Origin of the sequence: Marinoscillum furvescens DSM 4134 (assembly GCF_003386095.1) — a bacterium.
Taxonomy (GTDB): Bacteria; Bacteroidota; Bacteroidia; order Cytophagales; family Cyclobacteriaceae; genus Marinoscillum; species Marinoscillum furvescens.
This window is the reverse complement of record NZ_QREG01000014.1, coordinates 1-57671: the sequence shown is the minus strand read 5'-3', so window position 1 is coordinate 57671 and position 57671 is coordinate 1. Positions and strand designations below refer to the sequence as shown.

Below are 57671 nucleotides of genomic sequence, written 5' to 3'. Positions count from 1 at the left end.
CCCCACAGCCAAATATCTCATCGGGGAGCGAGTCATTAGCGAGTATTCTTCAAGAAACGCTCTGCGTATGCCACTTTACCACCGCATGGATGTGTCAGCATCTCTGGTGCCCAGGCGTCACCCCAATGCTACCTGGGTGTTTTCCGTTTATAACCTCTATAACCGTAGAAATCCCTATTTTATGTACTTCGATGTACAGGGTAGTGTCGAGAATTATTCTTTAGATATCAACCTGGAGGAGGTTTCCCTATTTCCCATTATGCCATCTGTGAGTTATGAATTGGAATTTTAAGACCATCTTGATACCCCTTTTGGTGCTGATAGCCGCATGCAATGGCCTAGATGAGGCTGACTTCAATGAGCGCAAGGTGGTCATCGATGGGTTCATAGAGCAGGGGCAGTATCCGGTGGTATATCTGACGTATAGCTCAGGGTTTTATGAGCCGGTAGATTCGGCTAGCCTACAGGAGCTGGTCTTGGCTACGGCCAGAGTAGAGGTGTCTGATGGCGAAAATTCGGAAGTGCTCACACTATTTCGCAACAATGAGGTTTATCCTCCCTTCTTTTATCGAGGTACTGATTTGACAGGCGAGCCGGGCAAAACCTATCACCTGGAAGTGCGAAGTGAGGCGGGAGTTTATACGGCTACTACCACCATTCCTAAGCCGGTAGACCTGGATAGTGTATGGATCGAGGTAGATCAGGAGGTGGACACGCTGGGGCAGTTATGGGTGCAGTTTAATGATGCTGGATTGCAGGACGATTATTACCGATTTTTTACTAGTACAAATGGTGCCGCCTATGTGCCGGCATTTAAGTCTACGTTGTTGGATCGCACATTTGATGGTGAAACATACAGCCACCCAGTACTTCGCCAGCCCAGGTCGGCATTGGAGCTTGGAGATGAGGTGTTGTTTCAAAAAGGGGACACCATCGGCGTGAAGCTATGCCACATTGATGAGGCTCATTATCGATTTTGGAATACATTGGAGCAGGAACTCTATCTGGTGGGTAATCCCTTTGGAAGTGTTGGAAATGAAGTAGCATCCAACATCCGAGGCAACAAACCAGCCCTGGGTATTTGGGGAGGATACGGGGTGAGCTATGGCAATGTGGTTTTTCAATAACCGACTTAAGGAAGCTCTTGAATTACCTCTTGTACAGAATCGATAAAATGGTGTAGGTAGTCTGGAGTTGCTTGATTGTTGGTGTCAATGAACCAGCATCTTTTTTCTCCATCTTTTGAGAGGCTGATTTGTATGCCGCCCTGATCATAGGCATCTGGAGTGCCTATATTGCCTGTGGGTTCATGCCAAAGCTGCTCTGGGATTTGAGTGAGAAGTATTTTTGCTTTGACAAACGAAGAATCTGGAAGCACAGAAAGTTGCACATTTTGATCGCATCCAGCATAAGATGGTCTGTCTATCTGGTATAATTTGCCACTTTGTAAGCGATAAGTCACTACGCAGCCTGCTCCGATACATTCTCCATAGGAGTGTCCAAACTCCAGCCCATTATCGAAAAGCTCCAATGGTTCTTCATCGCAAGAGCTGATGCCAATGAAAAGGCCTATGCAGGTTACAAGAACTGTTCTTTTCATACAATTAGCTTTGCTGTAAGACGCATTTTCTCGATGAATAGTTGGTTGTCGTATCTTACGTCAGCGCATAAAAAAGCCCCGCCGGAAAGCTGAAGCTTTCTGGCGGGGCTTTTAAATACTGTATGAATAAATTAATCTAAATCATCAAAGTCGATGTGATCTATGTCGTCATCCAGGTCCTCTGAGATTTGATCCAAAAGGTTATTGATAGCGCTTTCAAGGCTTTCGAAGCCTGTTTCCAGGAAGTCTTCTACGTCTACTTTGCTTTCGTCTTCAAATACCATGCGGGCGCCTAGTTCTACATCTTCTTCTTTGTTGCTTCCGTCTTCCCAGGTGTCAATGTAGGTGTACCACTCTACATCTGCGGCTTTTTTCTCTGTGGAAACGTAGCTGGCCGTCAATGTGGTGTGTGTGTTGAGGGCGGTTTCGATGGTTTCAGCATTGGCTTCCAGGTCGGCGCGTGGTATAGTATCGTAACTGTTATAGGAAGTCTCCAAATCTGCCACCTCGTTGTACAAAGGCACAAAGTCCATGTTGCCAGCGAGTTTTAGGTCCATAAAGATGAATTCGAAATTTGCTTCAGTAAGTACCTCTGTAGGATCTTCTGTGTCGTCAGCCTTTTCGATAGCAGTATCTGAGAAATCACCTTTAGCTTCTGATGATACACCAATGAGGGTTTTGGTACCATTGCGGAAAGAGACACTCGCACCAATCAGGGAATTGGTATTGGTCATGCCCACTGCAATAGCGAAATCACCCATGGTCATTTCTGTATCCGCTTTGGTAGGCACGCCATCATCGCCATATTTTACCGTGAAGCCGTAGGTCATAGCTACAGACCCATCTACGGCAAGCGATACATCCAGTGAGGTAGGCAGGTCACCTTCATATTCCTCATCAATCGGATTTGCTACACGGACGCTAGAGTAGTTGCTGAGCGTTAATGTGGCATTGTTTGAGGTGCCATCATGCTCTGATGGATAGTTGAAGATTAGTTCGGTACTGCTGTTGTCAGTATACTCCCAATCGCTAAGGCTGGCATCCCAGTCATAAGTACCTGTGTTTTCATTGAAAAGCTCCTCCAGTGAAGTAAACTCGTCATCGTCCTCATCATTGAGTTGTGCAGAAGCCTGCCCAAACTCTACTGTGGAGACTTTGCCATGCGCCAGACCAACGATTGCTTTCGATAGTCTCACTACGCTATTGGCTCCCTGAATACGTCCTCCAGAAGGCTCATCGTCATCTTCATCCATGATTACACCCAGGGAAGTCATGGCACCTACACCTGCTTGTTGCTGCATAGTAGTCATTTCATTGACAAACTCCACGCCTGCTTCTTGCATCAGTTTTTTGTTTTCCTCCGCGGTAAGCGGCTCGTTGATCTCTTCATCATTTTTCTCGTCCCTCTCATTACAACTGGTAAAAAGGATGATAGACCCCAGGGTCATGTAAAGCAATAAGTTTTTCATAGTTTTTGGTTTTGCGGTACAAATACGGTTGTCCTTTGAAATAGACACAGCACCGTTTGATTACGTTGGTGGTGTTGACAACTTAATTCTATTACAAAGTTAAACGGGGGGGATGCCAGACAAAATACCTCCTTGGGGGTATTTTGGGACTCGTCCAAAAAGGGCAGATTTCTACCCTTTTTCTAAGAGTGTCATGCTTTTAGTAACATTGCAGCATGAACGAACAAACCATTCTTGTTGCATTGTTGGTCATTGTAGTGCTGGATTTTGCGCTGGAGCGCATCCTCCAATTGCTCAACAATAAAAGTGCTAAAAAACCCATACCTGCAGAGCTAGAAGGAATTTATGATAAAGAGAAATACGAACGCTCTCAGGCCTATAACCAGGCTACTTCCAAGTTTGGAATGCTTACTTCTACCTTCAGTTTTGTGGTGATGGTACTTGCGCTATCGTTAGGGTGGTTTGGTCTGCTAGATGAGTGGGTACGAGGTTGGTCGCCAGTGGCGCCTGTCACTACTTTGCTGTTTTTTGGAGTGTTGTTCGTTATTTCTGACATCATTGGTATTCCCTTTAGCTGGTACAGCACCTTTGTGATAGAGGAGCGCTTTGGGTTTAATAAAATGACTCCTAAGACTTTCTGGATGGATAAGCTTAAAAGCTATGTGCTCACCATTCTTATTGGAGGCCTGCTGTTAGGTGTTTTGATCTATCTGGTGATGAGCATGGGGAGTGATTTTTGGATTTATTTCTGGGTGGTCATCACCCTTTTCATTTTGTTTTTAAATGTGTTTTATACCACACTGTTTCTACCGCTTTTCAACAAGCTCACACCACTAGAAGATGGAGAACTCAAGGAGGCCATTACAACATACAGCCAAAAGGTGGACTTTCCGCTGAAAAACATTTTTGTAATGGATGGTTCCAAAAGGTCTAGCAAAGGCAACGCATTTTTTTCTGGATTGGGACGCAATAAGAAGGTTGTTCTTTTTGATACACTGATCGAAAAACATACTGTAGAAGAACTTACAGCTGTTTTTGCCCATGAGGTAGGCCATTACAAGAAAAAGCACATCGTACTGAGCACGATCGTCAGTATTGCTACCGTGGGGTTGATGTTGTTTTTACTCTCCAAAATGATCTACAACAGCGAAGTGAGTTGGGCGATGGGTGGACAGGTAACTTCACTTCACCTGAATATTTTAGCTTTTGGGATACTGTACAGCCCTGTGTCCAGGGTGCTCGGACTCCTGAGTAATTTGCTAAGCAGGAAAAATGAATATGAAGCCGATGCATATGCCGTGGAAACCTATGCCGGGCAACCGCTTATCGACGGGTTGAAAAAGATGAGCAGTGACCATCTATCCAATCTGACGCCCCATCCAGCGTATGTATTTGTGCACTATTCACATCCTCCACTGCTGGCGCGCGTACGTGCTATGAAAGCCAAAATGACCAAATGAAGCGCAGCTTTTTGATGTATGGCCTGGTGATGGGTCTGGTGATATTGGTGCAGCAAGTGGTGCACTACCGCACGCTGGTGCGTGATCTGCAGCTTGAATTTTTCGGTGGCATCATCGCAGTATTATTTATGGGGCTGGGCGTCTTTCTAGGTACCAGAGGGCTCAAAGGTCAGCCTGAGGCATCCGTCGATAAGCAGCGCGGTGCAGCGCATCAGCTCAGCGAGCGTGAACTAGAAGTGTTGGCATTGCTGTGCGCAGGCCACTCAAACCAGGAGATTGCAGATAAGTTGTTTGTTTCCTTAAATACTGTAAAAACCCACCTATCTAACATCTATCAAAAGCTACACGTCACTCGTAGAACCCAGGCTGTACAAAAGGCTCGGGAGTTGGGAATAGTGAATTAGGGCTAATAACAATCAGATCGAATAAACCCATCTTGTTCTAACTCCTGGATGGACGGTAAGCCGTGATTCGAACAGATGGTTGCCAGCACTTCTAAAACGCCTTTTTTCATGGCGAGGCTTCCACAGATCATTAGTGTGCTGTTTTTTTTGATGAGTCTGGCTACTTTTTCCTGATCTTCAAGGAGTAAGTCCTGCACATACTGTTTTTTACTTTCCTGACTTAGCGCAATTCGAATATTTTGAAGTGATTGCTGCTTTTGTGCTCTTGATATAAAGTCCTCGTACAGGACAAAGGATTGGGTGGTGCGTCCTCCCCAATACAGGTGTTTTTTTGGGGTTGTTTTGGTGTTAATCATCCCAAGGAAAGGGCCAATACCTGTACCGTTTCCAATCATGACTAGCGCTGTAGCTTTGTTGGGAAGGTGGAAGTGAGTGTTGTTCTTTACTGCTGCGGTGAAAGTTTCACCGAGCACTAATTGATTCAAATAGTTGGAGCAGATACCATGATTATGGCGTTTTACACTGATGATCATATTTCCGTTTGGCAGCACTCCTACAGAGTACAGTCGTTCCACAGCGTCTCCGGGAGGGGTAATAGAAAGTAAATCACCAGAATGGACCCTTAGGCGCTTTTTGGGGCTTAGCTCCAGCGTAAAAGTTTCTTCTTCTTCATTTTGAGTCGATTTTTTAGCTACAATGGTGAGTTTTAAGGCTTTTCCAGATGATTGAAGCTTGTCGGTAGGGAGGTTGAGAGATAAGCCCTGCGCTACAGACCATGAGCGTGCCCAGTCCTGAAAAGCTCCCAGGTTTTTGTCGTTGATTAAGGTAGGAGTGGAGGGCAAGCTCACCAGATTATTATCGCTAATGGCATCATGCACATCCATGGCGTATTGGCAAAACTTGCTGTAGGACCTGGAGCCGAATCCAACCACGGTTGATTGAAAGGGACGATGAATAGGCGTACGGTGAAAGGTCTCAATGAATTTGGATGCATTGGCCGGGGCTTCTCCATCACCATAGGTGCTGGTCAACACGATCAGGTGGTTGATTTGCTTGTAGGATTGGAAATTGTTTAAGTCATCCAGGTAGACCTTTTTCTTTTGGTCAATGAGCGCATGCTGTAAGGCATGGCCAAAATGTTTGGTGCTTCCATTTTCAGAGCCTACCAGGATGACGTATTCGGCCTCCTGAGGGCTAAATTTATTTTTGGTTTTACTCTTTAGACGGGCAATGGAAATCAGTGCTCCAGAATACATAAAATAGAGCATACTTAGGCATGAGCCAGCAAGTACCGCAGCCCACCACCAATTACCTGCACCTGTATGCAGATCAAAACTGAGCATCGCCACCATAAGTGAAAAGGGGTAGCGTCGCTGTTGTACTACATCTCCGGTGTATTGATGCACTTTTAGTTCTCGGTCCTTGAGAGAAAGGGTGTAATAGTCTTCTGGCTCTTTCGTGAATGGGAACTCCAGGCTACGCAAATCCTTAAGTTGGTAGCGTTCAAAAGCATCGCCATGCTCAGTAGTTTGGCCATTTTCCCATTCACCTTTAGTGGTAGCGATGATTTCGAATCGAACAAGCGACAGGTAACAGCCCGTAATCGCGATGATGAGAATGGGCACTATAGCCCATCGGCCTAGCGTGACATGGTAGTATTGTTCGCGGTTTTCTTTTATCACCCTGGAGAATACCCTGGAAAATCCGCCTTGTCTTTTGATGAGCAGTCCGAGACCTGAGATTACAATGAGCAACAGGAGAAAAGATGCAATGCCTACAAATATTCTACCCGGGGTTTTTAGAAAAAGTGAACGATGTAGGTTGGTGGTAAAGGTGAAGACTGGGTGTTTATCCTGTATTTCAGCTATCTTCTTTCCTGTGACGGGATCCAGGTAAAAATCACCATCGAAGGCAGGGTTTGAACTAAACGCGGATATTTGAACTGCGCCACTAGCATCCCGGTTAATTTCCAAAATCTCGTCATAATCATTGCCAAGGTTATTAATCAGTGTTTGGATGGTAATATCTTGAGATCCAGCTAACTGATACGTGTTTATCTCAGCATTTATTGGCCCAAAAGCGAGTATGAGGCCGCTGAGAGTGGCCAGGAGTAAAAATAAAGAAGAAGATACAGCCAATATAAAATGGCTGTATCTCCATAGGTTTTTTAGCACTGTTGTTTTAGGTTTAATTTGGGATCAATCGTACATATCGGATGTAATCGCTCCCTTCAAACTTTCCGCTTATTGATGAGCTCTTTAAGGGCAAAAGCACGTCGTTTTCTACATAGTTTTGATGTTCTACTGACGTTTCGAAACGAAGAAAATGACCATTGTCCAGATAGCGATCGTCGATATCCAGGATAAAAATGGAGCGTTCGCCTCCGGCTATGGTTGCACCTGTGATTGCATCTACATTTTCTTGTCCAGCCTTTTCGAAAAATGACCACCAGGTAGGTAGGTCCGGATACCATTCCTCATCATCTCCCAGCACTCTCAAAGTCTCTACGTATTCTTTGTTTGCATTGAGCACCGACACCACGATGTATGCACCTTCACCAGAGTAGTTGGTGAGCTGAATCATGCATTTGTACTGAGAACTCCCAACATCTGACTTGAATGCAGACACTATGAAAGTTATTGCTATCCAGGTGATTAAATGTATTTTGTTCATGCTAGTTTGCTTTTAAAAATGATAGGTCTACGCCATTTTTTGCAAGTACTTCGTTTTCTTGAGCCAGGTCATAGGCGCTTTCTTCAAATTCCGTTTTTATGCCTTTGTCAGCACCATGTTCGAGCAAAAGGTGTAGGATGTCATTGGATTGAGCTTTCATGGCAGCCAAATGTAGCGGAGTAAGTCCTTCCTCGTTTCGATGGTTTATTTTTGCACCCAGTTTTAGTGCTGTTTTTACCAGGCTTATTTCACCTTTTTCTACGGCGATATGCAGTATTTCTGTGTCAGAATCCGGCTTTAAATTGTTTGCCGTGGCGGCATTCAAAAAGGTCTGAAATGCTTTGGCGTTTCTTTTGCTGTGTGATTGAAACATGTGGTAGAATATATCATTGCCTTTAGCATCTTTGAAGCTGAGATCTGCACCCCTGGTTTTGAGGTATTCAAAGGTACTTGCCGCCCCACTTTTTACAGCCAAAATCACCGCTGATTCACCTTCATGATTTCTTCTGTTGATGTCATGCGTATACGGCTCGGCTTTTTGAAGCATCTTTAGATTGTTGCGCTGGGCTGCCAGCATAAATGCCGTGTTTCCCTCTTCATTTACCTGATTTACATTTACGCCTTTATCAACAAAAAAATCAAAAATCGCTTCATCCTTTGCGCCAGCAGCGATACCATGAAGTGGGGTGTTGCCTTCCCAACTAACGATATCAGCAGCTACCCCTTTGCTGTCCAGGAATTGAAATACTTCCAGTCCATTGCTGCCTCTTCGCCCACTTTTGCTTGCCAGGATCATGGCGTTTTCACCGGCTTTGTTGAGCGTTCGATAGGGCAATCCTTCAGCTATCAGGAGGTTCATCATTTCTATGTTTCCTCGTTGTGCAGCGTAGTGAAAGAGGCCATTTTCATTATGATCCAACGATCGAATGCTCAACCCTTTTTGCTCAAAATACCTGATCAAGGCATCGTTTTTCATACTGCCGGCGAGTAAGTGTAGGGCATTGGCTCCAGATCTGTTGGTGGATGTGGCTGCTATTCCAGTAGAGAGCAACAAGTCGTAAATAGCCATATTTTCCACTCCTGCTACCGCAGCAAAAGTGAGTGCATTGTATCCGTGAGAATCCGTAAGATTGGTATTGGATCCCTCTTTGATGAGATGCTCTATAAGTGGCTTGTTACCCATTCGGGCTGCCCACATGAGGTAGTTTCTATTGTCATGTGTGATTTTATCTACGGAGTTTCCTTCTTGCTCAAGCATAAACAAGATGCTTTCCAATGAGGCATTGGCATTGATAGCATAGGTCACTCCATCAAATGCATTGTCATTGAGTGCTGCTGGGTCATGCCCTTCCTTTATTTTCTTTTTGATCGTTTTTACCGAAGGGTTCTCTTTCCAAAATGAAGGTTCCAAAAAGCTATTTCCTTGCTGGCCAAAGCCGCTGAGCACAAGGAAGAGTAGCGGTATTGAGAGTAATTTGTTCATGTCATTTGATGTTTGAAAATGAAGAGTACTCCCCCTTTTAGCAGGAGGAGTATTTGTGGGGTTGACTTGGTCTGGCATCAATAGACACCTATGTAGGTGCCTTCAGCGAGGTTATTGAGGGTAGCACCTACCGCAAATCCATCAGCACTTTCAGAGGCTATATCAAAGATGTAAATGTTGCCATTTTCGCCGGTAGGGGTGATGGCCATGTAGAATTTCCCATCTTTCACCACACCACTTTGGTATTGCTGTAGCCAGAGGTTTTCGGGCAGGTTTAGTTTTACGGCTGTTCCGCTGTAGAGGTCTACTCGCGCTACTGACCAGTTCGAATCGCTGTTGGAGTTGCTTTCATCCGTTCTTAGATAAGGTACATAACCAATACCATTGCCAACATAAAACCATCCCAGTGATCGTGTGTTTTCGCCTACGAGATCAGACAGATTAAACTGGTAAGAGTCGTCATAAGCACCATCGGTAATTTTGAGGATATAAGTATCATAAGTATTGTCTGGCACGGTGATGATCTGGTATACATCGCCATTTTCGTCTGTATATGCTACAGGGGTGCGATATCCATTAGTAGCTCCAGCGGCTATTTCTGTGCTGATGATGTGCGGGTTTGTAAGTGATGGATAGTCCAAAACAAGAGTTTCAACATTGGTATACACTGGAGCAGGGCACCCACGGCCGGTGCACGGATCTTCTGGGTTGTAAGCACTTTTTGCCATGCCGTAGTAGATTTTATTTCCGGCTATGACAGGAGCATCCACTCGGCTAACATAGTTGAAAGACTCCAGATCTGTTTCGCTAACGGGTATGGTGATTTCCTCAATAGAGCCAAACGTCAGGTCGTTTAGTCCTACGCTCATGATACGTAGCGTTACGTCAGATCGCACAAAGGAAGAATCTGTATAGGTGTAAGTTCCATCACCATTTGCGGTGCTATCCGTGTAAGCATATACACGTGCTGCCGTTGCCCCGTCGGCATACTGGATGGATGCATATTGTTCGCTTGCTTTGGTCCATCTTGGATAGGCAGTACCCATAGCAAATTCCACATTTTTTTCGTATTCCATAGGGTAAGACTCTCCACCCTTTACGGCAAATTTATAGATGCGTCCCCCGCCATAGTCAAGGTTGAATAGCGAGGTACCATCTGCGGAGCCAAATATTCTGGCAGTTCGTGTAGAAGGCATTTCAAAGCCATATCCATCATAGCTGATGGTACCCGAGCTCAGGTCGGCCAATGCCTGCGTGTACACTTTCGTTTCGCCAGTAGGGCTGGCAGAAAGAGCCACAGTGAAAAATTCACGACCTGTTTCGGTAGTGTCAGTTGTACCAGGAGTTTCTGGTTCTACACCTGGCTCGTCTTCACAAGACACCAGGGTGATGATCACAAGGCTTAGTGCCAGTAGTTGTCGTAAGGTATTATTTATCATAATGATGTGTGTATGTTGATTTAGAGAATTTTTAAATTGATTTTTCCGTATAAAGCTCGCCCGGGCTTCTGTAGGGCATAGTTGTCAAAGACTTGGTCATCAAGCAGGTTGCGTCCATCCAGCGACAAGGTGATTCGCTGGTCAGGAAAGGTATAAGTGATACTCACGTCCAGCACGGTTTGGGCGGGAATGATGTCTTTGCCTGCTCCACCCAGGGATTCCCAGTCACGGTAAAACCAGTGCACGTAGGCGAGGTTGGTGGCGATTGATGCTTTAGAGCCAGATTGTATTACGTTTTCGAAATGGTATTTCAGGTTAGAATTGGTCGTAAAAAAAGGCGCGTTGCGTTCACGGTCACGGTACCAGTCATATTGCAGTCCATTTTCGTCAAATTCTGTATTGAACCTGGAGTTGAACACGGACATATTGCCATTGAAATGGATTTTGCCGTTGTAGGCATAAAACACATCTAAGTCCAGACCTCTACTCAGGTAGCTATCGTCATTGATGTACTCAGTGGTCTCGTCAGTATCGTCTTCACGAACGTTTCGTTTGATTTTGTCTTTGGTGTCTCGCCAAAAAGTGTTGAGCTGCAGTTTGGCTTCATGCTTGCCGAAAGTAAATGCACCTAGAGTAAACCCGATATTCAGGTTTTTACTTTTTTCGGGATTGAGGTCATAGTTTGGTTCCAGGCTTTCGGCTAGATTGCCAAAAAGTTCATGTGCTACAGGTAGTCTAAATGAGCGTTCGGCAGAGGAAAGTAGCAGGATTTTCGGAAGTATTTCATAGGCAGCCGAAAAGCCAAACCCATCTGCATTTACCGCACGTCTGACCCTGTTGAGCTCTACTTCATCATCACCAGAAATCTTATACTCCACCACACGCACTGCTTGAGTAAAGCGTTTGTAAAAGCTGGAAAGCTTTAGTTTTTCCTGAAAAGCCTGGTATTCGTAGCTCAGCCCAACTATGGTTTTACTAGAGTAGCGTGTATCTTCCAGGTCTCTAATGTCGACATGCCGAAGTGGGTCTTCAGAGTCTCGTACAAACCCTGTGTGTAAAAAACTAGTGGTGAATTTGTGCTGGTCGGTGGGCTGAAAATGAGATACTGCTCTACCTACAAATACGTTCTCTTTACTTTTTTGCAATGTTGGGTTGCCTGCCTCGGCACCAGAGATGTATTCATACCAGCCGGTTCGGTTGCCGTCTTTGTCATATCTGGCTTTCCGTTTTCCATCCCAGTCAAAGATGTACGCAGAGGTGTCTATGATGTGTCGGTTTAGGTTGGATACTGATGTGAATGCCTCCAGACTTAGCTTTTCGGATAAGAAGGATTTGTCTTTAAAGGACAGGCTGGCCAGTTGAGTGTTTTGGGTAGCTCGCCGGTTGCCATAAACAGACTCCATGGTGGCGCCATGTTGAATATCCCTAGACATTTCGGACAGCACCATACCGAACAGAAGCTCATCAGCCCATGAACGACCCGTGACCCCAACATCTACTTTGCCACCAGCGCTGCTATAAGTGTCGTGAAATCGGGTGGCTTTCACATAGGCAATTTCTCCCGTAGTGGGTTCTGTAGTGTAGACCTGGTTTCCCCACACCTTATAATTGTTGTCTGAATAGTTGTAGAATGCGGAGCCTTTTAATGTAAACCCTGATTTAGGGCGGTGCAGGCTACCAGAAGTGTTGAACTGGTGTGTATTAAAGGACCCAAAAGAATAAGAAGTATTGAGGGTGTTTTGAGCGTAGTTCTTTTTAAGTATAATATTGATAGCCCCGCCCAAAGCATCACTTGCAAGTTCTACGGGAACTACTCCTTTGTATACTTCTATGCGCTCTATCATATTCGTGGGGATGCTGCTGAGCGAAAACGATGGGCCATAAGACTGCATAAGCACACCATCGATGAATACGCGAATGGCATTTCCAGAAAGTCCATTTATGTTGAATCGCGTTCGTGATCCCATTCCTCCACTTTGTCGGATACGCACACCCGACGTTCGGTCTAATATATCAGTAGCCTGTATCGATGAAAGCTCTGCATCTTTCATGTCTACCGCCTTCATGGCAAAACCCTTACTTTCCAGGGTGGCTTTAATGGACGAAGCAGTGATCGTGACCGCTTCCAGACGATCTACGGACTCTTTCAGTGTTATATCCAGTTGCTGTTTGTCTGTTTCAGAGACATGTATGCTTATTTCTTGATCGATATAGCCCAGTGAGCTCACCGCCAACGTGTAGTTTCCGCTATCCAAATGGATAGAGTACCGTCCCTGGCCATTGGTGATGTCACCAAGGTTGGTGCCTTTTACATGTAATGTCACACCGGGTAGGGCATTCATACCTTCGTCTATGACCAGGCCTGTAAGCTCAGTGGCGTGAGAAGCACACGGAATCAGTAGAAAGAGGTACAAGTAGCGAAAGCGTTGAATATTCACAGTGATGAATTGGTCTGATTTGGTTTTGCAAAGATTGGCCAGGTGTACGCGAGAGTCAATCGCTATTGGTAGGCGTTTTTTGATCACTACGGCTGGCTAACGAATCACTACTTCTAGTGTATTCATTACAATTAATGACAAATTCATTAGGCGTCATTGTAGTATTCGCAAAGCGGTCAGCACCATGCCTTGGTATAACCCAGAAGTACTATTTTTTATAAATCACCCGTTCGGGTGAGCGGTTTTAGCAGAATTTTGCCGTTTATTGGGGTAGTTATCGTAGGTGCTAGAGCCTACTTTTTACAGGAAACCAAAAAAGGAAATGGAATATGAATCGCTTTAAATTTTCATTGAAATATGGTGCCATAGCAGGAGCCATTATGATGTTGAGTTGGGTAGTGACCCAAGTGATCATGGGGGATGGATCCAATAAGGATTATTCTCAGTTAGAAGTGCTCGGCTATATTTCCATGGCGCTGGCGCTATCCACTGTATTTGTGGGGGTGAAAAACCATCGCGATAAACACCTGGGAGGTGTAATTACCTTTAAGCAGGCATTCATGACCGGCTTTTGGATCGTATTGGTGGCATCTGTGATCTATGTGATTGGCTGGATGATCTACTATCCCAATTTTATGGCGGATTTTCCTGAGCAATATTCGGCCTATCAGCTGGAGCAGTATCGTGCTGAGGGCATGTCCGAAGCAGACCTGGCAGTGAAGCAGGAAGAGATGACGCAGTGGGTGGAAATGTATAAAAACCCGCTGGTGATGATGGCTTTTACCTTTTTGGAGATTTTTCCCATTGGGCTGGTCGTGGCTTTACTTTCTGCCGTGATATTGAAGCGTAAGGGGTAGAAAAATAGCTACTTTTGCAGCAAACCCACGAGCACTATGCCGGTATTTGAAGATTTTAAGCTGACTACCCCATTACGCAACGCCCTGGCCGATTTGGGCTTTGAGCGCCCTACACCTATTCAGGAGCAAGCCTTTTCGGTAATCCTTTCAGGAAAAGATATGGTAGGTATAGCCCAGACGGGTACGGGGAAAACCCTGGCATATATGCTTCCCATCCTGCGGGATTTATCTTTCTCTGAGCAGCTCAACCCGCGGGTGCTGGTACTGGTGCCTACCCGAGAGCTTGTGGTACAGGTAGTAGAACAGGTGCAGGCTTTTGCCAAATACATGAATGTTCGTGTAATGGGCGTATACGGTGGTACTACACTGAGCACTCAGGCGGCTATGGTGCAAGAGGGGATGGACGTTCTCGTGGCCACTCCGGGGCGCTTGTATGACCTGGTGATTGATCGGTCGCTTGCACTGAAAGATGTCCGCAAATTCGTAATTGATGAAGTAGATGTTATGTTGGACCTGGGGTTCAGGTTTCAGCTTACCAACATATTGGAGTTGCTTCCTGAGCGTCGGCAAAACCTACTGTTTTCAGCTACTATGACAGAGGAGGTGGAGACTATGATCGAAGACTTCTTCGCCAATCCACAGAAAATATCCATCGCTGTAAGTGGTACCCGGCTGGAAAACATCGAGCAGTCTTGCTATCAGGTGCGCAATTTCTACACGAAAGTCAACTTGCTGGAACATCTCATTCGCGACAAGGAGACGTTTTCAAAGGTGCTGGTTTTCCTTAGCAATAAAAAGTCAGCTGATCGGCTATTTGAACAGCTTGAGCCGATGTGGGGTAATGAACTGTGCATCGTTCACTCTAATAAAAGCCAAAATTACCGATTGCGATCGGTGAAGCAGTTTGATGAAGGAAAGAAACGGGTGCTGATAGCCACCGACGTGATGGCTCGAGGGCTCGATATGGAGAAGGTCACCCACGTGATCAACTTTGATACACCTGCCTATCCGGAAAACTACATGCACAGGATCGGAAGGACAGGTAGGGCAGAAGAGGCTGGTAAAACCATCTTGTTTTATACCGAAAAGGAAGAGCCGCACAAGCAGGCGATCGAAAAACTAATGAATTATGAAATTCCGGAGTTGGAGTTTCCTGAGGAAGTAGAGATCAACCCACAACTCACCCCCGAAGAGAAGCCTAAGCGAAAGGAAATTAATACGGGGAAGCACAAGCTGCCCGAAGGTCCCGGACCGGCGTTTCATGAAAAGAAAGAAAAGAATAAAAAAACCAATCAGGGAGGTTCCTGGCGCCGAAAAATGGAGAAAAAACACGCCAATAAAAAGAAGAAACCTAAAGGCAAACGTTGGTGATCGCTAAATTAGCCCAATGATGAATTTGCGAGTACTGGTCGTTCTATTTTTTGCTTTGTCTTCACTTGGGTCATTTGGTCAGCATACCGGGTTTTTGTATCTGGAGAAAAGCTCACGATATAAGCAGCTTAATCCGAAATGGATCCTACAGGTAAGTGATGAACAATATGATTACATTGCTCCTGTTGTGGTGCGTGCTGATCATTTATTGGTACAGGGTAAGCAGTTGGATGTGGAAAATATTGTCCGAATAAGCTATTTGAGGCCCAGTAATTCCGTGTTGGCAATGAAAGCGATTGGATTGGTGGTGGCGGGAGCGGGAGTAGCATTCGGTATCCAGAAAATGGTGAAAGAAGACCCAGAGGCAAATTACGTGGGAGAGCTAAGCATAGCCGTAGTTGGCTTAGGCCTGTATAGTGGTGCACAGGCATTCGGTGGTAATGGAAAACTCGAAAATTTCACCCGAGACGAATTCCAATTCAGGTTGTTGGATTATCAAATTAATTGATTTCGAATGCATGTTGATTGTAGAGGACCTGAATTTTATTAAGACTAACATAATACGTTTTTTTTCTCGATCATCTGGTAGTTCTATTCTTTTAAGAAAGAATTGAATTTCGCGCATGCCTAAGATGAAAAATGTATCCGATGAGGCACTGATACCACTGATAGCTTCTAGCAATTCGGTGGCATTTAAAGAGCTTTTTAACCGCTACTGGGACCGACTGTACAGACGAGCCTTTGGTATCTTGCGTGATGAAGCTGCTGCGGCTGATTTGACCCAAAACGTCTTCATGGACTTGTGGGAAAGACGGGGAACAGTATTTATCGAAAACGTAAGTGCTTATCTGTTTCAAGCGCTTAGGTATCAGGCAGCTAAACACATAGATCGAATGAAGTTTCCACAAGAAACTTTAGAGGTTCTAAAGGAGTATGCGGTGCCAGACAGTATCGAAGAGGAGCTGTATGGGAAGGAGCTGGAGTTACGACTAGGGGCATCTATTGAGGCACTTCCAGAGCGTTGCAAAGAAATATTTAAGATGAGCCGTGAGCAGCACCTTTCTACCAGGCAGATTGCTGAAAAACTCAACCTCTCAGAGCATACTGTAGAAACACAGATTAAACGTGCCCTAAAAAAGCTAAAAGCAACAGTTAGCCTGCTTTGGGCGTTGCTTCATGTTATCTGAATATTACGCATAGGTAAAGTTTAATTTTCGTGTACCTGACCCTACTTCTTTTCGGTACTTCTCTATAAAGCCGAATAGAATTTCAATGAATCAAGAAGAATTTAAACTTCTGGCAAGAAAGTATGAGTCAGGTAACTGCTCACCAGGTGAGCGGTCTCTTTATGAGGAGATCTGTCAGCGTCTGGAGCAGCAAAACAAGGACTCAGATGCCTCCAACCTTCAGTTGGTGAAGGAGCAGCAGCTAAATCGCATCCTGCGTGAGGATGCAAAACCCTTCCACAATGTTTGGAAGATAGCCGCTATGCTTGTATTGGTGAGTGCTATAGGGGTACTCTTGTATCACGTACAGTGGCAAGCGACACCCAACTGGCAGGTGGCCAGTACAGATTCCTCTCACCGGAGTAAAGTTGCTTTGCCAGATGGATCAGAGGTGATTCTCAACCGCAGCAGTAAAATCGAGTTTCCTGAAAAATTTGAAGGTAAACGAATAGTCAAACTGACAGGGGAGGCTTTTTTTGAAGTGTCGCGTGATGAGCAAAGGCCTTTCGAAGTACACACCACACAGGGAATCACTCGTGTCCTGGGGACAAGCTTTAATGTAAAGGCTTATGCAAATGATCATTTCACCGTAGCTGTGAAAACTGGTAAAGTAGCCGTACATAACCAGTCGGCGAAATTTATCCTGCATCCCAATGAATTGGTGACCAACCAAAAAGGAAGCTGGGAAAAACAAGCAGACATCAACATTGCGCAGTATGTCGGATGGAGTTCAGGCATTGTGGATTTACGCGATTTGTCTTTAAGTGAGGGGGTACAGCTTATTGGCGAGTTTTATGATGTGAATATTGAGGTTCGTGGAGCTATTGGAGATTGTTTGCTGATGGGGCGCTTTGAAAATGAACCCTTCACCAATGTGATTCAAGGACTACAATATGCACTGCCAGGACTTCAGCTTATCAAAAAGGACGATGGACGAATCATTTTAAGCGGGAGTGCTTGTGAATAAAAAAAGGGCTTGACGCTGCTCCAACAGCTTCAAACCCTTCATAAAACATGATCATGGGTACATGATCAGAATTATTAAACTTCAATACAAAGATATGCAAAGGGAGCTAATTGACCTATTTGTGCGTTTATCCAGGACTTTCGTTTATATTTTTTTAGCCCAGCTACTTGCTTGTCAGTTGTTGCTAGCCGGTACACTTTCAGGGCAGTCGCTAGAAGAGGTAAAAGTCTCTGTGGCCCGGTACTCCACTGTAGAGGAAGTACTCAGCCAGATTGAGGCTACATCTGATTTTAGTTTTTTTTATAGTAAGCAAGTGCTGAAAAGACACACTGGCAAGATTCATATTTTTCCAGAGTCCGACTTGCGCACTATTCTGCTAAAGTTGAGCAAATCACATAACCTCCGGTTTCGCAGAATCAACAATGCCATCTACATCTCGCGCAAACAATCAGATGACCAACCGGCAGTTATTGAGATCCCCAGTGATTTCCAAATTGGAGGGGTGGTGCTGGATGGTGAAACCAGAGAGCCATTGATTGGTGCTACCATAAAACTCGCCAATAAGAGCATAGGAACCATTACCGACATTCATGGTGCATTTTCCTTGAACGTGCCTGATTCTTCTGATATGCTGGTGATTTCTTCGGTGGGGTACCAGACCATATCACTTCCCATCAAAATTGGAGTGACCGAATACGAAATCATACTAAAACCTAAAACTGAAGACCTGGAGGCCGTGGTGGTGGTCGGGTATACATCTGCCAAAACCCGGGACATCATTGGCGCTATTTCCATAGTAGATGAATCACAGATCAAAAGTTTGCCAGTAGCAGGGCTGGATCAGGCACTGCAGGGGCAAGTGCCCGGCGTGCAGGTGAGTAGTACAGGTGCTCCCGGAGCAGAGGCTGTAGTGCGTATTAGAGGATTTGCCACAGTAGGAGACAATAACCCACTGTACATCGTGGATGGAGTACCGACCAAAAGTGGTCTCAATCAGTTTAATCTCAATGATGTAGAAAGTGTTCAGGTACTAAAGGATGCAGCAGCCACAGCTATCTATGGCTCCAGGGCAGCCAATGGGGTGGTTGTAATCACTACCAAATCTGGAGGAGGTGAGGCAGCCAAAATATCAGCCAATGTTTACGGAGGTGTTATGATGCCTACCAATTTACCTACCATGCTCAATACACAGGAGTATGCAGACCTGCTATGGGCTGCACAGCTCAATTCTGGCGTGGCGCCATCCAATGATCTATTTGGAAATGGTGCATCGCCAGTGATCCCAGAGTTTCTGGATAGTGAAGGCATTGTGCCCGCCAATACGTCCGGTACTGATTGGTTTGAAGAACTTTTTGACCCGGGGAGTGTCCAGCACTATGCCGTGTCTGTTCAAAATACGTCTGCAAAACTTAGTAATTACCTATCGGTATCTCATCTCCGGCAGTCCGGAATCATGCAGCATACAAACTTTGCCAGGTACAATGTGCAGTTGAATACATCTGCAACATTAGGTAAATTGACAATTGGTGAAAACCTTTCACTCAGCAGTGTCACTCAGCAGTCAGCGCCTACAAATCAGGCTACGGGATCTCGTATCATTCATGCCTATAGAATGAATCCCATCGTGCCGGTGAGAGATCTGGAAGGGAATTTTGCCGGGCCTGTAAGTGGGATTCAGGGAGCGGTGAATCCGGTAGCACTAAATTACTTAGATCAGGACGATCGACTAAGTACACTACGTGCATTTGGTAGCATGTATGCTGAATATGAGTTGGCGGATGGCTTGTTTGTAAAATCACGATTTGGTTTGGACCTGATTGCTCGAAATACCAAAAATTATGATCCGGAATACCATATGGGCATTACGGAGCGGGGCGAAACCTCGTTTTTGCAGCGAGATGAACGAATAGCACAATTCGTTTCCAGTAACACCTTACTTTATAAAAGAAACATTGGTGAACACTTTTTCTCCGCACTGGCAGGTACTGAAGCGATACGCTACCAGGCCAATTTTTCGGGAGGAGCAAGTACCGGTTTTGTGTCCGATGATATCGACTATATACAGCTAAACAATGGAAGTGGCCAAAGCTCCAATTTTAGTGGAGGTAGTGAATGGGCGCTTTTGTCTTTTTTTAGCAGGTTAGATTACAGTTATAACGATAAATACTTGTTCTCAGCTACTGTACGGCGGGATGGGTCTTCCCGATTTAGTCCTGACAACAGATTTGCTCATTTTCCAGCATTTTCTGCAGGTTGGAGGGTCTCTCAGGAGTCTTTTTTGAAAAGCTTCGAATGGCTGCAAGAATTGAAGCTGAGAGCATCCTGGGGACAAAGCGGGAATCAGGAAATAGGAGATTTTAGCTACTTCTCCACCTATTCTGCTGACGCCTGGGATACCTACTACGCTATAGACGGCTCCAATGATAAAGCTCAAATTGGGTTTAAGCCAACGAGAGTTGGTAATGAAGATGTGAAATGGGAGACAACCACACAGACCAATTTTGGGGTTGATTTAGCCACCGATTTCGGGCTGAGTGCTTCTTTCGACTATTTCCAGAAGGTTACGAAAGATATCTTGATTCAGCGTCCCACACTCGCCATTGAAGGTCAGGCCAATGCTCCTTTTGTGAACATTGGAGAAATGTTTAACCACGGGTTAGAAATTGTACTGGGCTATGACCAGGCGATTGAGGACGATATTGCATTTGGAGCGTCTGTCAATATGAGTGTGATTAGAAATGAGGTGAAGAAACTAGCTGATGACGTGGTGCAGCTCACAGGTCCGGTCAATACCACCTTTTCTCGTGACCTCACTTTGGCAGTGACGCAAGTGGGACAGCCCATTGCTCAGTTTTATGGACACATAGCAGATGGCATCTTTGGGTCACAGCCGGAGGTACAGTCACATGCACAGCAAGAAGGGGCGGGCATAGGTCGTATTAGGTATAGAGATTTGGACGAAAATGGGATTATAGATGACAGGGATCGTACGTTTATAGGTAGTCCACATCCTGAGCTAATCGGGGGTGTAAATCTGTATTTTCAATATAAAAGGTTTGATCTTAAGGTCTTGGGACAAGGTGTTTTTGGAGTTGATATTTACAACTTTACCCGCTATTACACCGATTTCTTTTATGACCTGGGCAATCGCCATAGTCGCGTATTGGATGCCTGGTCTCCCACAAATACTGATGCTTCCGTACCAATGGTAGCAGCTGTAGATATCAACAATGAACTGCGCCCCTCTACCTACTTCATAGAAGACGGCTCTTACTTTCGATTAAAAAATATTCAGGCCAGCTATCAGCTACCACGCATTAAAGAGACAAGCTGTAAGGTGTATGTGCAGGCTCAAAACCTGTTCACCATGACGAAGTATCAGGGAGTAGACCCGGAGATCAGCGTACTGCAGGCCGATGGACAACAGAATAATCTGGACATAGGTATAGACCGGGGGATTTATCCAAATGCACGCATGTTCATTATCGGTCTCAATTTAGAAATCTAGCATTCAACAAAATGAAAAATCAATTTTTCTTACTCACACTTGTAGGGCTTATGCTCGGGGCATGTGAGGATTTTTTAGAGGTAAGTCCCAAAGGTGAGCTCAGTGAAAATGTATTTGAAACCTCCGAAGATGCCGTGGAGGGAGTGGTTATTGGTGTGTATAGTATGCTCAATGGACAATACAATCAAATCACCAATGCCCATAGAAGTGGGCCTTCAAACTGGGTATATGGAGACGTGGTGTCTGACGATGCATACAAAGGGAGTAGTGGGATATCTGACGGTAGTGATGTCCATCAGCTCGAAGTATTTCAGGCAGATGCCAGTGTACAGGCGGTGTTAGTCAAATGGGAGGCATGCTATGAGGGCATTTCCAGAGCCAATCGTGCCATCAATATCATTAGTAATTTTCCACATTGGTCAGAAAGCAAAAAGAACTTGAGACTAGCTGAAGTGAGAGTGCTAAGGGGGCATTACTATTTTGAGCTAAAGAAGGTATTTGATCAGATAGCCTATATAGATGAGACTATGTCTGTGGCAGATCTAAAAAAGGTCACCAATACAGCTTATACTTCTGATCAACTATGGGATAAGATTGAGGCAGATTTTCGATTTGGTGCGCAGCATTTACCTGCAGTCCAGGCAGACGTAGGGCGTATGACCAGCGTGGTGGCCAATGCATACCTGGCAAAATCACATTTGTTTCAGCAAGAATGGGCAGCTGCCGATGCAGCTTTAGATGAAGTGATCGCCAACCCCGGACAGCATCATCTCATGTCAGATTTTGAGCAAATATTTCTTTTAAACATCAATGAAAATGGTGCGGAGTTTTGCCCAGAGTGTATATTTTCTGTTCAGCATTCTTTAGATCCTACGTTGCCTTCGTCTACTCCTGACGTGGGCGCTACCTATGGCTGGGATGGCAATGTAGGGGATCGACTCAGCGGACTTGGAGGGCCGTATCCCCGGGTGTACGGGTTTCATAAGCCTTCACAAAACCTGGTAAATGCCTTTAAAACGAATGCGGACGGATTGCCTGTAATAGATTTCAATCGCTCCAATGTTTCGCTCACTACTCCCGTAGACCCTCGGCTAGATCATACTGTGGGCAGACCAGGCATTCCGTTTTTGGATGCGGGAATCTATGAGGAGTCGTGGACGAGGGGGGTAAGCACCTATGGGCCCTTTGCGGGAAAAAAGCAGCTTTACTCTCCATCAGGTAATCAGGTGATGGACATTCCTTACTATACCAATAGCGAAAACTACTGCATCTTAAGATTTGCGGACGTCTACCTGATGAAGGCCGAGGTACTCATAGAGCAAGGGGACCTGAATGGCGGTAGAGCATATATAAACCTGGTAAGAGAGCGGGCTAAAAATGCCCCTGTAGTGACTGCAATGGACTCAAGCCCGGCCGCACCCTATGCGATTTCCACCTATGACGACTCCTTTGCCAGCTACGAGGAGGCTATTTGGGCACTCAGAACCGAAAGGCGCCTTGAATTTGCTATGGAAGGGCACCGCTTTTTTGATCTGGTAAGGTGGGGTATTGCTAAGGATGTCATGAACGAATACCTCCGTGTGGAGAAAACCAGAAGGCCCTACATGGAATCGGCCATATTCGAAAAGAAACACGAGTATTTTCCAATACCCGCTACAGAAGTGGACCTCAGTGAAGGCCGCTTCACACAGCGAAAAAATTATTAAAACGCATCAATTTCTAATTATTAAACTTCAAAAATCAAATCATGAATTATTACACTTCACTTGCAGTACTCTTGCTAGGACTGTGTCTTTTATCTGCTTGTTCTGAGGATGAGCCCGAAAAGGAAAACGAACTACCCGTTGCGCTATTTGCTGCAGCTCCAACTGCCGCTACCGTGGGTGACGAGATTGCTTTTACTGATCAGTCAGGAGACAATGATGGAGAAATCACTAGCTGGGCCTGGGATTTTGGTGATGGCAATACTTCTGCCGAACAAAACCCAACGCATACCTATGCAGAGGCTGGTGACTATACTGTCAGCCTCACAGTATCAGATGATAAGGAAGCTACTGCTCATTATTCATTAGAGATCTCCGTTACTTCCTTTAAAGAGTTGTGGACTGCACAAATAGGAACAGCTAGTATATCACCCTCAGCTCCGGCTGTAGGCGCTGATGGTACATTATACTTTGGTTCACAAGATTTCAATGTTTATGCCGTCAACCCAGAGGATGGCTCAGTCAAATGGACTTTTGCCACTGGTGGTAAAGTACGGTCACATGCGGCAGTAGGCGCAGATGGTACCATTTACGTACCGGCGCAGGATAGCAAGCTTTATGCACTCACAAGTAGTGGAAGTAAGTCATGGGAATATCCGTTCGAGGCATCTATTTTTAATGCTTCGCCAGTCATAGGAAGTGATGGTACAATCTATCAGGGTGCAGATGATAACAAGCTCCATGCGATCTCCTCATCTGGCTCAAATGTCTGGACTTTCGAAACTGGTGGAAAAATCAGGACAGATGTAGCTCTGGCTAAGGATGGTACTATTTACCTGGCCTCTCAGGACGGCAAGCTGTATGCCCTCAAAGCTGATGGTACCTCAAAGTGGACGTATGATGCTGGGGCCACGCTCAATGCATCTCCAATTCTGGATGATGCGGGAGTGGTTTATTTTGGTGATGATGCCGGGGTATTTCATGCAGTAAATACCAACGGAACAGCAAAATGGACGTTCACTACAGCTGACAACAACCCGTTTCTTGGAGGTGCAGTTTTGGGTACAGATGGTACCATCTATACTGGAACTAAAAGAGGTGGCTTGACCAGCGCAGCTATTTTCTATGCTATCGGTGCTGATGGAACAGAGAAATGGAAACATGATTTTGCGCCAGATTCCGAAGAGCCATCCTTTCAAAGCGATGTGCTTGGCACACCTACAGTAGGGGCTGATGGTACCATTTACGTTACTTTCAACGATGGCAATCTGTATGCATTCAAGGAGGATGGTAGCATTAAGTTTACTTACAAGGTAGCTACAGATGACCCTGCTGAGCGTTGGGATCAGGCCATTTGGACTTCTCCGGCACTTACAGATGAAGGAAATATTTATTTTCAGGATTACAGCGGCAATGTATATGGACTTCAGGTGTCAGCGTCAGGCTTGGCTGACTCTGCATGGCCTACCAGAGGTCGAAACTTAAAAAGATCAGGATTGTAAGGTTAATTTTCTCATAGTGAAAAGGAGGTCATCGTTGACGGCTAGTCAAGTGTAGCTTAAGAGATGGCCTCCATCACTGGACCGAAAAATACATGAAACTCAAAAGTCTATTGATTTTTGGACTGGCAGTGCTATGCGCCTGTAGTTCGTCGGAGCAAGTAGCACCGCAGAAAAATGTTCATTCTATTCGAGACGCGTTTTTTAATGCCAATAGTGACGAGGTACTAGTAGTGGCCCATCGTGGGCTTTGGAGAAGCGCTCCCGAAAATTCCCTTCCAGCCCTGGAGGCAGCGATAAAAGCCGGTGTGGATATCATTGAGATAGACATCAGAAGAACCAAAGATGGTCAGCTGGTACTAATGCATGACCAAACGCTGGATCGTACCACTAACGGTAAGGGTAATGTCTCCGATAGATACTGGTCAGAATTGCAGCACTTGCACCTAAAAAATGGCTTGGGTAGACTTACCAAATGGAAAATCCCCACATTAGAAGAAGCGATGACACTAGTGAAAGGACGTGCCATGGTGAATCTGGACAAATGTTATGACTATTTTCCAGAGGCATATACCATCCTGGAGAAGACAGGCACGGTAGACCATGTCATCATGAAAGGCTGGCATCCGTTGGACGCTGTTCGACGTGATCTAGGTGAGTACTTAGACGAAATCATCTATATGCCAGTAATCTCACTGGATAAAACTGGGGCAAGGCAGAGTTTGGAAAACTTTCAAAGGCACCTTTCACCTCCTGCCTATGAATTCATTTTTTCAGCGGACACTTCAGAAGTGATTGGACTTTTTCCCGATTTGCGACAGACAGGAGCCCGAGTATGGGTCAATGCGCTCTGGCCAGAGCTGTGCGCAGGACGCGATGATGACCTGGCCCTAACCGACCCTGGGGCAGCCTGGGGCTGGCTTAGGGATAGCCACGTCAACATTATTCAGACAGATAGACCACAGTTGCTCTTATCCTATATCAAATGAGGATCCTAATTAGTGTATGCCTTTTGATGGCTTCCTTACATTTTGCCAAAGGACAAAAGCTGACAGCTGGACCAATGGTAGGGCATGTAACGGAGCGAACCGCCACGATATGGATCCAATCTGACGTGTCAGGCACCTTTACGTGTCGCTACCGACCGGTTAATGCCTCACATTCTGAGCTGGTCAGTCTGCCTTCTACCTCGTTGGCTTCTAAGGCCTTTACCGCACAAATACAACTAGGTGGGTTGGTGCCTAACACCAGGTATGAGTATGATGTGTTGGTTGCAAGTCAGGTACTTTCGTCGGGTTCATTTCAAACACCTCCACCTGCCGGCTACTCAGGAGCAGATCCATTGAAAATTGCATTTGGTAGCTGTGTGTACATCAATGACTCTACGACTGACAGACGATACAAAGGGGGAGAATATGAGCTATTCGAAGCAATCGCTGAGCAAGGTCCTCAGCTGATGTTTTGGTTGGGGGATAACATTTATTTACGTCCGCAAGACTGGAGTACTGAAGAAGGCTTTGCGTACCGTTACAGTCACACCCGTCAGCTTCCAGAGATGCAGGCACTACTGGCCAACACAGCACATTATGCGATTTGGGATGATCACGACTATGGACCAAACGATTCTGATCGCAGCTTTGTGGGCAAAGAAATCGCATTGAAATGGTTCAACCACTTTTGGGCCAACCCACCGTCACATCCAGCAGTAGGAGGAATAGCTACAGCATTTAGCTGGGGTGATGTAGACTTTTTTCTTACAGACAATCGTTCTTTTCGTTCGCCTCAGAAGCGGTCTTCTGGCAACCGGACAGTACTGGGAGAAGTGCAAAGAGAGTGGTTGGTAGACGCCCTGGCTTTTAGCGAAGCAAAGGTAAAAGTAGTGGTGATGGGTGGACTCTTTTTGTCTTCTATGGATAATCCGCTGAGTCAAAACTACATCGTCAACTATGCGGAAGAGCGCCAATGGCTCCTGGATGAGCTGGAAGCAAACGGCATTAACAACGTTATTTTTCTCACAGGTGATAAGCACTTTTCGGAGGTCAGTTCTATGGCTTTGCCCAATGGTAATCAACTTTATGAATTTGCCTCGTCACCACTCACTGCCAATGTAAATACACGGGACGATATAAATGTTTATCGACTCCCCGGGTCTCACATTCAGCAGCGAAATTTTGGTCTGCTGACTATTAGCAAAGACTTGCTCACGATCAAGTTTCTAGACAGTCAGGGACAAACACTTTATATCAAAAACATAACCATCAATTAACGATACTATGAAAAACACTATCAACCTTTTACCCATTCAGCGACCCTTTGGGATAGGGTGGCTTATACTTTGCTTGTTTTTATGGAGTCAAACCACATTTGCACAGACCCCAAATACCGGCTATTTATATTTTGATCTGAGTGGAGGTCAAAAGATAAATTTCTGGCAAACCAACTACGGGATAGGAGTTCAAAACCATACACAATACTTCCGGTCGGACTACAATTTTGCCTGGTACCGTGGAGGCACGCATAACCAAACCGAATTTAACCCTGGGGGTGGTTTTTTGGATATGGTATTGAAAGATGGGGATCTCTCAATTGGCCGTGCTACACCCTGGACGAGATTTCATGTGCATGAAGCAGACCCATCTTCCAAAAATGGAATAGTGGGATCCTTTACGCGACAAGGACAGGGTGATTTGGGGATTTCATTTACACAAGAAGCATATAGTTCCTATGGTATTTTGCATCCATCCATAGGAGGTATAGAGTTTAGAAATAACCTGTACAGAGACTCTCCCGGACAAAGGCACATGCGGATCACGGCAACAGGTGATGTAGCCATTGGGGATATCACCACGCCTGTTTCACAGTTTCAAGTACATGATGCTAATCCAGCGAATGGAATAGTAACCTCCTTAACACGTGATGGCCAGGGCGACGTGGGCATTAGTTTCCAGCAGCTCGGTGTAGGCTCTTTTGCGCTACTTCAAAACTACGACGGTGACTTACACTTTGTGAAGGATAGAACCACTACAACTGCTGGAGAAATAAAAATGATGTTGTCACATCAGGGCAGGTTGGGGATTGGTACGTTGAGTCCTGGTGCTCATTTGGATGTTAATGGACATATGATTGGTAGAGATGGCTTAACGCTGACCAGCGGAGAGATGTACTTTGGAGAAGGTTATGGGCAGTTGATCAACCTGAATAACGATGATTACGGTATAGGTTTTCAGGACAGCCAGACTACCTATTTCCGATCCAACAACTTTGCCTGGTATAGAGACGGCTATCACAGTGATACCTCGCTAGATGCAGGTGGTGGTGCTGTAGATATGGTACTCAAAAGAGGTAACCTTGGCGTAGGTACATCAGACCCCATTGTACCGCTTCACGTAAAAGGGAGTTTTCATGTAGAGGCATCTGATGGTTTAGGGCAGGTTTTTCATGTTTCTGCGGGTCAGAAAAAGGTCTTTGTAGGGGATAGTGCTTATATCCAATATTCGAGATCGCTACAGGATACCTCGTTTACGTTGAATGCTAATGATACCTTTTCTATGTGGGTAAGCGAAGGGATTGTGAGTAGGGATTTTGCACTTGCAGACCCTCATGAATGGGCTGATTTTGTATTTGAAGAGGATTATAAGCTAGAAAGCCTTGAGGATGTAGAGAGCTATATTAATCAAAAAGGACACCTGCCGAACGTTCCATCAGCCCAGGAGGTAAAAGCCAATGGTTACACCGTTCATGAGATGAATGTAATCATGATGCAGAAAATAGAAGAACTTACGTTGTACACCATAGAGCAGCAGAAGGCCATTCAAGCGTTGGAAATTGAATTATTAAAAATGAGAAGCGGTGAGAAGTAGGGCTTATTTAATAATTATAACCGTTCAGTTCATTTCGGCAGCTCTTTTTGCCAATGAGCGCGTTTATGAGTTTGAGCGCGAGATCAAGGTAAGGGATTTGTATAGACTAAATAAGACGGTAAAAGGTATTAAAGGAACATGGTCTGGAAATGGTCGTGTGCGAGTTGATATGTATGCCAATGATGTCTTGCAAACGGCAGGTGAAAGTGTCGCTTTTTTCTATGGAATGGAATATTATGGCGATGGAGATTCCGGGGAATTTCATGCTCAAAGATATCGTTTATACGTAGAAGAATTGTGGGACCGATGTACCTGGTGGCAAAAGGCCGCAGCCTTGCTGAATGGAGATGTATGTGAAGATAGGTTTATAAAAAACAGGTATCATTTCTCTGATGACTATGAGAATTACTTAATGGATATTCTAGGGCGAGGGTCGTCATTTAAAGGTCAAACGCTCTCAGTGCTAATTAAAGTACGGGTGAAGGATGTAGAGTTGTCGGATATTGAGGATATAGCATTACCTGGAGGGTATCATGTGCACCTTGCTCCTTCCCTGGACCAACAGCGTGCGTTGGACAAGTTCAACAATAGAGGCGACTATCCTAACTATAGTTTGGTAGCTGCTCATAGAGGATATTGGGCGGAGGCCGGTGTGTCAGAAAATACAGTGGAGGCGTGCAGACGTGCCTTAGTACTGGGAGCAGACATGCTGGAAGTGGATATTCGCACCTCTATGGATGGTGTTCCTATGCTGCTACACGATCCATGCATTGTAGATCCTAACACAGGGCAAAAAGATGATAACATCAAAACCCGCACCGCTTCCTACTTGATGGGGCAGCCTACCTATGATCGTTTTGGGGCGGTCACCCAGTACAATATCAATTCACTTGAGCAGCTTCTGGACCAGCTTGGAAACAAAGCACTAATCAGTTTGGATATCAAGGATACACAGACAGACTGGGACAATGCTTTCAAGCAATGCCTGGAGTTGGTTGTTCAAAAGGATTTGTTAAAGACCGTAATTTTTAAAGGGTCTGCAGATCATTATAAGATTACGCAGCTAATGCATCAGGTGAGCGATACTTTAAGTTTCGCCAATGTGAATTATACACCCGTTTTGTATGGAGATGGTTTTTGGTCTCAATGCTATGGTGGCTCTTCCACAGGAGGAGGCTCCGGTAGCGGTTCGTCGGGAGGAGGCTCCGGAGGGCCAGGCTCCGGCGATGGGTCGTCATCTGGCGGAAGCGGATCCTCTGGAGGTCAATATGGCTATGAGGGTACTAATTGTTTCCATAGCTTCAAGGTACAGTGGCACAATGACATTAAGGCTGGACGTATCAAAGCCGTAGAAACTCACTTTAAAGTAAATAGCGATCCTCTTGTAGAGTCAGGGTTGCTGCAGTGGCTTCAGGATCAAGGCGTGAGGTTAGGGGTGTTTATCTTTACTGCTGATCAGCCAAACGGGGTGTTGAATACCAATAACTCGTGTGAAACAACGGTAAGGGAATATTATCATAACCCCAATTATCAGGCTCATCAGAAACCTAATTTTTTTAATGATGGACGAGGAAGTTTGGACTGGGTATTTAATACTGCCAAACCTACCTATGTCATTCATGATAGGCCTGACTTATTGCTGGATTATTTGAACGCAGCAAACATGCGGGATGAGTCGGAGCAAGTCATTAAAAGGGTGGCCTTTCCGGATTACCTGACCGTTTTTCCAGTGCCTTCAGGATCGGGTAGCTACCCTGACCCGAATACGGTGACAGAAACGGAAAACCTGACTGACTTTGAGGGAATAGCTCTTCACATACCGGATGTCAGTAAAGTGGAGTTCTTTGTGCCTGACACGAGAAACCACCCCGTGAAGACTGACCCCATAAAAGTAGGTATGACGAAGTTGCCAGAATTAACCTCAAGTCCCTCGAGCAACATCACCTATTTACCAGCGGGGGTTACTAAAGATTCGGTATCCTATAAGTTTTACAATGGGTATAACTACACCACTGCTGAAGGTTTGACGTGTCAACAGCTTTATGATACATCCACCCTTGTGGATCTAAAGAACGCGCCTATGCAGGCAAAGTTTGTGTTCCCGCATCGAACAATTGCGGAGTGGTCTGAGATATATCCCGGTTATGACATTTACTTGAATTCGAACTATTGGGCTACCAATGGCTGGACAGGGAGCCAAAGTGCTCGTGAACGACCAGAATTCTGGTTACCGTGTACGGATATATATGGCTTGTCCATTAGCAATGGTGTTGAGGTATCCTATGTTTATGAGAGTTACGATCCATCAGGTCGATCTTCTGGAGCCTGCATTAAGGATGCAAACGGCGAATGTATTCCTGATTCATACTATGACGGTCGCTTTGATGCCATGATGTTTCTTGAAAATGGGGAAATCGAAATAGTAAGCCCGCACACTATTACGCATGGAAACTACCTGGATGCAACAACGGGTGTGATCCGTAGGCATTACGATGGAGTCAAAGTGCTACAAGCGGTCTCAGGCTATCAGATTGCCACCGGGGGAGTAGAAATATCCTACAACAATATCACACAGAAATTTAACAATGATCAAAAGGTAAAAATGCGGACGGTTGTTGGGCTTAAGTACAATCATCAAGGTCCTACTGAAATGTACATTGTCACGGTACAGGCGGTACAATCAGCGCATCATGGCTTACAAAAGGGATTGGGAGTTCATCAAGCGGCAAAACTTTTAGTAAATCATTATAACTGCGATGACGTCATCCTGATGGACTCAGGTAAATCGGCGGCAATGCTTACCTCGGTAGGCAGCTTACCAAATATTAAGTTTCCAGCTTCGCCTAATATTACAGCCGGGACTGTTCCTCAGGGTATTGACCAGACACACCTGGAGCAATTTCATGGCAAAAAGGCAGAGATGCCTTACAGGCATTTGGCCACTTTTCTAGCGATTAAAATCAAGGAATAAAATGAGACAATTCAGTAAATCTTTAATACTACTAGTTGTATGGTTGGCAGGTGTCTCTTCGCTTTCCGCTCAGACTTACACTACGCTCAGTACACTTGCACATATATCAGATTATGGTTGCGAGGGAGATTCCGCATTGGCTGTATCCTCACTGGTGAAAGGGTGGAACCCATCAGTGATACTTACCAGTGGAGACAATCACTACGGTGGTGCTCGGGATTTTCCGGCATGCCCCACCAATACAATGGATGATGATGTGGGGAGATACTACGCGGATTATATCTATCCATACAATACATATACGGACTATCAAGGGACCACACTGGAGACTCAGAATGTCAATTCGAACTACAGAAACTCCTCAGCACCTCCTTATAATAGGTTTTACCCGGTGCCTGGAAATCATGACTATGACGGGGAGATCATTATCTGGGAGTCGTATTTCAAGCATAAAGAAGTCAATCAGCACCCAGCTATATCGATGAAGAATTCTTCTAACAGTAGCCGGTATTATGATTTCACTTATAACATAGGACAGAGTGATTCTATTCATTTCTTTGCCCTCAATACTGTGGAGCCTAAATATGTAGATGGTTGCCCAGGGGCGTATCCACATTGTGATTCTGTGAATTATGATTTGCTGGCTCAGCAGCACCAATGGTTGCTTCAGGAAGCTAGTAATTCAACTGCTTTGTTCAAAATAGTGTATTTACATACCAGTCCACACTCTTCCGATCCGGGAGCTAGAGGTACTGCGCTTACTTTGAGCAAGTGGAACTGGGCGGAGATGGGTATAGATGCGGTAATTGCTGGTGATGACCACTACTATGAGCGCAATTGGAAAGATGGTGTCTTGTATCTGGTCAATGGTCTGGGAGGTTTTCCTGATGCTAAACTTTTGAAGCCTTCTCTACTGGTAAGTGGAAATGCAGTTCACTATGATGAGGCTAAGGGAGCCATCAAGCTAGACGTTATTCAATATAACGAGTCGGATAAGAAAGATCTGAAATTTAGTTTTTACAATACAAAAAATGGAGGTACGGTAGTAGATAGCATTTTCTTGCGTCCACAGGTTAGTGCGGAATTGGAGATACTAAGTTCCGGCAATTCGGTAGCGACATTTGCTGGTTTGTTATCTAATGATTTTTCCGATGAAGCAATAGGCTACGTAAACCGGGATTATGGACGCAGCGGAAATCCAAATGCATCTTTGACTTTCACCGGACAGGGGCACATTACTTTTCCCAATGCCCAATCGGTAATCAATGAGATATTTGATCCTTCTGGAGCAGGTTATACTGTTTCTTTCTGGTATCATACCAGTTCAGCTGCTGCTTCAGAGCATGATGTGCCAATCATCAAATGGTATCAATCGGGCGCTCAGACTGATCTGGCCAGTATTAATCAACGGGGTAGTAAGATGGTATTGGGAAGGTATATCGACTATAGCCACCCTGCTAGAGGGTGGCAAATGAGTCTTTGGAACCCTGAGGTCTTTCAGAATGGTTGGCAGAAGGTGGTTTATTCTGTGAAAGAGGATATAATAAGAATCAAAGTATACCCAGAAGGGGAGGGAAGTGCTCAATGGGGTGATCTTGGATATGGAGGCAATACCGAACTGCTCTATATGGGAGGGCAAGACCTTTCTATGTGCAACGAATTTGGATTTGGATATGCTCACAGGATGGATTTGCTATGGAAAGTAGAAGGCTTTAAAGTCTACGATCGGGCTTTAAATTATCGCCAAATGGATCAGCTGCGATTGGAGGAAATTGCCGAGGAAAATGCGCAAGCTAGAATTGCCGATAAGGAGGAAGAAATCGGCAGTATGGGTCAAACTACGCCTTCAGAATTGTATCCGAACCCGGGGTATGATTTTGTGACGGTTCAGTTGCTAGCCGCCCAATCAGGTGAGGTACGCATGGAAGTGGTCAATCTGAGCGGTGCCACTCTATACACCGAGACTTACCTATTAGAGAAAGGTGCAAACGTTATTACTTGCGATATGCAATCGCTTGCTCGTGGCTTTTATATGGTGCGATTTAGTGGTCCTGACACGCAAGAAACCTTTAAGTTCCTTAAGCAATAATCAGAGCATACCTGTGTGAATCTTGGAAAGCTCCTGCCGAATTCAGGCAGGAGCTTATCGTATTAGGATGAACTTATGCCAGTTTATACAGCTCACAAATCCAGATGTAACCCCAGCCCGATAATCGCTCCTTTGATCGTATAGCGAATGTTGAGGTAGTCACGGCCCACATGCCCAAAGAGCATCACACCCCATGGAGCTCCCCAGGGATGATAGACCAGTCTGCCGGTGGCTTGTACATGTGACACGTCCTCGTTTTCTAGTTCATTCAGGATGATAGCTGCATCTAGCCGATACGAAATCAATGGGGCTTTAAAGATTTCGCTTAGCAAGCTGGCTCGGTAGAGCGATAGGCCCACACGCCAGTGTCCATAGTTGCCATCATCAGGGAGGTAGTCCAGCACCGGAAGCGGTCCATGTCCATCGCGCTGTAGGTAGAGGAGCCAGCTGGTATAAAAAGTACGCTGGAGAAACTGCTCCGCCTGGAGCATAGGCAGCGCTTCCTGCTTTACCAGTGCCGAATCGATCGTTTGGCGCCGGTTATTTCGAAAGCGTGTAGACCCAAACGAAAGCCGCACGTAGTTGGTGCTAAAATCTCCATCAGCATAGCTATACCTTCCCAGGTCTTCGTCATAGCCAGATTCACCCTGTCCATTGCTGTAGTGCATGACATCTGCCCGAAAGAAGTCTATTCGGTTGTTGTTTTTGGTCCATCCCAGGTCATAGCGAAGACCAATTTTGTTGCTTGGTGGGGTGGACGGTGAGGTGAGCTTTTTACCATCATTGGATAGTCGGAAATTTACACTTCCTGGGATCGATAGCCGCCAGTGCCGGTCACGGGCGAGATCTGCGTGTTTATAGTGGCTATGAGCCAGCGTAAAAGTATGAGCGATTTTCGCCTCTATGATTGCTCGTTCACCTTCACCTGGTTGCCAGTCAATGGAGGGACCAGTATAAATAAACCAGGGATGCATCACGTAGGACTTTTCGTCTAGCCGGCTGATACCGCGCTGGAAGTCCTCATAGACAAACTGTGAAAAGCTGGTAGTAGCTATCAGCAACAGGAGGGGAGCAAGGCATTTCATAGGGCTATAGATTGGTGAGTAACCTTAAAATTGCCCAATCCCCCAACAAGGATCAATACCTAAAAAGGATCAATTGCAATTATTTTAAGGAGGTGTACTTTTTGGTAAATACATTGAGGAGGTAATTGATGACAAAGATTAGCGTGGTTAGCGCTATCGCTGTAGCTAAAAAATCTATTGCTACGCAGATTCCAATTCCTACCGAATACAAGAGAGTTGCTGCGGTAGTGATGCCTCTTACTTCTTTTTCACCTCGAGATTTGATAATGGTCCCAGCTCCTATGAAACTAATGCCGATGACGATAGCCTGTAGCACTCGAATGGGGTCTGTTTCCACTACATCCAGGCTGTTCTGAAGTTGTAAAAAATCGATCATCGGATTGATGAGCAATACAGTAAGACACGTAAACCCGCCAACGATCATATTGGTTCTGATCCCTGCGGCCTTGTTGGCCTTTTCCCTTTCTAGCCCTACGAGCATCGTAAGAACGGATGCCAGTAGTACGTGCCATATGATATGAAACTCTTCTGTGTCTATATTCATCAATGACTCCATGCATTACTAGACTAAAAAAAACTGCAATTGTTTCCCTGTAAGGCTGTTTTAAGGTAGCGGAGAACATAAAAAAAATAGCGCCACTAAGGCGCTATTTTTATTTGGGGTTGTTCAGTTTATAGATGTTTAGATTCTATCTCTTGCAGCTCTTCTTCGAGCTGATCTTTAGATTTTCCTGTCTTCTCCTGAAGGATGCCTAGTAGCTCATCGGCTTTTCCTTCAGCCATTTTCAGGTCATCGTCGGTTAGCTCACCGTATCGTTCTTTTAGCTCACCTTTAATCTGATTCCAGTTTCCTTTTATTCTTAAATTCATAACGTCTGCTTTTTGGTTTAACATATTGTTGTTTAGTTGTTTAACGACCTGGAGGCCGCATTGTTGAGTGATTTTCTGAAAAATTCAAATACTTTTTCATGTAGCGGTATATAAAAAGGAGTATCCATCCCGGACATTTTTTAATGACAATCCTTCAGAGGTCAAGTCAGCATTATTTTGAGTTATTGGGGCATAAGGAAATCTAATGAACAACGAGATGTATAAGATACTATTATTGCATTCGTAAAATCAATTACTAATAGTTATTCTTATGAGAAAGATCATTTCACTAGGCTTACTGGTTTCGGTGGTTGTTCTGCTGATATCCTGTCAGTCAGACCCTTCGGCCTCCCATGCTGATGGCATGTCAGGTGCTACTAAAAAGAGTAGGTCAAACCATACTGCTACTGCAAACAGTGACTGGTGGCCAAACCAGCTCAACGTCGGTATTTTAAGACAGCATTCCTCATTGTCCAACCCTATGGATGAGGACTTCAACTACATAGAGGCTTTCAATAGCCTTAACTACGACTCACTGAAAAGTGATATACGGCAGTTGCTCACCGAGTCTCAAGATTGGTGGCCTGCAGATTTTGGCCATTATGGAGGACTTTTTATCCGTATGGCCTGGCACAGTGCGGGTACGTATCGCACTGCAGATGGGCGCGGTGGTTCACGTGCCGGGCAGCAGCGATTTGCGCCACTGAATAGCTGGCCAGACAATGCCAATCTGGATAAAGCTCGAAGACTGATATGGCCGATCAAACAGAAATATGGAAATAAAATCTCCTGGGCAGACCTCATGGTACTCACAGGTAATGTAGCATTGGACGATATGGGCTTCAAAACATTTGGTTTTGCCGGAGGCCGGGAAGACACCTGGGAGCCAGAGCTAGATGTTTACTGGGGAGCAGAAAAAGAGTGGTTGAGTGATGAGAAACGCTACTCAGGTGATCGCGAATTGGAGCTTCCGCTGGCAGCTGTACAAATGGGGTTGATCTATGTAAACCCAGAAGGACCAAATGGAGTGCCAGACCCACTGTTGGCTGCTAAAGACATCAAAGCCACCTTTGGTAGAATGGGAATGAACCTCGAAGAGACTGTTGCTCTTATAGCTGGAGGACACACCCTGGGCAAAGCACATGGGGCAGGCCCAGCCTCTCATGTAGGTCCTGATCCGGAGGCAGCCGGTATCGAAGAGCAGGGTTTTGGGTGGAAAAGTGACTACAAGTCCGGAAAAGGAGCAGATGCCATCACTTCAGGTTTGGAAGTAACCTGGACACCTACACCTACCCGATGGAGCCATTTGTTTTTTGTTAGCCTATTCGAAAATGAGTGGGAACTGACCGAAAGTCCGGCAGGGGGCCATCAGTGGGTGGCAAAGAACTCTAAAATGAAGGTGCCTGATGCCTTTGATCATACTAAATGGCACGCTCCAGCGATGTTTACTACTGATCTTTCTTTGCGATTCGACCCTGAGTTTGAAAAGATCTCTCGAAGGTTTTATGAGAACCCAGACTTGTTCAACGATGCCTTTGCGAGGGCATGGTTTAAGCTCACCCATAGAGATATGGGACCTAAAACAACCTACCTCGGACCAGAAGCCCCTACCGAAGATCTGATCTGGCAAGATCCTATTCCTGCAGTAGACCATGAGCTGATTACCATTAGGGATATTGCCAAACTGAAAACAACCATAATAAATTCTGGTCTGAGCATTCAGGAGTTGGTAACTACTGCGTGGGGCTCAGCCTCTACCTATAGAGGATCGGACAGACGCGGAGGAGCAAATGGCGCTCGCATCAGATTGGCACCACAAAAAGACTGGGAGGTAAACAATCCCGAGCAACTGCAAAAAGTACTTGGCGTATATGAGCAAATCCAGCGTGATTTCAATGCCCAATCTGGAGCCAAAAAAGTATCACTGGCAGATCTGATTGTGCTGGGAGGCGATGCGGCGGTAGAAAAGGCCGCAGCAAATGCCGGAGTGCAGGTGACAGTACCGTTTGTGCCAGGTAGAATGGACGCACTTCAGGAGCAAACGGATGTTGAGTCGTTTAACCTGCTAGAGCCAATGGCGGATGGATTTAGAAACTACCAAAAGAAAAATTACACCCTTTCTACAGAAGAATTGCTATTGGATAAAGCCCAGCTCCTCACACTCACAGCACCCGAAATGACTGTGCTGCTAGGAGGAATGAGGTCCTTAAGTGCCAATTTTGATGGTTCGAAATACGGGGTTTTTACCGATGCTAGTGACGAGCTATCCAATGACTTTTTTGTCAATTTGCTCGATATGAGTACCGAATGGAAAGCTGTGGATGAAAACAAAGAGCTGTTTGAGGGATATGATAGAGCATCTGGAAAACTCAAATACACGGCTACTCGAGCAGATCTGATTTTTGGGTCCAATTCCGAATTGCGAGCCCTCTCCGAAGTGTATGCCAGTGCGGATGCAAAGGAGAAGTTCATTGAAGATTTTGTGGCGGCCTGGGACAAAGTGATGAAGCTGGACCGCTTCGACTTGATATATAAGTAAGGGTCAAATCGTAAATGTGAATCTCGAACCCCTCAGTGATCCAAAGCTGTGGGGTTCTTTTTTTTGAACCTGAGTATTGATTGTGATTGATAGAACTCGTAAATTCAATACAGCTATGGTTCGAATACTATTGATCGTCCTTTTTCTTTTTAGTAATTATTGCTGTGTTTCTGCTCAGGAAACCATCTTTGAGCCAGGGAGACTGGCGCTGTACGCGTCTCTTTTTGGAACCACCACCTTGGACGATTATGGCCTGGGTACGGAGCTGGGCATCATGACGCCAGGTCGTTCATTCACGGCTTTTGGGTTTTTTGCGGCACGACCATACCGCAGGGTTTACACGGAATCTCAAGGCAACAACCTCTATTATCAGTTTCGCGAAGAACGATTTACAGTAGGTGTAGGTGGCGAATACTTACGAGGATTTGGTGAAGGAAATAAAGGCCTTTTTGTGCAGGCAAATATGGGGTACACCTGGGGCAATAGAGGTGGGGTTTTTGAGCATCAGCAAAAGGGCTGGGTACTGTGGCCGCGGGCGGGATTGTTTTTGAAAATCTCGCGTGCAGGGTTGATGAAAATGGGGTATGGCTATCAGGACATCAAAAGTGATGACGTGGCTCCACATCGTGTATTTATTGCTTTGTCAGGCTTCGCAGAATCTGAATGAAAAAATTACTTTCCATATGGACCGTTGGAGTATTGATCGCAGGTTGTGACTGCCTGTGTACTGACCGGGAGTTTGGTGACATTAAGCTCAAGCTCACCATCAACGAGCAAAACACCACAGTAGATGTACTCATCATGGAGGGGTATCTGGATGATAGAGATACGCTCGAACAAGATGTAGTGGCTCGCGAAAAAGTACGTTATAAAGAATTTATCCCAGACACCTATTATACAGGAGTGGCTACTTATCAGAAAAATGGCCGAACTGTAAAGGTGATCGATGGAAGGTTTATGGACCTAAAAGAAAATGAAGACTGTGACTGCTACCGTGCCGAAAATATTACGTTGAATTTGCGGCTAAAGGAATAACCACGCTTTGAAGGGTAACGGACAACCCAGAAAAAAGAAACCCCAAAGGAAGACTCCAATGGGGTTACTTATTTAGACAACCAAAAATGTTATTCGAAACTTATTCGGAATGAATAGCTGTAGCTTTTGTCCAGCAATCGATAGGCATCAATGGGGCGTGCTTTGATACTCCAGGAGTCATTTCCTCCCACTCCGGCTTGCACCAGGTCAATATTTAGTGTGTAGTCATCAGCATCTGTTAGTTGCCAGGTGAAGTCTGCTTGCTGTAGGTTTTCTTGTGTGAAAGGCCATACGGCAAACGCCAATTCCCGTTCGGTAGCTATGTTGAGCGTAGGTGCTTTAGGGCCAGTAAGCGAAAGCCACTCAGTGCCCGTTCTGTTTCCTACTTCTTGTGGTCTCACATAAGATGATGTGAGCTCATCTGTTGGCATAGCATAGATGCCTTTAAATGCTGAGCGCTGACGGTCGATGTAGTTTTCATGTGGTCCGTTTCCATAGTACTTGATGTCTTTATACTTTCGATTGATGCCGGTTTGCATACCTACACGTACCAGTTCGGGCGCACTTTCAGCTACTTCTATTGCAAAATCCACATCAATAGTGCCATCTCCATATACGGTGTACTTTTCGGTGATGCTGGCAGCATTAGGTACGTTTCGCTGCACGCTCACTACCTGGGCATTGCCAGCTGTAGTGGTGGTGATATCCTTTAGCTGCATACTATTGGCTGCTTCTTTCCAGATTTTTAGCTCCTTTTGGGTGTGCCAGCCCAGGCTGTCATTGTCTGTGGGCACTCGCCATAGATTGGGCAGTAGCGGACGCGTGATTACTTCTTGGTTGTCAAAATTAAGGCTGGTGAGCGCTCCAGTTTCCTTGTCAAATGTTGCTGTGAAATCAGCACCACTGATCTGAATGCTCGAACCAGCATTCGTCAACTCAGGAAGTTTAGCCTTTGGCTGTTTTAGGGTATTGTCAGCATTTTGGATCATAAGCTGCTCCTCAGCAAGCAAATACCCTGATGCTGCCCAGTCTTCGGTCTTCGTGCTGTACATTTTGAGCTGCACCCAGTAGTCTTTGTCAGCATCCATTTTCACATTTTTGTAGCCGAGTGCTACTTCTTTTTTATCTCCAGGCGCGATGTTGAGCTCATTAATTTCTCCAGACTTTACCGTTTTGCCACTGGCTACGAGCTCCCAGGTGATGCGGTATTGAGAGAGGTTGGTAAAGCCAAAGCGATTGCGAATGGCAATGGTACCGCGCTCCAGGTCTACCGCTTCAAACGCCACGGGCTGGAAGACATACTTGCTTTCAAAAGACTGAGGCTTTAGTGACTTGTCGGAGGCAAAAACACCATTGATGCTAAAGTTTCCATCGTTGGGTTTGTCACCATAGTCGCCACCGTAGGCGTAGTATTTTTTGCCATTGGGAGCGGTGCGCTCTATGCCCTGGTCGATCATGTCCCAGATATAGCCCCCAATCAGGTTGTCATACTTATAGACCAGGTCCCAATACTCCTGTAGGTTGCCCAGAGAGTTGCCCATAGCATGTGCATACTCACACATGAGTATGGGGCGGGAGATGTGAGGGCTAGTAGCCATGGCTTCTAGTTGTTCTAGTGATGGGTACATTCGGCTTAGCACATCTACATATGGTGGATCAGTAGGGTTGGCATAAGATTTTCGAAATACCTCTCGATGTTCTTTGGAGCCTGTTTTCACATATAGAGGGTGATTTGGGTCCCCCTGAGCTCCTTCATAATGGATAAATCTAGACGGATCAAAGTCCTTTACATAACCCGACATAGCTGCGAAGTTGGGTCCACAGCCAGATTCGTTTCCGAAAGACCAGGAAATGATAGAGGTGTGGTTTTTGTCTCGTTCTACCATGCGAATCACGCGATCCATCATACTCGCATTCCACGTAGGATCATTGGCGAGTTCTCCGCGTACCCCATGAGACTCTATGTTGGCCTCATCCATCACATAGAGCCCGTATTGATCGCACAGGTCGTAGATGTAAGGATCATTGGGGTAGTGAGAAGTTCGGATGGAGTTGAAGTTGTGTTGCTTGAGCAAAAAGATGTCTTTTTTCATCTCCTCACGGGTCATGGTTTTGCCTCCAGTGTGGCTGTGGTCATGACGGTTCACACCTTTAATTTTCACGGGTACTCCATTGATGAGCATGGCGCCAGAGTCTGCAAACCGTACATCCCTGAAACCAACACGTGTACTTCTTGCCTCCACGGTATTGCCATCTTTGTCAGTAAGGGTAAGTACAAGAGTGTAGAGGTAGGGGTTTTCATCATTCCAGGTAGTAATGTTTTTGAGCTCCGTCTCCAGTAGTCCGAAGTAGACATTCTCGCGCTGGGGGTAATATTCGTTAGTGATTTTGTTGACACCCAGGCTTAGCTGCTTGGCAAGTACAGGTTCGTCGTTCGCATCATAAAGCTGTGCTGCTACGGTGTAGTCTTGAGCGTTGAGGTCTTCAGCTATGCTGATTTCAGGTCGGATCATCAGCAGTGCATCGGTATAAGGCTCCGATAGCTTGGTGCGCACAAAAAAGTCATTGATCGCCACCTTAGGCTGAGCCAAAAGCATCACTTCGCGATGAATACCACTCATGCGCCAGTGGTCCTGATCTTCCAGATAGCTGCCATCACTCCAGCGAAAGACCTGCACTGCCACAGTGTTTTTTCCAGGGCTTACATGACTGGTGATGTTAAACTCTGCAGGTAAGCGGCTGTCCTGGCTGTAGCCTACAAACTCACCATTGACCCACACGTACATGGCAGAGCTTACGCCTCCGAAATGGAGGATAATCTCCTGATCGCTCCAAGCTGCCGGCACCTCAAATTCTCGTACATACGAGCCTACAGGATTGTCACGATCGATGTAAGGTGGATTCGGGGAAAACGGATAGGTGGAGTTGGTATAGATGGGCGTGCCATAGCCTTTCATTTCCCAGCTAGAGGGTACTTCTATGGTTTTCCAGGATTTAAAATTGAAGTCTGGTTGATGGAAGTCTTCAGGTTTTTCCGAAGGTTTCTCAGCAAAGTGAAAATACCAGTCGCCATTGAGTGAGCGCATTCGAGATGCTTCTCTGGATTCTTTCAATGCGCTTTCACTGCTGGTAAAGGAATAGGAGGTAGCCCTCGCAGGTAATTTGTTGATGCCAAAAATGTGCTGATTTTGCCAGTAGTCTTCCTGGGCAAATACTGTTTTTGGAGCTATGCTCGAAACAATTAGGATAAATAATAAAAGCTGAAGTTTTCTCATTTAGAATCTTGTATGTTTAATCCACGGCTATTGGGCCGCATATAATCGTTTGGTTCAGTGAGTGGTGGGGTTATTTGCTCATGATTCCATCACCCATGTAATCTTTCAGTTTAGACAGGTTGCCATATTCGTCGCCAGTGAGGAGGTAGTAGACCATGCCTGCATCTGATATATCTGCACCTTTCCCTCCAGGGTGAAACTGTAAGCGTGAATAAACCCACCGAAGGGCGGGATCGCTATGATCGCGCATCCAATAAAAAGGTGTGAAGTCTGTGCCAGAACACCAGAGCTTTTCAGGTTCCTTACATGCATTTTGGTCTTTGATTTTTTGGTAGTTGATGCGTCCATCACTCAAGGCTATGGCTTCTGCCATGGTGTGGTGTGCCGTGCGTCGCAGGTGGTTGTCGTTGTATCCACTATGAGAGATTACATATACATGGGCTAGCGCATCCTGTTTTCCTGCAGAAACTACTTTGGCCACAGCCTGATAGAAAAACTCCGATGGCCCCATGTGTATAAAAAAGAGCGGATCGCTGGCGGTAGATTGCTGTAGGACCTCTGCCAGGTGGTCTATGGCTTTAGCCGGTGCTGCTGATACATCAAAGAATACGGATTCGTCAAACCCCAGGTGCTCTATGGCATAGTTGGCAGCTTCCGCCATAAAGTTGCGCTCGTCCGTGTGAGGAGGTGCGGCTATAAAATTGTTGTAGGAATAGTGTACTACCTGGTTTTGGAGGTTGGCTTTTGCCAGGATGGCCAGGGCAGCAGGGGTACCACCCCAGTCGTCAGGGTCAGCACGGGGCCATCGGGCCTCTGAGTGCTCATCCGCCTGATTGTTTCCGTCAGCGCTAATGGCTATTCGATGATTTTGATAAACGGGATGCTGCGCAGTAGCTATGAACTTACAGCTGGCAAAAACAATCCAAAAGCATAGGGTCTTCAACATATCTGGAACAGTTACCAGGCGGCTTGTCATCATAAAATTGGATACAGGTTTAAAATTACGATGAGCAGAACCCCTAGGGGCTGTGGAAATTGTTGGAAAAACAGGGGGGATATCGTTAGGCGATGGTTAATTGCAGGGGGTGATCGTTAGCACTAAATAGTATGCAGCTATTTCAACTGATTTTCTAGATACAATAAGCCTAGCTTGCTAGCATAGTTATCCTCTTTCCAATGAAAACCCCCAAGCACCACATCTACATCGCCATCTTCGTCATAGTCCATAGCGTCCATGGTCATCCATCTCGATGCGAACTCATTACTTATTCTTGAAGGGGAGAAGTGGTTTTGGCCATCATTTTCCAGAAAAACAAAGGAGGGCTGATCTTCTGATGGAAAAAATGAGATGGTCAAAAAGTCCCTATCACCATCCGCGTCCAGATCTAGAAAGATGGTTTTGTAAATGCCAGGAAGTGGGATGAATTGCGCTTCTTCAAAGGTGTCATTTCCTTGTCCCAGATAAATGCGGATGCCATGATAAGGCTTATGAAGGGGTACATAGTCGCCATTGTCGCCGTGACTGTAGATCATATCGTGGAGGCCATCAGCGTTAAAATCAGTGACGAGCAAATTCGTAGACCCGTAGGTAGCCGGGAACTCCATCAGTGTTTTGGTGCTAAAGTTTTCATTGCCCTCGTTGATGAACAGGTAGATGGCTTCTTTGGCCTGACCAAACAGTGCAACAATGTCTTGATCACCATCCCCATCCCAATCCAAAATTTGCGTGTTGATAGCACCTGGCAGATTCAACAAGACCTTTTTTTCGTAAGATGTCCCCGTGTTTTTCCACCATGCCAATGCTCCTGTATACTTTCCAAATTCGCAGATGACGAAATCCTTAAGGTTGTCTCCATTTAGATCTGTGATTTGCACATCACTTGGTCGTTGTAGATCGGTAATTGGCGTCTTTGGTGATTGCCGGTTTTTCGGATACCTGATCAGAGAGCCGGAAGGTGCGTCGGTTCCTTCCATCTGGTCTCCAAATACTGTCGCCCAAAAGGCATCATCGTCTTCCTGAAACTGCAATACAGCCTTTTCCAGTGGTTCACTTATTTTGATGTTAAAATCTTTATCCAGCTGAAGCAAACGGCCACTTAAATAGTCTGCGGCCATGAGTTTGCCGGGTGCCAAAAAGGAGGACATGGTGGTAGATGGGTGGTCGAGCCCCAGTGACACTTCCCGAGGTTTAAGAAATGTGTTTACTGGTAGGTCTTCAAAGGGGTTTTCGAAATCCAGCTCTTCAGGGGCGTTTTCAAGGTAGTAAGCTACTATTTTGTCAAACGCTTCCTTGCTCAATGGAGGTTCATTTTCAATGAAATACGGAGAAGATCGTTGTGCTATTTTGCCTTCAGGGTAGTCATCAAAGGCATTCAGTACCTCTCTGGGCCATTCTTTGAACCCCAACAGATATCCCATGCGAGGCAAGACGGTTTCACCCCACACTTTTTTGTTTAGTTCTCCGGGTTGGGGCAGTAGGTGGCAGCTGGCACAGTACTGTTTGGCTAGTTCCTCACCGCTTCCTTCCTTTTTATTGCCTTGCTGGCACGAAACGACCATAAGGCATATGAAAATGCAGTAAATGAGTAAGGCTGGGTAGGTGAATTGTCGCATAGTTAATTAGCGCATCAATAATAGGTAGATATGGCCTAACTGGCAGGCTTTAAAGGCTTGTGCATTTATAAACAACTTAAGGTAAATGCGCTGATTCGTTTCGGTCTGGATAGTTTTCATGTGGCCCACGTTGAGCTTTGAATTTCAAATCATTCTGGCTGTGTTTAATTGCGTTCGATGCGTATCACTTGTGCAAAATCACATGGCTTTTGAGCAGGTAAGTTCACCACAAGAGCTCCGGGTGTATGTTCCCAGCTGATTGGTGCTTCGCTGCCCAGGAGCCTCACGTTTCGGATCGTGTTGGGATGGAGTTTTCCTTCTGTACCCAGCGTTTTGATGTGCGCTTGCTGGCCAGGCCATTCGAGTAAGATGGCATAGAGTATTTTCCCTTTCTGGGTAAACCGAATGTCTTTCGAAGTATACCGGGGGATGTTTTGCCCCCGATTTTTTCCCTGACCGTGATGCCCGGGGAGGGTGACTTCAGTAGGGCCTTCTCCATAGAATGTCCACGGAATGGTGCCGTAAATGGCTTCACCATTCAGCTCAAGCCAATCACCCATAGCGTAGAGTTCTTTGGTGACATCTTCATGAAAGCTACCATCAGCCAGCGGCGGTACGTTGAGCAGCATGCGTCCGTTTTTGCTGGTCATATCTACTAGCATGTCCACCAGCATGTTGGCGTCTTTTATGGGATTTTTGGGGTTGTAAAACCACGTAGGAGACCAGTCATAGTGATGACTCATGTCTATATCTGCGATCCATGGGTCATATTGCAAGCCCACAAGGTTGCCATTTTCGATATCACGCATGCCTATTCCTGGCGGGATGTCGTGAGACTTGTAAAAGACCTCTACTTCTTTGTTCCATTCGATGCCTTTATTGAAATAAAAGCTGATAAGCCGCTGTTGGTATTCTTCTGACAAGCCACCTATGCGCACCAGAGAATCTTGTAGCAATCGCCCCTTGTAAAGCTGTTTTCTAAGCTCAGGCCCTACTGTGCCGCCAAACCCCGTGTCAAACCAGATCATGTCGGGTTGGTATTTGGTAATGGCTTCCGTAATTCTAGCATACCACGCATCAAAGATCACGTTGCTCATGCGGCCACCGTTTCTGGTGGCATAAGTAGAATGGTCTTCTGTCGGGCTCAGGTAGGTGGTGTTGCTTTTAGATATTTTCCCCCACATTCGATCGTAAAAACGACCAGTATGAAAAGAGGAGATCACTGGCATGTTTCGCTTTCTGAGCTCTGTGGCCAGACTACCGTAAATATCTTTTTTCGGACCTTTTTCAGTAGAATTCCATTCGGTAATGTCACTGTCCCAGTTGAGCAAGCCACAGCCATGCCATGCCACAGGTCCACCAAACTGCGCTCCTGAAGCCTGTATCAGATCTACCCATGCTTCCGCGCTAAACTCCTCTGCCTTCCATTGCTCAATAGCTTCGAGGCGCGTCATGGACTGGTCGGCACCTATAACTGTAGCCGGACCCCAATGAAAATACATGCCGAATTTCATCCCGTCCAGCCATTCAGGTGATTGATGCTTTCGTAGCGAAGACCAATCGGGTTCATAGGCATTTATTTGCTGGCTTATTCTGGAGGTATCGGGTGTTTTGTGCTGGCATCCAGAAAGCACCAATACATGTAGCAAACACAGTAGGAGCTGTTTGTTCATATCAATGTAGTTTCGAGTGTCATGGCAATTGCGCATTGATAGATTCACGTTATCAAATGCTACAGTTCTCTAATCCAAATATTGCGATATCGTACCTTGTTGCTGTGATCCTGCAAAAGCAAAGGAGCTTTTTCTTCATGATAGGAATAAGAGGGGGTACCTCTGAATACAGTGGGGCCTTTAAGCTCTACATGGTTTTGAATAAGCACGCCATTCAGAACAACCGTCACATACCCTGGCTCCTTCAGCGTTTTATCACTATTGAATTTTGGAGCTGTAAAAAAGATGTCGTAGGTCTGCCATTTGCCCGGCTGCCTGGTGGAATTTACCAGGGGAATGTGCTGTTTGTAGATGCTTCCGGCCATGCCATTGTAGTAGGTTTCATTTTCAAATGAATTGAGCACCTGTATTTCGTACCTTCTCATCAGAAAGATACCGCTATTGCCATTCTTTTGCCCTTTCAGCCCTTTAGCTACATCCTCCATGGGTGTCATCCACTCTATGTGCAATTGGCAATCGCCGAAAGACTGCTTGCTCATGATGGCACCAGTACCGGGAACTACTTCCATAGCATCGCCTACAATTTTCCATCCGGCAGGTTCTCCTGAGTTTTTTGCCCATTGGCTTAAATCGCTACCATCGAAGAGGACCACAGCATCAGAGGGAGCCGATCCATTTTCGCCGGGGGTAACTACTTCTGGTTGGCGACTCCAGTCTTCGGTTAGCTTAGGGTCCACTTGCTGTTCCTGAGCCCATACGATTAGGGATGTGAAAAGTACAACCGCACAGGTCATGGCTTTCAAAAAAATAGGGGAGTAATATTCATTCATATTCAACTTTGGTTTGCGTTAATTGCTTGTGTGCTGTCAAGAGATATGGCCATATCCTGTGTTAAAGTTTAGATAAATAGACGTAATAAGCTCCCGCAATCGTTTGCCCCTGGTCATCCAGCATCAAGCCCCGAATGGAAGTTGGTCCTTTGCTCAGCTTTAAATCCAAGGAGATGTGTGTGTCTTCAGGACCTATTTCTGTAGTGACCTTGTGGCTACCCACCTCAAAAGTGATAGCTTCTATAGGTAGCGCTTTCATCTCATTGCCATAGATCAGCCGGTTCACAGCTCCCGATGCAAGCCATGCGTCGGCTTTCTTGTCATCAAAATTCGGGACTCCCTGCAGCGGAGCATTTGTTTCCAGCGGCCAGCGACTGGCCTTTATTCGGTAAGTTCCTTCCTGGATCACATTGATCATCCATGAGCCAGCTAGCGAAGCACCTGCTGCTACCTGAGCATGATTCCACGGAATTTTTGGTAGATGCCAGTCAGAGGGAGTTAAGAAGGTTTCAGGGTCCGAGTGATGACCTACGGAGAAGGTGGGTACTTCCCGGTCATTGGGAGTGACCCGTTTCCAGTAGCGGTCATGTTCTTTTCGAATTTTGGAAGCTATTTCGGGATGCTGCTGCAGTACATTGTGCTGTTGGCTGGGATCATTTTTTAGGTGATAAAGCTCCTGGTTGTCAATCAGGCGCCAGTGCCCCATCATACCGGCGGTTTGTTCCCACTTTTTGGGCTTTAAGGTTCGCTGTGTTTCCACAAAAAGGGTTCGAGTTTCTAGTCTTTTATTGGGTTGGAACAGCTGTGGTACAAAACTGCGTCCGTCAAAATCCAAAGGGGAGCTTTCTAGCTTACAGAGCTCTATCAGGCTAGGCAATACATCGATATGTGCCGTGAGTTGGCTGACATCACTGCCATGCTGGAGGTTGCCGGCAGGCCAGTGAACGAATAGTGGTACCCGGTGGCCGCCTTCATACACTTGTCCCTTGTACCCACGCATTCCAGCATTAAAAAGCCGAACGCCGGCGGTCCCTCCATTGTCGGTGAGAAATAGTATGATGGTGTTTACTGCCTGACCAGTTGCTTCCAGTGCTTGGCGCAAACGCCCGATGTTGGAGTCTATTCGTTGGATACCGGCATAGAAAAACGAGACGTATTTCGGAACGTCAGGGCCAAAGTGCGCTGCCAGCGCAGTGTCGGGCAATGTGTGTGGGTCGTGCGGAAGGTAGGTCGGGAGATAAATGAAAAAGGGCTTGTCATCGTCCCTAGAGATATAGTCTATAGCTGCATCATAGAATACATCTGGCGCAAATCCATCTCTTTGCTTTCTTTCACCATTGTGCCAGTAGTGGTCATCCACCCGGTCGTTGAAAAACCAGTCGTCAGTGGTGCCGGTGCCACCATCTCCCTGTCCCAGCCACTCATCAAATCCCCGGTCCATCGGACGGTAGGGATGGTTGGAGCCCAGGTGCCACTTGCCAAATAGTGCGGTGCGGTAGCCGTTTTGCTGAAATACCTCCGCCATGGTTACTTCTGAAGCTCTCAGGTGATTGCCGCCGCTCACCGTGTGCCACACACCTGCACGGTGTGCGTATTTTCCGGTCAGCAGTGCTGCACGAGAGGGCGCACAAGTGGGGTCTACATGAAAGTCTGTAAATCGTACCGATTCATCATGCAGCTTATCCATGTTTGGAGTGCTCAGATAGGGATTGCCATGAGCTGAAAAATCTCCGTATCCCTGATCATCGGTTACAATCACAACCACATTGGGCAGGTCAGGGTGTGAGCCGTTGTTACAACTCATCAAGGTACAAGCCAGCACGAAAAAGAGGCTGGCGAGATACCCTATGTCTTTCACACATTGAAAGGCCTTGTGATTATTCTTCATTACTTGCTTGGGGTGATTTTGAATACCCACGCATGTTGAAGTTGAGTACTTTTTGGACGTTTGATAGAAAGCCCATCGGCGTTTTGCTGGTAAGTAATGGAACCATCATAACCTAAGAGCTCTATGGATTGAATGCTCAATTGGTCAGTGCTAAGCGAACGAATCGTAATATCTCTGGTAGGAGGGGCTAGCACTGTGGCATAGAGAAAGCCATTGTTTTTGGTAAATCGTATGTCCTCTTGCGTAAACCCACTGTTTTTGTCTTCAGACAAGTGGCCGGTAGCTGTTTCAGTAGGGCCTTCGCCGAAGGTACGCCAGTAGCTGGAGCCATACACAGCTTCGCCGTTTACTTTCAGCCATTCGCCTATAGCCAAAAGCGTTTCCTTTTGGTCATCCGGAATGATGCCGTCTTTTCTTGGTCCGATATTGAGTAGGAGGCAGCCGTTTTTGCTGACAATGTCCATCAAATCCGCAATGAGGTCTCCTGGTGCTTTGGGAATCCAGTTTTTGGTATAAAACCACGAGTTTTTGCCTATAGAAGTATCTGTTTGCCAATACTCACTGCGAAGTGAATCCATTTTGCTGCGCTCCAGATCGAGCATATGGGTGCCTTCTCGGTATGACTGGTATCTGAGGTTTTTAGTCTGAAGCACCACGGTTTGGTTGCGCTTTAGTCCCGAGTTGTAGTAATATGCCGCCAGTTTTTTGTGGTAAGGTGCAAACTCCGGTCGATCCAGGTAGAAGTCAAACCAGAGGATGTCTGGCTGATAGTTGTCTATAATTTCTTTGGTACGTGGCCACCAGGTCTCTGCAAGCCATTCCTCGCTAGCCGGGGAGTACGGCTCATGGCGCGGGGCATACAGATCAGCATATTGTGGATCCCACGTGTCAAAGTGTGGCTTTTGCGTATAGAAATTCCAGTTGAATGCCAGGTGAGAACTTACTCCACAGATCAGCCCTTGCTTTTTGATTTCATCGGTGAGTGCTTTCAGCACATCTGTCTTTGGGCCCATTGCTACTGCATGGTACGGAGTGATGGATGACTCATAAAGCGCAAAACCGTCATGATGCTCGGCCACAGGTACCACATACTGCGCTCCTGATTGCTTGAAAATGCTCACCCATTCTTTTGGGTCAAATTTTTCCATGGTCCACATGGGGATGAGGTCTTTGAAGCCAAATTTCTTGGGGTCGCCAAAGTTTTCCTTGTGAAAAACATGGGCCGGGTGTGGGGTATCGCTTGTTTTTTCCCCTGTCATGTGATCCACTCTGCCTGAGTCCAGGTACATCCAGCGGCTGTACCAATCAGTATGCATCTCCGGTACGGAGTTGGGGCCCCAGTGAATGAAAATTCCGAATTTCGAATCTTTCATCCATTGGGGTATTTCGTAGTTGCTGAGACTCTCCCAGCTTGCCTGGTATGCGGTGATGCGTTTCATTGCAGCCCATTTTTCTGCAGCTTTGCTCTGTGGGTCTACTTTCTGAAACTTGGCCACATACTCCTGCCACTCTTTTTCGCGAGGTAGCGTGCCCCATTGCTCTCCTTCATCTTCCCATTCAAAGTCGGGCTTGGTATCCATGACCAGAAAGGCACGATAGCCATCCAGGTAGATTTCCATGTCACGGATGCCCACAGTTTTCATGTTTTCGGTTATCTCTGGCCAGGCCATCCCCATGCTGTGCACGTGTTTGTACATTTTGAGCAGGTTCAGATCATTGACTATTTCCAGCGTGAGTACGTAGCGCTTGGAGTCCTGTTGCTCACGTGTAATCAACTGCCCGTTCTGTGCACTGTAGTTGGCTTGCTGCTCCAGTTTGTAAATACGCTCAAGAGGAGATTTTAGCAGGTCCTGAATTTCTGAATTGCCAGAAAAAGCCTTTCGTAGCCTGGACAGGTCATAGTCGGAAGGCGCATCTACGAGCAAAAAGGTATGTTCGTCAGTTTTATATACTTCCGTCTCCAAGCCATCAGGAGTATTTTCCAAAATGGAAAGCAGGTTGGCGTCTGTTGGGAGTACAAAAGAAAAACGGCGGGCTTTGAGCGGATCTGCCTGATCACAAGCTCCAAAAAGGAACGTGAGCAGCAAGATGGAGTAAAGTGACTTGAAAGGGTTCATAGCAAAGAAGTTTAGGTAGTTAAGCAATGAGTTCGATGGCGGCCCAAAGGACAATAAGCAGCACCATTACGCCGATACCGATGATACGGTAGTCTGCGATGGATTTGATTTTATCAAAATAGGCTTTTGCAGTAAAGGACAGGGCTTGCTGCTCTGCAGTAGGGGCAGGCGTGAGGTAACTTACCACCACAAAAACCGCACAGCAAAACACAAATCCCCACCAGGCCTGCATCATGAAGATAATCCCCCAGGTGTCGGTGATGAGTTTTACGCCAGCAGCATTGGGAAAGTCCAGTACAAACATCAGTACGCCCAATACGAGCCCTACACCAAACGTGACTTTTGCGGCTTCTTTGGTGCCTCTTTTCCAGAAATAACCCAGGATAAACACCGCAGAAATGGAAGGAGCGATACTAGAGCCTATAGAATTGACGATGGTGATGATGGAGCCACCTTTGGCCCCAGCCACCAACGAAAACAATATGGCAATGACCATGACCAAAAAGGTGGTGACCTTGCCAATCCATACCAGTTTGTCATCGTCTATGCTGGGATTCATGCGTTTGACAATGTCCATCGAAACCAGCGTGGAGGAGCTGTTGAGCGCTGCGGCTACCGAGCTCATGAGTGCAGCCAATAGCGAGGCGATTACCAGGCCTGCAAGACCTACCGGCAGGAGTTTGGCTACCAGTATAGAAAAAGTCTGACCAGTTCCTGCAGCATTGATCTCGTCACGAAACAACACATAAGCCAGCAGGCCAGGGAGTAGCATGAAAAATACCGGAGCCAGCTTCAATACGGCAGTAAACATAGGTCCGATGCGCGCATCGTTTTCAGAGCGCGAGCCCAACGCCCGCTGTACGATGGTTTGGTCAGTGAACCAATACCAAATACCTAATACAGGATAACCTAAAAACACGGCATACCAGGGGATACCACCCGTTTGGGCTACTGTAGCGTCAGACCGCAGCATGGATAAGCTGCCAGGTTTGATTTCACTCCTGAAAAGCTCAAAACTGGTGATGCCCGCTTCGGGTAGCATAGCAATACCAAAAAGGGTGATGAGAATACTACCACCCAGTAGCATCACCGACTGGATGGATTCGGTAACAGCTACTGCTTTAAGGCCACCCACGATGGTGTATAATGCGGTAAGAAAGGAGATCAGTAGCACGCCCCACAACTGGTCCAGGCCGAAGAATTCTTTCATGATGGTGGCACCAGCATAAAGACTGATGCCTATATGGATGAGCAGTGCCGTAAGTATGGCAAAAATCACCATAAAGGTCCGCGAAGCACCATCGAATCGCCGCTCGAAATACTGCGGAATCGTTTGCACATTGTTACGAAAGTAAAAAGGTGCGATAAATACCCCCAGAAAAACCAGGCAGGGAATCGCCATCCACTCGAAAATGCCATCGGAAAGCCCCGAGGTAAAGCCAGACTCAGCAAAGCCCACGATATGTACAGTGGAGATATTGGAAGCAAAAAGGCTCGCACCTACCACGCCCCAGCCCAGCGAACGGCCGGCCAGAAAGTAGTTGTTGGAGGTCTGCTTTTTGAAACCACCACCCGCCCAAATACCGATGATAGTGATGCCTACCAGATACAGGGCGATGATGGATAAATCGATGATAGAAATGTTCATAACAGGTTTTGCAGTTTAGTATTCGATGACGGCTTTTACCAGCGCTCCACCGTAGGTATAGAGTTTTTCAAAATCCGTGGGTACCTGATCGAAGGTCATGCGATGCGTGATGTATGCTTCAGGCTTGATTTTTCCAGCCTCTATCAGCCGCACAATCCGACCAAAATCACTACTCAGTGCTGCCCGGCTTGCTTTTAGCGTAAGCTCTTTTTTATGGAAATAGGGATCATTGAAGACTACATCACCCTGAAATAGACCGATAAAAACGATCGTTCCTCCTGCAGCGCAATATTTAAAAGTGTTGAGCATGGATTTTGGGTTGCCCGTGGCATCTAATACCACAGTTGGTAGATCACCATTTAGCAGGCTCATGAGGTCTTCTTCTATGTGATCAGAAACCAGTAGTGTGTCTTGAATCTGGGTGATGTTTTGTGCTTTGTCTAGTTTGCCAGCATCTATATCCATGGCGATCACACGTGCTCCGGAGAGCTGCGCAAACTGTATGGTGGCCAGTCCTATAGGTCCGGCACCTATGACCAGTACAATGTCTTCATGCGTGAGCTGCGCCCGGTCTACAGCATGGCAGCCAATAGCCAGCGGCTCTATGAGTGCGAGCTGATCATTGCTCAGCACAGGGGAGGGATGGAGGTATCGGGCAGGCAGCACCAGTTGCTCCTGCATGCCTCCGTCTACGTGCACACCCAACACACGTAGCGTTTCGCCACAGTTGGTTTTGCCGCGTCTTACCGCCTGGCCTACCGTTTCGTTGTAATAAGGCTCCACGGCACAGCGGTCACCCACCTGTAGAGTACTTACATCAGGGCCAATGGCCAATACCTCTACTGCCAGCTCATGGCCCAGTATTCTCGGGTACTCAAAAAACGGCTGATTGCCTTTGTAGGCATGCAAGTCGGTGCCACAAACACCCATGCGGTGTACCTTTACCAGTACGTCATCTCCCTTGAGCTCCTGCGCAGGGAAGTCTTTGGTGATCGCTTCCCACTGGCCGGGTTCCTTTAGTCGTATAGCTTTCATTTGGTTCATCATTCAGGGTTTGGATGTTTAAAAATTGACGGTGGCACCTCCGTCTACAGGTAGTACCACTCCGGTGATGTAGCGTGCAGCTTCCGAGCTTAGAAACACCGCCGCATTGCCAATATCGCTCGGCTGACCGAAGCAGTCCATAGCTATGCGGTTGGTGATTTGCTGCTTGCGTTTTTCGTCTTTGTTGATGGCGTTGAGAAACATATTGGATTCGATCCACCCGGGAGCGATGGCATTTACCCGCACGTTGCTGGTAGAGTACTCCGTGACCAGCGAGTTGACCAAGCCGGTGAGGGCTGTCTTGGAAGTGCCATAGGCTACCACCTTGTCTACCCCAAAGAGACCAGCCATGGAGCCAATCATCAGTATAGCTCCCTGCTTGCGCTGGAGCATGTATTTGGCACATGCCCTGGTCAGTGCAAATACGCTTACTACATTGGTTTGCAGTACACGCTCAAAGTCCTCGTCAGAGGTGTCCTGAGCCATAGCTTTGTGGTGGATGCCCGCATTGTTGACCAGGATATCAATGGGGCCTTCGTTGGATTCTATGTCTTCCACGAGTCCCGGTATCGCCTTTTTGTCGGTGATGTCATTTACCCGGTAGGTAGCGTGCGAGCCCAGTTGGGCTACAGCCTCCTGGAGCACCGCCTCTCGGCGTCCCGTGATTACCACTTTGGCGCCAGCCTCTACCATGGCTTGCGCTATACCCAGTCCTATACCCGTGCCACCACCGGTGATGAGGGCGCGTTTTCCTTCCAATGAATATACTGATAGTGCCATATTAGTTGATTGCGGTAAGTTGATCGTCGATAAAGCTAAATCCCCACCCCGGGCGGTCATGTGGCTGTGCAAAACCATCTTTCAGAACCATCGGGTTGTCTATGAGTGGGTCTACCCAGTCGAAGGACTCAGCACCCACGCCATTGGGAATGGTACAGAGTAGTGGTACATCATAGTCTTTATAGTAATGAGGCAGTACGGGCAGGTGAAAGCTAGCAGCAAGTGCGGCACTCTCACGCCAGGCCTCTACGCCACCGATCCTGAGAATGTCTGGCTGCCAGATATCCAGCGCATTGCGGGTGACCAGCTCGCGAAGTGGAAGGGTGTCAAACTCTCGCTCGCCCATGGCCAGTGAGATACCCGTTTGATTTTTGAGGATTTCGTAGGCCTGAAAATTTTGATGGTTGACCGGCTCTTCAAACCAGTGAATGTTGAGCTCACGTGCTCCATTGGCTAGCTTGATAGCAGCAGGCAGGTCCATGCCCTGATTGGCATCCATCATGATGTCTACCTTGTCGCCCACAGCCTCACGCACTTTGCGCAGGCGCTCCAGGTCGGTGCTTACTTTGGGGGAGCCTACTTTGATTTTTACTGCTTTAAACCCGCGGCTGGCATAGTCGGTCACCTCTTCGATGAGTTCGTCTATGGTGTAGGAGATCCAGCCACCACTGCCATAGATGCTTACCTTTTCGCGCGTAGTGCCGAGTAGCTGGTGTATGGGCTGGTTGTTGGCTTTGCCCCATGCATCCCACATGGCGATGTTGATGGCCGCCTGGGCCCAGCGGAGTAGGCCCTGGTTGCCAAAGTACTCGTGGAGGTCGTTGAGCTTTTGGTAAACCAGCCCCGTTTCGTTAGTCTTATATCCTTTCACTACGGGTATGATGTCCTGAAGAGCGCCAATGATGGCGTTGGGTGAGTATTGGAAAGATAGCAGGTAAGACTCGCCGATGATGCCATTTTCCAGCTGTATGCGCATCACCACAAAGGAGATCTCAGTGAGCGTATGTGTAGCGTCGGCTATTGGTTTTTTGAGTTCGGAGGATGCCTTGTAGAGTTTTACATCCCGTATGGCCAGATCATTCATGTTGGTAATTTTCGCTTTTGTATTTCACAAAGTTGACCGAATGACCTGCCAAAAAAGTACAGCATTATGTACTTCTACTATACTATTTTGACTTTCTGAGTCAAAAATGAATAGCGATTAGCCAATAAATGTCATTTTTGGTAGAGAACCTACATGCTATGAAAGCACAATTACGGGAAGTTACCACAAGCGCTGATTGCTCCTTTCGGGTCAAAGTATTTGAAGACCGCCAGTTTCAGGCTGCCTGGCATTTTCACCCGCAGTACGAGCTCACCTACATGGTGCAGAGCACCGGCATACGCTATGTGGGCGACTCCATGCACCCGTTTGATCGGGGAGACCTGGTGCTGGTAGGGCGTAACCTGCCACATTCGTGGAAAACCGTAAAAGTGAAGTCTGAGGATGTGAAATGTGTGATCATCCAATGGGATGAGTCGCTGCTCGCAGACTGGCTGCCAAAACCTGAGTTTGCCGCCATACGTCAGCTGCTGGTCTCTTCTTCTCGGGGTATTGCCTTTGATCGGAATACGGCTCTCAGGCTGGAGGGTGATTTTGTAAAACTCCCACAACAACCTCCCTTTGAGCGGCTGCTCACCCTGCTGAAGATACTACATACATTGGCTGCAGAGGCTGATTCGGAACTGCTGGCGGGTCCGGGATTTGGAAAGGCCCTTTCGGGAAAGGAAAGTCAGCGCGTAAACCTGATCAACAACTATATCAAAGACAATATACTGGAGCAGATACGGCTCGATGAAGTGGCAGAGCTGCTTTCGCTAAGCAAAGAGGCTTTTTGTCGGTTTTTCAAAAAAACCTTTGACAAGACGTTTATGCAATATGTAAACGAATACAAAGTCACCCTGGCCAGCCAGATGCTGATAGAGACCGACCTGTCAGTATCGGAGGTTGGTTATCGGTCTGGATTCAACAACCTGTCGTTTTTCTACCGGCAGTTTAGTCGGTACAAGCAGCAGTCGCCACAGACCTACCGGCAGCAGTATCAGAAGATCGGGTGAAAGGCAAACCCCAGAGCATATCTCCGGGGCTTTTCGTATGCAAGCAAAAGCTTAAAAAGAATACACCTTAGAAACATTCTTCTGTAGCTTCTTGAGTCGCTTGCCTTTCTTCTTATCCAGAGCCTTGGCATGATTGAGGTCAGTATAAGTAGGGTTCATTTTACTGGACTTACACGATCCCATAGACCCCATGATAAAGAGTGAAAGCAACAGGACAAATGCAATTGTTTTGGCTTTAGTAATGTACATAGCTGGAATAAATAGTAATAAATAAAGAAAAAATTGTACTTAAAGATAAGGGTACAGCGCTTAACTCAAAGTGAAAATAAGACTATATGAAGATGAACTTGAATTATTCCGTAGTGAATGAGTGGTGATGGAGGTTCATTTGCTCGCCAGTAAACCCTGGAGGCTTCCAGAACCTCCACTATGAGCTGAGGTCATCCTGCCTGCTCGCCACGCCGGAGGAGGGCTCGCCACGCCGGAGGCGGGCCTGCCGGAGGCATGGAGCTGGGGGCATCTTGAGTCGGGTCATCCTGAGCCTGTCGAAGGATAAGACTCGACTCCTAATTATCGTAAGGTTTTGTCTTATAGTTCGACACGCTCACTATGACAAAACCGCCAAGTTTACCTCGCCGAAGGCGGGCTTGCCACGCCGGAGGCATTGAGTCGAGTCACCTTGAGCCCGCCTGCCTGCCGAAGTTTACGTAGGCATGGTCGAAAGGAGTGTCACCTTGAGAAGTAACAGTTTTGCAAACCGCACAAAATGAGATGACGTTTAATACTAGAGCTGCGCAATATGTCCGTACTAGGGAATAGTGCTTGTATGCCTGTCCTTGAGCTTGGATGGAAGAAAGGAGTCACAAATTATGGTGCTTCATATATCATGAATGCCCGGTCGGTAGTCTGTCACAGTGTTAATTTCTTTCAGCGCAGCATTTTACATCTTTAGCAGTATAATTTATGAAAAAGATTAGGGAAAACTGCGCAGGGATTGATATTGGCGCAAAGAACATTTTTGTCTCGATCAAAAATGGGGAGGTTCGTGTATTTGAAACCTTCACATCTGGATTAAGAGAGGCTGTTGAGTATTTGATTACCAACAAGGTTGAAACTGTTGCGATGGAAGCTACAGGAGTTTATTGGGTGATTCTTTACGA

Annotated in this window: 43 protein-coding genes and 1 pseudogene (1 of these 44 running past the window's edge); 22 read left to right on the top strand and 22 right to left on the bottom strand. The window is 46.3% G+C overall.

Going from position 1 to position 57671, the window contains the following annotated elements; all coding sequences use genetic code 11:
* Together C7460_RS14680 and C7460_RS14675 are read left to right on the top strand one after the other, a co-directional pair.
* Nucleotides 1-292, top strand: partial view of a TonB-dependent receptor plug domain-containing protein gene (locus C7460_RS14680; protein WP_115868873.1) — the final stretch only. Its footprint begins 2030 nt before the window's first position; only the last 292 of its 2322 coding nucleotides appear in the window; the start codon falls outside the window, past its left edge; the stop codon is at nucleotides 290-292.
* Nucleotides 276-1127 carry a DUF4249 domain-containing protein gene (locus tag C7460_RS14675; RefSeq protein WP_115868872.1) on the top strand — a complete coding sequence of 284 codons (852 nt, stop codon included), beginning with the start codon at nucleotides 276-278 and terminating at the stop codon, nucleotides 1125-1127. Before C7460_RS14680 ends, C7460_RS14675 begins: the two co-directional genes overlap by 17 nt.
* Before the next feature lie 5 nt (nucleotides 1128-1132).
* On the opposite strand, the gene C7460_RS14670 is transcribed toward C7460_RS14675, so the two are convergent.
* Nucleotides 1133-1600 (bottom strand): hypothetical protein, encoded by a 468-nt coding sequence (locus tag C7460_RS14670; RefSeq protein ID WP_115868871.1) that lies wholly within the window; start codon nucleotides 1598-1600, stop codon nucleotides 1133-1135.
* A gap of 131 nt (nucleotides 1601-1731) precedes the next feature.
* A complete protein-coding gene (locus tag C7460_RS14665; RefSeq protein WP_115868870.1) occupies nucleotides 1732-3069 on the bottom strand; it encodes a hypothetical protein in 1338 nt (445 codons plus the stop codon).
* A 215-nt stretch (nucleotides 3070-3284) separates the two neighbouring features.
* Here C7460_RS14665 and C7460_RS14660 point away from each other — a divergent pair, with 215 nt between their 5' ends.
* Both C7460_RS14660 and C7460_RS14655 read left to right on the top strand, forming a co-directional pair.
* On the top strand, nucleotides 3285-4529 hold the full coding sequence (locus C7460_RS14660) for a M48 family metallopeptidase (RefSeq protein WP_115868869.1): 1245 nt from the start codon (nucleotides 3285-3287) through the stop codon (nucleotides 4527-4529).
* The gene (locus tag C7460_RS14655; RefSeq protein WP_115868868.1) at nucleotides 4526-4933 is read left to right on the top strand and encodes a helix-turn-helix transcriptional regulator; all 408 of its coding nucleotides are present in this window, start codon (nucleotides 4526-4528) and stop codon (nucleotides 4931-4933) included. Before C7460_RS14660 ends, C7460_RS14655 begins: the two co-directional genes overlap by 4 nt.
* A gap of 2 nt (nucleotides 4934-4935) precedes the next feature.
* On the opposite strand, the gene C7460_RS14650 is transcribed toward C7460_RS14655, so the two are convergent.
* The 5 genes from C7460_RS14650 to C7460_RS14630 all read right to left on the bottom strand — a co-directional run bounded on the left by C7460_RS14650 (nucleotide 4936) and on the right by C7460_RS14630 (nucleotide 13053).
* Nucleotides 4936-7107, bottom strand: coding sequence for a PepSY domain-containing protein (locus C7460_RS14650; RefSeq protein WP_115868867.1), 2172 nt, complete (start codon nucleotides 7105-7107; stop codon nucleotides 4936-4938).
* A gap of 13 nt (nucleotides 7108-7120) precedes the next feature.
* Nucleotides 7121-7606, bottom strand: a complete 486-nt coding sequence (locus C7460_RS14645) for a DUF2271 domain-containing protein (RefSeq protein WP_115868866.1) — start codon at nucleotides 7604-7606, stop codon at nucleotides 7121-7123.
* 1 nt (nucleotide 7607) lies between these two features.
* Nucleotides 7608-9089 carry an ankyrin repeat domain-containing protein gene (locus tag C7460_RS14640; protein ID WP_170148026.1) on the bottom strand — a complete coding sequence of 494 codons (1482 nt, stop codon included), beginning with the start codon at nucleotides 9087-9089 and terminating at the stop codon, nucleotides 7608-7610.
* Between the two features lie 77 nt (nucleotides 9090-9166).
* Nucleotides 9167-10528: a hypothetical protein gene (locus tag C7460_RS14635; RefSeq protein ID WP_115868864.1), complete on the bottom strand. Its 1362-nt coding sequence runs from the start codon at nucleotides 10526-10528 to the stop codon at nucleotides 9167-9169.
* Between the two features lie 20 nt (nucleotides 10529-10548).
* Nucleotides 10549-13053 carry a TonB-dependent receptor gene (locus C7460_RS14630; RefSeq protein WP_115868863.1) on the bottom strand — a complete coding sequence of 835 codons (2505 nt, stop codon included), beginning with the start codon at nucleotides 13051-13053 and terminating at the stop codon, nucleotides 10549-10551.
* 242 nt (nucleotides 13054-13295) lie between these two features.
* Here C7460_RS14630 and C7460_RS14625 point away from each other — a divergent pair, with 242 nt between their 5' ends.
* The 13 genes from C7460_RS14625 (at nucleotide 13296) to C7460_RS14565 (ending at nucleotide 33017) form a co-directional block, all read left to right on the top strand.
* Entirely contained in the window at nucleotides 13296-13823 is a 528-nt protein-coding gene (locus tag C7460_RS14625; RefSeq protein ID WP_115868862.1) for a DUF4199 domain-containing protein, read from the top strand.
* A gap of 36 nt (nucleotides 13824-13859) precedes the next feature.
* Complete coding sequence (locus tag C7460_RS14620) at nucleotides 13860-15194, top strand: DEAD/DEAH box helicase (RefSeq protein WP_115868861.1); 1335 nt, start codon at nucleotides 13860-13862, stop codon at nucleotides 15192-15194.
* 16 nt (nucleotides 15195-15210) lie between these two features.
* Entirely contained in the window at nucleotides 15211-15702 is a 492-nt protein-coding gene (locus tag C7460_RS14615; RefSeq protein WP_115868860.1) for a hypothetical protein, read from the top strand.
* Between the two features lie 124 nt (nucleotides 15703-15826).
* Nucleotides 15827-16381, top strand: a complete 555-nt coding sequence (locus tag C7460_RS14610) for an RNA polymerase sigma-70 factor (RefSeq protein WP_221409535.1) — start codon at nucleotides 15827-15829, stop codon at nucleotides 16379-16381.
* 85 nt (nucleotides 16382-16466) lie between these two features.
* Nucleotides 16467-17387: a FecR family protein gene (locus tag C7460_RS14605; protein WP_115868858.1), complete on the top strand. Its 921-nt coding sequence runs from the start codon at nucleotides 16467-16469 to the stop codon at nucleotides 17385-17387.
* A gap of 94 nt (nucleotides 17388-17481) precedes the next feature.
* Nucleotides 17482-20895, top strand: coding sequence for a SusC/RagA family TonB-linked outer membrane protein (locus tag C7460_RS14600; protein ID WP_221409534.1), 3414 nt, complete (start codon nucleotides 17482-17484; stop codon nucleotides 20893-20895).
* Nucleotides 20896-20906: 11 nt separating this feature from the next.
* Nucleotides 20907-22601, top strand: coding sequence for a RagB/SusD family nutrient uptake outer membrane protein (locus C7460_RS14595; protein WP_221409533.1), 1695 nt, complete (start codon nucleotides 20907-20909; stop codon nucleotides 22599-22601).
* Nucleotides 22602-22642: 41 nt separating this feature from the next.
* A complete protein-coding gene (locus C7460_RS14590) occupies nucleotides 22643-24100 on the top strand; it encodes an outer membrane protein assembly factor BamB family protein (protein WP_115868856.1) in 1458 nt (485 codons plus the stop codon).
* A gap of 92 nt (nucleotides 24101-24192) precedes the next feature.
* Nucleotides 24193-25086, top strand: coding sequence for a glycerophosphodiester phosphodiesterase family protein (locus tag C7460_RS14585; RefSeq protein ID WP_115868855.1), 894 nt, complete (start codon nucleotides 24193-24195; stop codon nucleotides 25084-25086).
* Nucleotides 25083-26363, top strand: a complete 1281-nt coding sequence (locus tag C7460_RS14580) for an alkaline phosphatase D family protein (RefSeq protein WP_115868854.1) — start codon at nucleotides 25083-25085, stop codon at nucleotides 26361-26363. Before C7460_RS14585 ends, C7460_RS14580 begins: the two co-directional genes overlap by 4 nt.
* Nucleotides 26364-26370: 7 nt before the next feature.
* Nucleotides 26371-27957, top strand: coding sequence for a hypothetical protein (locus C7460_RS14575; protein ID WP_115868853.1), 1587 nt, complete (start codon nucleotides 26371-26373; stop codon nucleotides 27955-27957).
* The gene (locus C7460_RS14570) at nucleotides 27947-30928 is read left to right on the top strand and encodes a glycerophosphodiester phosphodiesterase family protein (RefSeq protein WP_115868852.1); all 2982 of its coding nucleotides are present in this window, start codon (nucleotides 27947-27949) and stop codon (nucleotides 30926-30928) included. Before C7460_RS14575 ends, C7460_RS14570 begins: the two co-directional genes overlap by 11 nt.
* 1 nt (nucleotide 30929) lies before the next feature.
* A complete protein-coding gene (locus C7460_RS14565) occupies nucleotides 30930-33017 on the top strand; it encodes a T9SS type A sorting domain-containing protein (RefSeq protein ID WP_115868851.1) in 2088 nt (695 codons plus the stop codon).
* Nucleotides 33018-33109: 92 nt separating this feature from the next.
* Here C7460_RS14565 and C7460_RS14560 read toward each other — a convergent pair whose 3' ends face one another.
* The 3 genes from C7460_RS14560 to C7460_RS14550 form a co-directional block, all read right to left on the bottom strand.
* Nucleotides 33110-34102, bottom strand: coding sequence for a hypothetical protein (locus C7460_RS14560; RefSeq protein ID WP_115868850.1), 993 nt, complete (start codon nucleotides 34100-34102; stop codon nucleotides 33110-33112).
* A gap of 79 nt (nucleotides 34103-34181) precedes the next feature.
* Entirely contained in the window at nucleotides 34182-34646 is a 465-nt protein-coding gene (locus tag C7460_RS14555) for an MgtC/SapB family protein (RefSeq protein WP_115868849.1), read from the bottom strand.
* A 128-nt stretch (nucleotides 34647-34774) separates the two neighbouring features.
* Nucleotides 34775-34972 carry a CsbD family protein gene (locus tag C7460_RS14550; RefSeq protein WP_115868969.1) on the bottom strand — a complete coding sequence of 66 codons (198 nt, stop codon included), beginning with the start codon at nucleotides 34970-34972 and terminating at the stop codon, nucleotides 34775-34777.
* 364 nt (nucleotides 34973-35336) lie between these two features.
* Between C7460_RS14550 and katG the strand changes: the two genes are divergently transcribed.
* The 3 genes from katG (at nucleotide 35337) to C7460_RS14535 (ending at nucleotide 38546) form a co-directional block, all read left to right on the top strand.
* A complete protein-coding gene (katG, locus tag C7460_RS14545; RefSeq protein ID WP_394340427.1) occupies nucleotides 35337-37511 on the top strand; it encodes a catalase/peroxidase HPI in 2175 nt (724 codons plus the stop codon).
* A gap of 115 nt (nucleotides 37512-37626) precedes the next feature.
* Nucleotides 37627-38178, top strand: coding sequence for a hypothetical protein (locus tag C7460_RS14540; protein ID WP_115868847.1), 552 nt, complete (start codon nucleotides 37627-37629; stop codon nucleotides 38176-38178).
* A complete protein-coding gene (locus C7460_RS14535; RefSeq protein WP_115868846.1) occupies nucleotides 38175-38546 on the top strand; it encodes a hypothetical protein in 372 nt (123 codons plus the stop codon). The genes C7460_RS14540 and C7460_RS14535 overlap by 4 nt, the downstream gene beginning before the upstream one ends.
* A gap of 89 nt (nucleotides 38547-38635) precedes the next feature.
* On the opposite strand, the gene C7460_RS14530 is transcribed toward C7460_RS14535, so the two are convergent.
* The 11 genes from C7460_RS14530 to C7460_RS14480 all read right to left on the bottom strand — a co-directional run bounded on the left by C7460_RS14530 (nucleotide 38636) and on the right by C7460_RS14480 (nucleotide 55498).
* Nucleotides 38636-41821, bottom strand: a complete 3186-nt coding sequence (locus tag C7460_RS14530) for a glycoside hydrolase family 2 TIM barrel-domain containing protein (RefSeq protein WP_115868845.1) — start codon at nucleotides 41819-41821, stop codon at nucleotides 38636-38638.
* A gap of 70 nt (nucleotides 41822-41891) precedes the next feature.
* On the bottom strand, nucleotides 41892-42800 hold the full coding sequence (locus C7460_RS14525) for a hypothetical protein (protein ID WP_147302966.1): 909 nt from the start codon (nucleotides 42798-42800) through the stop codon (nucleotides 41892-41894).
* A 134-nt stretch (nucleotides 42801-42934) separates the two neighbouring features.
* A complete protein-coding gene (locus C7460_RS14520) occupies nucleotides 42935-44434 on the bottom strand; it encodes an FG-GAP repeat domain-containing protein (protein WP_115868843.1) in 1500 nt (499 codons plus the stop codon).
* A gap of 164 nt (nucleotides 44435-44598) precedes the next feature.
* Nucleotides 44599-46107: an alpha-L-fucosidase gene (locus tag C7460_RS14515; RefSeq protein ID WP_170148025.1), complete on the bottom strand. Its 1509-nt coding sequence runs from the start codon at nucleotides 46105-46107 to the stop codon at nucleotides 44599-44601.
* Between the two features lie 59 nt (nucleotides 46108-46166).
* Nucleotides 46167-46937 (bottom strand): 3-keto-disaccharide hydrolase, encoded by a 771-nt coding sequence (locus C7460_RS14510; protein WP_245986377.1) that lies wholly within the window; start codon nucleotides 46935-46937, stop codon nucleotides 46167-46169.
* A gap of 61 nt (nucleotides 46938-46998) precedes the next feature.
* Nucleotides 46999-48825, bottom strand: a complete 1827-nt coding sequence (locus C7460_RS14505) for an arylsulfatase (protein WP_245986374.1) — start codon at nucleotides 48823-48825, stop codon at nucleotides 46999-47001.
* Nucleotides 48825-50942 carry an alpha-L-fucosidase gene (locus C7460_RS14500; RefSeq protein ID WP_115868841.1) on the bottom strand — a complete coding sequence of 706 codons (2118 nt, stop codon included), beginning with the start codon at nucleotides 50940-50942 and terminating at the stop codon, nucleotides 48825-48827. The genes C7460_RS14505 and C7460_RS14500 overlap by 1 nt, the downstream gene beginning before the upstream one ends.
* 19 nt (nucleotides 50943-50961) lie before the next feature.
* Nucleotides 50962-52590 (bottom strand): sodium:solute symporter family transporter, encoded by a 1629-nt coding sequence (locus tag C7460_RS14495; protein WP_115868840.1) that lies wholly within the window; start codon nucleotides 52588-52590, stop codon nucleotides 50962-50964.
* A 15-nt stretch (nucleotides 52591-52605) separates the two neighbouring features.
* Entirely contained in the window at nucleotides 52606-53625 is a 1020-nt protein-coding gene (locus C7460_RS14490; protein WP_115868966.1) for a zinc-binding alcohol dehydrogenase family protein, read from the bottom strand.
* Between the two features lie 27 nt (nucleotides 53626-53652).
* Nucleotides 53653-54414, bottom strand: coding sequence for an SDR family NAD(P)-dependent oxidoreductase (locus tag C7460_RS14485; RefSeq protein WP_115868839.1), 762 nt, complete (start codon nucleotides 54412-54414; stop codon nucleotides 53653-53655).
* Nucleotide 54415: 1 nt separating this feature from the next.
* Nucleotides 54416-55498, bottom strand: a complete 1083-nt coding sequence (locus C7460_RS14480) for a mandelate racemase/muconate lactonizing enzyme family protein (protein ID WP_115868838.1) — start codon at nucleotides 55496-55498, stop codon at nucleotides 54416-54418.
* A gap of 158 nt (nucleotides 55499-55656) precedes the next feature.
* On the opposite strand from C7460_RS14480, the gene C7460_RS14475 reads away from it, so the two are divergent.
* Nucleotides 55657-56511, top strand: coding sequence for an AraC family transcriptional regulator (locus tag C7460_RS14475; RefSeq protein WP_115868965.1), 855 nt, complete (start codon nucleotides 55657-55659; stop codon nucleotides 56509-56511).
* Nucleotides 56512-56562: 51 nt separating this feature from the next.
* Here the strand turns inward: C7460_RS14475 and C7460_RS14470 are convergent, their stop codons facing one another.
* Entirely contained in the window at nucleotides 56563-56760 is a 198-nt protein-coding gene (locus C7460_RS14470) for a hypothetical protein (protein WP_115868837.1), read from the bottom strand.
* A gap of 714 nt (nucleotides 56761-57474) precedes the next feature.
* Between C7460_RS14470 and C7460_RS14465 the strand changes: the two are divergent.
* Nucleotides 57475-57671: pseudogene (locus C7460_RS14465) on the top strand (IS110 family transposase); the annotation flags it as partial.

Excerpts from the sequence above, each read along its gene's own strand:
- C7460_RS14585 (WP_115868855.1), top strand. The coding sequence starts at position 24,193 with ATGAAACTCAAAAGTCTATTGATTTTTGGACTGGCAGTGCTATGCGCC.
- C7460_RS14665 (WP_115868870.1), bottom strand. The coding sequence starts at position 3,069 with ATGAAAAACTTATTGCTTTACATGACCCTGGGGTCTATCATCCTTTTT.
- katG (WP_394340427.1), top strand. The coding sequence starts at position 35,337 with ATGTCAGGTGCTACTAAAAAGAGTAGGTCAAACCATACTGCTACTGCA.
- C7460_RS14510 (WP_245986377.1), bottom strand. The coding sequence starts at position 46,937 with ATGAATGAATATTACTCCCCTATTTTTTTGAAAGCCATGACCTGTGCG.
- C7460_RS14600 (WP_221409534.1), top strand. The coding sequence starts at position 17,482 with ATGCAAAGGGAGCTAATTGACCTATTTGTGCGTTTATCCAGGACTTTC.
- C7460_RS14530 (WP_115868845.1), bottom strand. The coding sequence starts at position 41,821 with ATGAGAAAACTTCAGCTTTTATTATTTATCCTAATTGTTTCGAGCATA.
- C7460_RS14515 (WP_170148025.1), bottom strand. The coding sequence starts at position 46,107 with ATGAACAAACAGCTCCTACTGTGTTTGCTACATGTATTGGTGCTTTCT.
- C7460_RS14475 (WP_115868965.1), top strand. The coding sequence starts at position 55,657 with ATGAAAGCACAATTACGGGAAGTTACCACAAGCGCTGATTGCTCCTTT.
- C7460_RS14575 (WP_115868853.1), top strand. The coding sequence starts at position 26,371 with ATGAAAAACACTATCAACCTTTTACCCATTCAGCGACCCTTTGGGATA.
- C7460_RS14660 (WP_115868869.1), top strand. The coding sequence starts at position 3,285 with ATGAACGAACAAACCATTCTTGTTGCATTGTTGGTCATTGTAGTGCTG.
- C7460_RS14485 (WP_115868839.1), bottom strand. The coding sequence starts at position 54,414 with ATGGCACTATCAGTATATTCATTGGAAGGAAAACGCGCCCTCATCACC.
- C7460_RS14535 (WP_115868846.1), top strand. The coding sequence starts at position 38,175 with ATGAAAAAATTACTTTCCATATGGACCGTTGGAGTATTGATCGCAGGT.
- C7460_RS14560 (WP_115868850.1), bottom strand. The coding sequence starts at position 34,102 with ATGAAATGCCTTGCTCCCCTCCTGTTGCTGATAGCTACTACCAGCTTT.
- C7460_RS14655 (WP_115868868.1), top strand. The coding sequence starts at position 4,526 with ATGAAGCGCAGCTTTTTGATGTATGGCCTGGTGATGGGTCTGGTGATA.
- C7460_RS14505 (WP_245986374.1), bottom strand. The coding sequence starts at position 48,825 with ATGAAGAATAATCACAAGGCCTTTCAATGTGTGAAAGACATAGGGTAT.
- C7460_RS14670 (WP_115868871.1), bottom strand. The coding sequence starts at position 1,600 with ATGAAAAGAACAGTTCTTGTAACCTGCATAGGCCTTTTCATTGGCATC.
- C7460_RS14605 (WP_115868858.1), top strand. The coding sequence starts at position 16,467 with ATGAATCAAGAAGAATTTAAACTTCTGGCAAGAAAGTATGAGTCAGGT.
- C7460_RS14635 (WP_115868864.1), bottom strand. The coding sequence starts at position 10,528 with ATGATAAATAATACCTTACGACAACTACTGGCACTAAGCCTTGTGATC.
- C7460_RS14470 (WP_115868837.1), bottom strand. The coding sequence starts at position 56,760 with ATGTACATTACTAAAGCCAAAACAATTGCATTTGTCCTGTTGCTTTCA.
- C7460_RS14590 (WP_115868856.1), top strand. The coding sequence starts at position 22,643 with ATGAATTATTACACTTCACTTGCAGTACTCTTGCTAGGACTGTGTCTT.
- C7460_RS14495 (WP_115868840.1), bottom strand. The coding sequence starts at position 52,590 with ATGAACATTTCTATCATCGATTTATCCATCATCGCCCTGTATCTGGTA.
- C7460_RS14610 (WP_221409535.1), top strand. The coding sequence starts at position 15,827 with ATGAAAAATGTATCCGATGAGGCACTGATACCACTGATAGCTTCTAGC.
- C7460_RS14595 (WP_221409533.1), top strand. The coding sequence starts at position 20,907 with ATGAAAAATCAATTTTTCTTACTCACACTTGTAGGGCTTATGCTCGGG.
- C7460_RS14675 (WP_115868872.1), top strand. The coding sequence starts at position 276 with ATGAATTGGAATTTTAAGACCATCTTGATACCCCTTTTGGTGCTGATA.
- C7460_RS14625 (WP_115868862.1), top strand. The coding sequence starts at position 13,296 with ATGAATCGCTTTAAATTTTCATTGAAATATGGTGCCATAGCAGGAGCC.
- C7460_RS14525 (WP_147302966.1), bottom strand. The coding sequence starts at position 42,800 with ATGATGACAAGCCGCCTGGTAACTGTTCCAGATATGTTGAAGACCCTA.
- C7460_RS14520 (WP_115868843.1), bottom strand. The coding sequence starts at position 44,434 with ATGCGACAATTCACCTACCCAGCCTTACTCATTTACTGCATTTTCATA.
- C7460_RS14620 (WP_115868861.1), top strand. The coding sequence starts at position 13,860 with ATGCCGGTATTTGAAGATTTTAAGCTGACTACCCCATTACGCAACGCC.
- C7460_RS14640 (WP_170148026.1), bottom strand. The coding sequence starts at position 9,089 with ATGAACAAATTACTCTCAATACCGCTACTCTTCCTTGTGCTCAGCGGC.
- C7460_RS14555 (WP_115868849.1), bottom strand. The coding sequence starts at position 34,646 with ATGAATATAGACACAGAAGAGTTTCATATCATATGGCACGTACTACTG.
- C7460_RS14490 (WP_115868966.1), bottom strand. The coding sequence starts at position 53,625 with ATGAAAGCTATACGACTAAAGGAACCCGGCCAGTGGGAAGCGATCACC.
- C7460_RS14645 (WP_115868866.1), bottom strand. The coding sequence starts at position 7,606 with ATGAACAAAATACATTTAATCACCTGGATAGCAATAACTTTCATAGTG.
- C7460_RS14550 (WP_115868969.1), bottom strand. The coding sequence starts at position 34,972 with ATGAATTTAAGAATAAAAGGAAACTGGAATCAGATTAAAGGTGAGCTA.
- C7460_RS14615 (WP_115868860.1), top strand. The coding sequence starts at position 15,211 with ATGATGAATTTGCGAGTACTGGTCGTTCTATTTTTTGCTTTGTCTTCA.
- C7460_RS14500 (WP_115868841.1), bottom strand. The coding sequence starts at position 50,942 with ATGAACCCTTTCAAGTCACTTTACTCCATCTTGCTGCTCACGTTCCTT.
- C7460_RS14580 (WP_115868854.1), top strand. The coding sequence starts at position 25,083 with ATGAGGATCCTAATTAGTGTATGCCTTTTGATGGCTTCCTTACATTTT.
- C7460_RS14565 (WP_115868851.1), top strand. The coding sequence starts at position 30,930 with ATGAGACAATTCAGTAAATCTTTAATACTACTAGTTGTATGGTTGGCA.
- C7460_RS14480 (WP_115868838.1), bottom strand. The coding sequence starts at position 55,498 with ATGAATGATCTGGCCATACGGGATGTAAAACTCTACAAGGCATCCTCC.
- C7460_RS14540 (WP_115868847.1), top strand. The coding sequence starts at position 37,627 with ATGGTTCGAATACTATTGATCGTCCTTTTTCTTTTTAGTAATTATTGC.